Here is a 55,506-nt window from a genome sequence, read left to right as displayed (position 1 = left end):
GGTCACGCTGATCCTGACCAACCTGGACAAGATCGAAGACCTGACGCACGGCTTCGCGATCCCGAACCACGACGTCAACTTCATCGTCAACCCGGGCGAAACCGCCTCGGTCACCTTCACGGCGGGCGAGCCCGGCGTGTACTGGTGCTACTGCACGCACTTCTGCCACGCCCTGCACCTGGAGATGCGCACCCGCATGATCGTGGAGGCATGAGCGTCGCGCCGGGCCGCCCCAAGCAAGCTCGCACCGGCGTGCGCTGCACGAAGGTAGGCCCGTAAGCCTTCAAAACCTCCCCCCGGGGAGGTCCTGCTTTGCCAGGTCCGATGCCCGCGCCGTGTGGCGCTGGCGTCGGACCCCGCCCCCTGGACCCCAACGATGTCGATTGCACGCCTATTCTCGGCCGCGCTGACCGCCGCCGCCCTGTTGCTGAGCCCGCTCGGCAACGAAGCCCAGGCGCAGGCCTACGAGGCCCATCTGCCCGCCGACCTGGCCACCAACCCCGACCTGTGCGCCCTCGTGCCCTGCACGGAGGTGTTCCCGGGCGCAAAGAGTTTTTCCCTGCGCAAGGGCCAGCCACCGTATGTGGAAGCCTACGGCGACGCCGACCCGCAACAGCCGGGCAAGAAGACCCTGCTGGGCTACGTGATGCTCTCGACCGACATCACCGACACCCCGGCCTATTCCGGCAAGCCGGTGATCACGCTGATCGGCATGGACGCGCGCGGCCGCTACGTCGGCGTGAAGGTGCTCAAGCACTCCGAGCCCATCCTGCTGCTGGGCATTCCCGAGTCCACGCTGGTCAACTTCAACAACCAGTACCTCGGCAAGTCGGTCACCGACCAGATCGAGGTCGGTCCTTCGCGCCCGGACGAGAACATCCTGGGCCTGGACGCCATCTCCGGCGCCACCGTTACGGTGATCGCGCAGAACCAGGTGATGCAGCTCTCGGGCTCGGCGGTGGCCCGCCAGGTCGGCATCATCGAACCCACCCGCCGCGACCCCGCACGTTTCGTGACCAGCGGCCGGCCCTACCGCTGGGACGAGCTGGTGAAGATGGGCGCGGTGCAGCGCCTGCGCGTGATGCCCGAGCAGCTGGGTCTTGAGCGCAGCGCCGAGCCCTTCATCGAGCTGTGGTTCGGTGACCTCAACCACCCCGATGTGGGCCAGAGTCTGCTCGGCAAATCGGGCTTCGCCACGCTGCGCTCGCGCCTGAAAGACAGCGAACAGGCGCTGTTCGTGGTGCGCAGTGCCGGCATCGAATCCTTCAAGGGCTCGGGGTTCGTGCGCGGTGGCATCTACGACCGCATCCAGGTCAAGCAGGGCGCCGATGCCTTCACCTTCCGGGACCTGGACTCGTTCAACCTCTACGGGCTGGAAGCCGAGGGGGCTCCGCGCTACTCCGAGTCGGCGATCTTCGTGATCCGCTCCGAGAGCTTCTCGGCGGCCTACCCCTGGAAGCTGGCCTTCCTGGGCAACCGCGTGGACCGCGCCACCGGGCACCGCAGCTTCGCGGTCTTCGAGACCAAATACTGGCTGCCCGCCGAAATGCTGCAAGGCGGCCGCCCGGTGGTCACCGAACCCGATGCCCCCTGGGTGCGCATCTGGAAGTCACGCGCCATCGAGATCGCCCTCTTCAGCGCCCTGCTGCTGGCGGTGGCCGTGGTCTATGCCCTGCGCGACCAGCTCACGCGGCGCTCGACCCACAAGAACAAATGGCCGGTCAACGCCTTCAAATACTCGGCCTGGGCCATCAGCATCGGCTTCGTCGGCTTCGGCCTGCTCGCGCAGCCCTCCATCACCCAGGTGCTGACCTGGTTCCACGCCCTGCTGTTCCAGTGGACCTGGTCGCTGTTCCTGTCGGACCCGTTCATCTTCATCTTCTGGGTCTTCATCATCGTCACCGTGTTCGTGTTCGGGCGCGGGCTGTTCTGCGGCTGGATGTGCCCTTTCGGCTCGCTTTCCGAAGCGCTTTACAAGGTGGGTCGCGTGATCGGCCTCAAGCGCTTCCAGACCAAGGTGCCGCAGGTCTGGCACGACCGGCTCAAGTGGCTGAAGTACGCCATCTTCTTCGGTCTGCTGGTGGTGTCCATGTTCTCCATGGGCCTGGCCGAGGTGCTGGCCGAGGTGGAGCCGTTCAAGACCACCTTCCTGGTCGGCATCACGAACCGCAGCTGGCCCTACGGACTGTTCGTGGTGGTGATCCTGGGTCTGTCGCTGTTCATCGAACGCCCCTACTGCAAGTACATCTGCCCGCTGGGCGCCTCGCTGGCCATGCCCAGCACCTTCCGCTGGTTCGGCCTGCAGCGCAAGCAGGACTGCAACAGCTGCAAGGCCTGTGCCGTGGGTTGCGGTGCGCAGGCGATCGACGCCGATGGCCGCATCGACCACCGCGAGTGCCTGCACTGCCTGGACTGCATGGTGCTCTACACCGACCAGAAGGGCTGCCCGCCGCTGGCCAAGGAGCGCAAGCGCCGCGAGCGCGACGGCCTGCTCATCACGCCGATCGGGCGCAACGGCTATTTCATCCCCATCGAACCGGTCTCGCCCGTGAGCGCCCGGGCGGCGCAGGGCCCCGATCCGCGCATGCCCACCGCGCCCGCCCAGCCCTGGCCCGGCGGCCGAGCCCCTGGCCTCAAAGGTCTGTGGCAGGAAGTGCAGCACCACCTGTGGCCCTGGAGCCGCGACGGCTGGAAGAGCCAGCGCGCCCTGCAGTTCGCCGGGCTCTCACTGGCCCTGGCCGCGAGCGTGGCCTGGCTGCTGGCGGCCGACGGGTGGCTGTCGGCCAGCGCCATCATCGGCTGGTGGTTCGGCTGGAGCGTCTACGAGGTGCTGATCCGCATGGCGGGCAAGCGCTACGTGAAGGACGGCCCGTGGTGGCAGGCGCGCTACCGCGTGGCGAACTGGATGGACATGCTCAGCTACGTCGGCTTCAAGAACCTGCTGATCGGCGCGACGCTGTTCCTCGTGCTCAAGACCCTCGGGCAGCTGGCGTGAAGACCCAAAGCTTCTGGCGCCAACGGCTGGCCTGCGCGTGGCTGCTGGGCCTGGCCTTGCCCGCGTGCTCCGCGTGGTCCGCCGTGTGGCGGGTGGAGCCGGGCGGCGACATCCAGGCCGTCGTGGCGCAGGCCGCCGCCGGTGACGTGGTGGAAGTGGCGCGCGGGTTCTACAGCGTGAACCTGCGCATCGACAAGCCCCTGACCCTGCGCGGCATCAACCGCCCCACCCTCAGCGGCGGCCAGCGCGGCGACACCATCCGCGTCGCCTCGCCCGACGTGCTGATCGAAAACCTGATCGTGCGCGACTCGGGCACCAGCCTGAAAAGCCAGCACGCGGGGATCTACGTGCAGCCCGGTTCGCACCGCGCCGTGGTGCGGCGTTGCGACCTGACCTACAACCTCTTCGGCCTGTGGATCGAAAAAGCCAACGAAGTGCGCATCGAAGACAACCGCATCACCGGCCTGCGCGACTTCAACTCCTCGCAGCGCGGCAACGGCATCCAGCTCTACAACACGCAGGGCGCGCGCATCACCGGCAACGACATCAGCTTCGTGCGCGACGCGCTCTATGTCGACGTGTCGCACCACGCCGAATTCCGCGGCAACCGGCTGCACCACAGCCGCTACGGCGCGCACTACATGAACTCGTACCACAACCTGTGGGAAGACAACGACAGCTACTACAACCGCGGCGGCCTGGCCCTGATGGAGGTGCGCGACCAGGTGGTGCGCGGCAACCGCACCTGGGGCAACTCCGACCACGGCATCATGCTGCGCACCCTGCAGGACTCGGTGATCGAAAACAACGTGGTGGCCGGCAACGCCCGCGGCTTCTTCATCTACGACGTCGAGTACGTGACCCTGCGCAACAACCTGGTGGTGGACAACCACGTCGGTGTGCACCTCTCGGCAGGTTCCACGCGCAACCAGGTCGTGGGCAACGACTTCATCGCCAACCGGGAGCAGGTGCGCTACGTCGGCGCGCGCGACGAACCCTGGGGCCACCCCGAGCCCGGCCAGGGCAACTACTGGAGCAACTACCTGGGCTGGGACCGCGACGGCAACGGCATCGGCGACCTGTCCTACGAAGCCAACGACCTGGTGGACCGCCTGCAGTGGCGCCACCCTTCCATTCAACTGCTGCTGGGCAGTCCGGCCGTGCAGGCCTTGCGCGTGCTGGGACACCAGTTCCCGGTGCTGCGCGTGCCCAGCGTGATCGATCCCCATCCGGCCATGGCGCCGAAACATCCCCACTGGAGCACATGGCGTGACAAGTATTTCCGCTGAGGCCCTGCACCTGGAGGGCGTCACCAAACCCTACGGCAGCCGGCGTGCGCCGCTGCTGGCGCTGGACAACGTGAGCCTGCGGGTGCCGCGCGGCCAGCTTTTCGGCCTGATCGGCCACAACGGCGCCGGCAAGAGCACCCTGTTCAAGCTCGTGCTCGGTCTCATCACCCCCAGCCAGGGCCGCATCCAGGTCAACGGCTGTACGGTGAACGGCCCCGACTTCCGCACCACCCGGCGCGCCCTGGGCTACCTGCCCGAGAACCTGGTGCTGTACGACAACCTCACCGGGCTGGAGACGCTGCGCTTCTTCGCGCGCCTCAAGGGCGCACCGCAGACACAGTGCGCCGCCCTGCTCGACCGCGTCGGCCTGACCCGGGCCGGCGGGCGTGCGGTGCGCGAGTACTCCAAGGGCATGCGCCAGCGGCTGGGTTTTGCCCAGGCCCTGCTGGGCGACCCGCAGCTGCTGCTGCTCGACGAACCCACCACCGGCCTGGACCCGTCGGCGATCCGCGATTTCTACGACCAGCTCGACCTGCTTCGCTCGCAGGGCGTGACCCTGGTCATCAGCTCGCACATCCTGGCCGAACTGCAACAGCGCGTCGATGCGCTGGCCATGCTCAGCAACGGCCGCGTGTGCGCGCAGGGCACGGTGCAGGCGCTGCGCGAGCGCTCGCGCATGCCCCTGGTGTTCCAGCTGCGCGCCGCGCCGACCTGGCTGCAGACCCTGGCCACCGAACTGCCCGGGCAACTGGCCGGCGTCGAGATCGCGCTGCAGCAGCGCGAACCGGGCCTGCTGGAACTGCGTTGCCCCCGCGAGCACAAGATGCGCGTGCTGGCCTGGCTGGCCAGCGCGGAGCTGAGCGATCTGCAGATCCACGAGCCCTCGCTGGAGGACGTGTACTTCGGCCTGAGGGAGGCACCATGAACATTTCATTGCAATGGCGCCAGGTGCAGGCCGTGGCCGCCAAGGAATTCCGGGACCGGCTGCGCAACCGCTGGGTGCTGGCCGTGGCCGTGGTCTTCACCGTGTTCTCGCTGCTCATCACCTACTTCGGCTCGGCCGCGCAGGGGCAGATCGGCCCGCGCTCGATCGAGCTCACCATCGCCAGCCTGGTCAGTCTGGTGATCTACCTGATCCCGCTGATCGCCCTGCTGCTCGGCTTTGACGCCATCGTCGGCGAGCGCGAGCGCGGCTCGCTCGACCTGCTGCTGGCCCTGCCCATCACGCGGCTGGAACTGCTGCTGGGCAAGTACCTCGGGCTCGCGGGCGCGCTGACGCTGTCCACCGTGTCGGGCTTTGCGCTGGTGGCCCTGCTGCTGTACCAGCGCTTCAGCTGGGCCGGCCTGTACCACTACGCCGGCTTCGTGCTCAGTTCGGTGCTGCTGGGGCTGGCGTTCCTGAGCCTGGCGGTGCTGCTGTCGGTGCTGGCCCGCGACCGCACCCGCGCCTCGGGCCTGGCCATCGCGCTGTGGTTCGCGCTGGTGCTGGTGTTCGACCTGCTGCTGCTGGGCCTGCTGGTGGCCACCGGTGGCCAGTTCGGCGGCCAGGTCTTCGCCTACCTGCTGCTGCTGAACCCGGCCGACATCTTCCGCATCCTCAACGTGTTTTCGCTCGACGACGTGCAGCGCCTCTATGGCCTGGCCAGCATCCTGCCCCCGGCGCTGAGCCAGGTGGGCTGGCTCACCAGCGCCATGCTGGCCTGGATCGTCGCACCCCTTGCCCTGGCTTCCTGGAGATTCCGACCATGAACACCCCTTCCCACTACCCCATGAACCGCCGCCGCCTGCTGTGCGGCTGCGCCGGCCTGGCCACCCTCAGCCTGCTGGGCTGCGGCCAGAGCGGCGATGCCACCACCAGCGCCCCGGCCGAGATCGACGCCCAGTCCAGTTGCTCGCTGGACGGCATGCAGTTGTCCGACTACCCCGGCCCCAAAGGCCAGATCCGCTACGCCGGCGTGGCCGAGGTGCAGTGGTTCTGCGATTCGGTGGAATTGCTGTCGGTGCTGCTGGCGCCCGAGCAGGTGCGCGCGGTGGTGTCGGTGCACGTGCAGGACATGGGCCAGGCCGACTGGGACCAGCCCCGGGGGCACTGGATCGACGCGCGCCAGGCGCTCTACGTGCTGGGCAGCAAACGCCACGGTTCCATGGGCCCCACGGCCGCCAGCTTCGCCGCCGAAGCCGAGGCCCAGGCCTTCGTGCAGCAATACGGCGGCCGCCTGCTGCGCTACGCCGACATCAAGCCCGAGATGGTGGATCTCAGCGGTGGCGCCCTGCACGACACCCGCATGTGATGCCGCAACGCCGCCGGTTCATCGGTCTCTCGGTACTGGGCAGCGTGGCGGTGTTCGCCGGTCTGGGCTTGCGCTCGCCGGGTGACCCGGTGGCAGCTGCCCGTACTGGCTCGGAACTGCCGTCCGACGTCTGCCTGGTGGCGCCCACTTTTTCTTACGACGCCGCCTCCGGCCTGCCGTTGAGCGCAGCACGCGAGGTGCCACCCGAGGCGCGCTGCCCGGTCTGCGGCATGTTCCCGGCCCGCCAGCGGCGCTGGGCGGCACAGGTCATTTTTTCCAACGGCGACGTGCAGTACCTGGACTCGCCCCTGAGCCTGTTTCTTTACCTGCAGCAGGTCCCGCGCTACACCGCCGGCCAGAGCGCCGACCGCATCGTGGCCTCGTACGTCACCGACCTGGACAGCGGCGTCTGGGTGCCCGCCGAACAGGCCCTGTATGTGCATGGGTCCAGGCTGATGGGCCCGATGCGATCGGGCAACCTGCCTGCGTTCGCCACCAAACACCAGGCAGGGGTGTTCATCGACCAGCACGGAGGCGAATGGCTCACGGCCGCGCGCTTGCGCGAAGGCCTGCCCGCACCGCTGCAGCGGCTCGCCCCGCACACCCATGGCTGAAGCCCGGTTCACATTGATGCGTGTCAAAAACAGTTTTAATTATTCATATAAAATGAATGTTAAAAATCCACCCCACTCCCTTCACCACTCCATTCAAGGACACCCCATGAACGCCAAGAACCTCCTCCTGATCCTGGGCTGCAGCGCTGCCCTGCTGGCCTGCGGCGAAAAGCCCGCCGAGACCACGGCGGCGGCGCCGGCGGCTGCTGCCCCGGTGACTGCAGCCGCCCCGGCGCCCGCCCCTGTGGCCGAAAACACCGTGGGCAAAAAAGTCTATGGTGCGACTTGTGCCATGTGTCATGCGGCTGGCGTGGCCGGCGCGCCCAAGCCCGGTGACAAGGCCGACTGGGGTCCGCGTATCGCACAGGGCAACGACACGCTCTACAAACACGCCATCGAAGGCTACACCGGCGCCAAAGGCATGATGCCCGCACGCGGGGGTAGCACGACCCTCTCCGACGACGATGTCAAGGGTGCCGTGGACCACATGGTCGCTTTGTCTCAGTAAACGACACGCCGGCACCATGACTCACCTGCTCCAACGCCGTCGCTGTCTGGCCGGGCTGGGCGGCCTGCTCGTCACGGGCCTGGGCTTGCGCCCGGCACTGGCCAACCCCGATGTTCAACGCGTGTCCCGCGCCCTGATGGGCACGAAGGTGGACATCGTGGCGCAGGGCGACGACCCCGCCAGCACGGCAGTCGCCATCCAGGCCGCCTTTGCGGAGATGCAGCGCCTGGAACGCATGATGAGCCGCTACAGGGCCGACAGCCTGGTGTCCGCACTGCACCGCAGCGCGGGTCGGTCATGGGTGGATGCGCCGCCGGAGCTGATGGCGGTGCTGCAGCGCGCCGCCGAACTGTCCCGGCTCAGCGATGGCGCCTTTGACATCACCGTGGGGGCGTATGACGGCTGGTCGTTCGACGCCAACCATGCGCGCATCCCGTCGCCCGCGGAACTGCGTCGCGAACGCCGGCTGGTGGATTTTCGCGAGGTGTCGATCAACCCCCAGGCTGGCCAGGTCGGCCTGAACCGGTCGGGCATGCGCATCGACCTGGGCGGGGTGGCCAAGCTGCCCATCCTGCAGGCCGGCCTGCGGGTGCTGGAACGACACGGGCTGCGCAACGCCATGCTGAACGGCGGCGGCGATGTGCTGACGCGTGGGCAGCTCCTGGGTCGCGACTGGCGCGTCGGCATCCGCGACCCGCGGGCGCCCGAGCGGCTGATCGGCACGGTGTTTCTCGGCGACGGTTGCGTGGCATCGTCCGGCGACTACGAGCGGTGCTTCGTTCGCAACGGGCGGCGCTATCACCACGTGCTCGATCCGGTCTCCGGCATGCCCAGCAGCGGTGTGCGGGGAGTGGTCCTGGTGTCGCGCCAGCCGGACCCCGTCAACGGCCTGGGTGCCGCGATCATGGCGGCGGGCGCCGCTGCTGGACAGCATCTGCTCTCGCCCCTGCACGAGGTGGACAGCCTGATCGTGGATAGAAATGCCAGCGTCCGGACCACGGGACGCATGGACGTGCGCCTGCAAGCGGCCTGAGGACGGCCCCGGCTCGTCAACCGGCCCTGGCCGGCTTGGGTTTTCGCGCCGCCGCCGGCTTGTGCCGGGCAGCGGCCTTACTGGTGGAGGCCGGCGCCTTTTTCGGCTGGGCCAGCGAAGCAAACTGGATGGGAATCAGGTGGGGCAACTGACCCGCAGGCGCCTTGCCTGCCGCCATGGGCGCGAGCAGGTCGGCCAGCGTGATGCCATCCAGCACATCGAAGAAGCCCTGCATGGCCTTGTGCAAGGAATCCTTGAGCCGGCAATAGCCATCCAGGCGGCAGGTGTTGGTCTTGCGGTCAAAACACTCCACCAGCGTCATATCGGTTTCGGTCTGGCGGATGACTTCGCCCAGGGTCAGTTCTCCGGCCGGCTTGAGCAAGCGCAGGCCACCGCCCCGACCCCGCGTGGTCGCGATCCAGCCACACGCGGCCAGGATCATCGCGATCTTGGTGAGATGGCTGCGCGAAATGCCATGCGCCTCGGCGATCTCGTTCACCGTGGGCGGATGCTCGCGCCCTTCACAAGCTGCGCAATACATCAGCATGCGCAAGCTGTAGTCGGTCCATTGGGTGAGTCGCATGGGGTCATCAGCCTGTCAGAAGAAAGGGCGGGGACGAGAATGGTTCACTGTACCGTCAAAACGGCGGGCACCTTGAGCCCTGCATCAAGGCCACAGGCCTCGCCGTCACCTGCTCAGCCTTTGAGGAGGGCTCCGGTGCCGTCCTGCACCTGCACGTTGATCGCAATGCCCTGGCGCACGCTCATCGAAACGGTGCAGAACTCCTCGAATTGGGCGAGCACGCGGTCCAGGTGCTCGATGTCGGCGGCGGCCTGCCCCAGCTCCAGTTTCACGTTGATGCCCATGATGCGCAGGCGCTTGTTCTCATTGCGCCCGACCTCGGCCGTGGCGGTCGCCTTGAGGGCGCCCGGATCCTGCTTGAATTTCTGCAAGGAAAACAGCAGGCTCGCGCTCAGGCAGTTGGCCACCGCGGCCAGCAGCATGTGGTCGGGCGCCGGGCCTGCGCCCAGCCCCAGAGGCGCAGGTTCGTCGGCCAGCATCTGCGGGATGGCTGCGCCGAAGTCAACCAGAAACTGGTAACCCGACTGGCGGGTGATGGTCACGCTGGCGTTTTCGCTCATGGGAGCTCCTGAAGAATGCGACCGCTGGACACGGGGCCGACGGTCGAGGGTTTCCGATTGTGCGCACAGGCCACCAGATTGACCAATGTCAAATCTTGATCTGCGGTCGATCTCTATAGTAACAAACTCCCCGGGGTATCAAACAACCGGATTCGTTCACTGAAAGGAGACAACCATGTCCAAGACCCTGCAACCCGACCAGCGGGTTGAACCCGCGCGCCGCCGCTTCCTGGCCGGTCTGGGCGCCCTGCCGCTGGCCGCGGCGCTGTCGCAGACCAGCACCCCGGCGCATGCCGACAGCGTCAAGAGCAGCGCCCGCATCGTGATCGCGGGTGCGGGTGCAGCGGGCCTGTCGGCAGCCTCGCAACTGGCGGCCCGCCTGCAGGGCGCCAGCATCACCGTGATCGACGCACGCAAGGAGCATTATTACCAGCCCGGCTTCACCCTGGTCGCCGCGGGCATCAAGTCGCAGAACTACACGGTTTCAAACACCGGTGACTACCTGCCCCAGGGCGTCGAGTGGATCACGGAGCGGGTGGCCGAAATCGATCCGGAAGGCAACAAGGTGGTCACCGAAAGTGGCAAGGCCGTTCCCTACGATTTCCTGATCCTGGCGACCGGCCTGGAGCTGAACTACGCCGGCATCGAAGGCATGGACACGGCGCGCATCGGCCAGAACGGCATGGGCAGCATCTACCACAGTCCGCAGGCCGCCACCGCCACCTGGCAAGCCATGTCGGCCTTCGCGGACAAGGGCGGTATCGGCGTCTTCGGACGACCGGCGGGCGAGATGAAATGTGCAGGCGCCCCGCTCAAATACACCTTCATCACCGACGACCACCTGCGCCGTCGCGGCAACCGCGGCAAGGCCGAGATCATCTACATGGCCCAGAGCAAGTCGCTGTTCGGCGTGCCCATCGTGGCCGAAAAAGTGCGCATGCTGTTCCAGGACCGCGGCGTCAAGGTCAACCATGAACATGTTCTCCAGGCCATCGATCTGGACAAGCGCATCGCGACCTACAAGACCCTCACCGGAACGGCGGAGCAGCCGTACGACTTCATCAATGTGGTGCCGCCCATGCGCGCGCCCGAGGTGGTGCGCAACAGTCCCCTGCCGTGGACCGAAGGGCCGTTCGCGTCCGATGGCTGGGTTGAAGTGGACCGCGACACGCTGCGCCACAAGCGCTACCCCAACGTCTTCGGCGTGGGTGACATCGCCGGTGTACCCAAGGGCAAGACGGCGGCCAGCGTGAAGTGGCAGGTGCCGGTGGCCGTGTCACACCTGATCGGTGACATCTCGGGAAAGGCCTCCAGCGAGGTCTACAACGGCTACACCAGTTGCCCGCTGATCACCCGCCTGGGCCAGGCCATGCTGATCGAGTTCGACTACAAGGACAACCTGATCATGTCCTTCCCCGGCGTCATCGCGCCGCTCGAAGAGCTCTGGATCAGCTGGGTCATGAAAACCATGGCCCTCAAACCCACCTACATCAGCATGCTGCGCGGCCGCGCCTGACCCCCAAGGAGACTCCCCATGAAAGAACTCGATCCGATGGTTTTTCTCTCCGTGTTCCAGGAGATGCTCGGCCCCCTGCTCTGGATCATGCTGCTGGTCGCGGTGCTGGGCATCCTGGCCTTCCTGGCGCTGCTGGTGCGCGAGCGCGGCCTGGTTTCGCGCCGCCTCGTGCGCGCCGAAGTGCTGGGCATTTTTGGCGGTGCTCTCGCGCTGGTGATCATGGCCAAGGTATCGTCCTCGGGCTTCACCGATGCTGGCGGCCCGGCCGACTGGTTCCTGATTGCCCTCGTCTATGGCGTGGGTCTGGTCGCCACCGTGGTCCTGACCTACACCCTCATGGGCTGGATCTCACCGCGGCGAGCGAGCCACTGACCACGGCACGCCAGCCCGTTTGCGAAGGCCGCCACACGCGGCCTTCGCTTTTTTTCAACGACATCGCGTAAGGGCTATGTCGCATATTCCGGGTACCGTTGCGGGTTTGACCGAAAATCACACCTGCACTGAAACAATGAACCTGCGCGCCCAACAACGGGCGCCGGCCAACGCCGGTTCATATTTGACAAATTCGTGAAAAAAACAGTGTCATGGACCGGGTAAGCTTGGGCCGTACATTCGAAAGCTGACTATGAGACGACTGGAAGATTTCCGCCTGAAGATGGGCCGCCAGGAAATGGTGCCCATCATGATCGGCGGCATGGGTGTGGACATTTCCTCGGCCGACCTGGCACTGGAAGCATCCCGCCTGGGCGGCGTGGGGCACATCTCCGACGCCATGATCAAGACGGTAACCGACCGCCGCTACAAGACCAAGTTCGTCAAGGCCAAACAGGCCTTGTACAAATACAACATGGACTCCGAGGACAAGTCGGCCATCAAGTTCGATCTCGGTGATCTGGCCGAGGCCACCCGCCTGCACGTCGAGCACACCATGGGCCGCAAGCGCGGCAGCGGCATGGTGTTCATCAACTGCATGGAAAAGCTGACGATGAACGCGCCCAAGGAAACGCTCAAGATCCGCATGTCCTCGGCGCTGGACGCCGGCATCGACGGCATCACGCTCGCGGCCGGTCTGCACCTGGGTTCGTTCGCGCTGATCGAAGACCACCCGCGTTTCCGCGACGCCAAGCTGGGCATCATCGTCAGCTCGCTGCGCGCGCTGCAGCTCTTCCTGAAGAAAAACAGCCGCCTGAACCGCCTGCCCGACTACGTGGTGGTGGAAGGCCCGCTGGCCGGTGGCCACCTCGGCTTCGGCATGGACTGGGCGCAATACGACCTGGCCACCATCGTGGCCGAAATCCTGGCCTGGATGAAGGCCGAGCAGCTCGACATCCCTGTCCTTCCCGCGGGCGGCATCTTCACCGGCACCGACGCCGTGCGCTTCATGGAAATGGGCGCCTCGGGCGTGCAGGTGGCCACGCGCTTCACCGTCACCAAGGAATGTGGCCTGCCCGACGACATCAAGCAGGAGTACTTCAAGGCCAACGAAGACGACATCGAAGTCAACGAGATTTCGCCCACGGGTTACCCGATGCGCATGATCAAGAGCAGCCCGGGCATCGGCGACGGCATCCGCCCGAACTGCGAGGCCTATGGTTACCTGCTCGACGCCAACGGCAAGTGCGCCTACGTCACGTCGTACAACCGTGAAGTGTTGGCGCACCCGGGTGAAAAACGCATCAAGGTCATGGACAAGACCTGCCTGTGCACCCACATGCGCAACTTCGACATCTGGACCTGCGGCCAGCTCACCTGGCGCCTGAAAGACACCACCGTGCGCAACGCCGATGGCAGCTTCCAGTTGCTGAGCGCAGAACACGTGTTCAAGGACTACCAGTTCAGCACCGGGAACAAGGTGGCGATGCCTGAACCGGAAGCCGTGGCGGTCTGAAATGAAGCACCCCCGCAGCGCTTCGCGCTACCCCCTCTAAAGGGGGCGGCACCAGTCGTCCGGCAAAGCCGGCCCGGCGGTGCCCTCGGCTGCATCGCAGCATGCACCTGGGTGGCACTCCGGCGCTATGGAAGACTGATACGGATCAACCGCCCCCGCGCTGCATGTACAGGTCGAAGCGCTTCATGAACGCAAAGCGCTGAGTCGCGTCCAGCCCGCTGAAGGCGAAGTTCACGCGCAGCACCGGCATGCGCATGAGTGCAATCACGCGCGGCGGCATCACCTGCCAACGGAGCTGCAGAGCACCGGGTGCGATGTCCACCCGGGCTGAGCCGCTCCCTGCCTGCCAGGGGCAGCTGCCAATGGCCGCGGGCAACCAGCCCAGCCATTCGGCCTCGGTGCAGCCCATGTCGCGATCGAAAGTCTCGGCGTAGCTCGACTGCAAGTCAGCCTCCCTGCCCCGAGAACCACAACCCGAACCGGAGAGAACGATCCAACCCAGAGGCACCGCCGGGCTGGCTCCGCCAGACGGCCATTGCGCCTTGCAGGCCGCAGCCTCGCCAGAGGCGAGGCTTCTTCGGGCCGTCCAAGCCTGCGCAGGCAGGCTTGGAGCCGCGGCCCTCAGCCCCCTTGAGGGGGTCGCGCGCAGCGCGGCGGGGGTGCCTCACAGTCAACCGCCCGCGATGGGCGGCCAGATGGCCAGCACGTCGCCTTCGGCCAGCGTCGCGGTCATGCGCTTTTCAGGCTCCACGTATTTACCGTTGACCAGCACCAGATGCACCAGCTTTGGCGGCAGGCCAAAGGGTTCGATGATCTGGCTGATGGGCGCGGCCGGACTCACGTCCAGCTCGACGAGGTTGCTGCGCCGCGCCTCGGCGGGCAGGTAGTCCGTCAGGGTGGCGAAGAGCTTGAACGTGATTTTCATGGATGTGATTTTCCCATTCCGGGCTGCGCCGCGTCAGCGGCGCCGGGTATCGCCCCTGACGGAGCGGCGGAATGGATTCATCGGCGGCGGTCGTCGGCAGCGCCGCTCCACTGCCCCTGCCCCTGCGCGCTGGCGAGGTAGGCGTCCATCAGCCTGGTCGGGTCGGCCATCAGCGTGTCCTTCCATTCGCCCAGGCGCACCTGCCCTTCCACCAGACCCCGCATGACGCCCACGTGATCGGTCCAGCCCACGCTGTTGCAACCGACCATGAGGTCGTCCTTGAACTGCAGGCTCAGGTGGCGGCCCGACTTCTCATCGGTCAGCTCCACGTGTTCGCCACCCGGCAGGCCTTCCCAGTTGCCGAAGCTGGTGGAGATCATGCCCAGCGTGTCGAGCACGTTGATCTGCGTCACGCCCTTGAGCTCCACCTTCTGGCCCACCATGTTGAGCGCGGCCACACGCGCTTGCTCGGCGGCGTTGGGCTGGATGGCGCTCACGATGGTCTTGCCACTGACCTTGTCGAAGGCCTCGGCGCAGTCGCCCGCGGCGTAGATGCCGGGCACATTGGTCTGCAGGTGTTCGTCGGTCAGCACGCCGACCAGGCAGCGCACACCGCTGTTTTCCAGGAAGCCGATGTTGGGCTTGACGCCGGTGGCGCTGATGACCAGATCGGCCTCCAGGCGGTCACCGGTGGACAGGCGCACCTGCATCTTGCCGTTGGATGCGGTCGACGACCCGATGCCCACCACCTGCGCGATCTTGCCCAGCAGGCCGGGCTCGGCACCGTCGCCGCGCTCGATCGCTTCGACCCGCGCGCCGGTGAAGACCTTCACGCCCCTTTTCTGGCACCAGTCCTTGATCATGCCGCCCGCGGTGGGGCCCATCATGCGCGGCACCATGCGGTCGCCCATCTCCACCACGGAGAGCTCCACACCACGCTGTTGCAGCGATTCCATGATGATGCAGCCGATGAAACCGGCGCCCATCTGCAGCACCTTGGCGCCGGGCTTGGCCAGGTTGGCGATGGCACGCGCGTCGGCCAGCGTCCAGCAGCTGTGCACGCCGGGGCCGTCAATGCCCGGAATCGGCGGCGTGGCGGGCGATGAGCCGGTGGCGATGAGCAGCGTGTCAAAGCCGATGGTGTGACCGTTGCTCAGATCGATGGTTCGTTTGGCCGGGTCCAGCAGCTTGGCCCGCACACCGCGCAACACCTGGATGTTCAGCGCCTCGAAGTGGCCGGCCGTGTGGCGCAGGTGCGTGCCGTCCTCGCCGACCTTGCCAATCAGCAGGTAGGGAATCGCCATGCGCGAATACGGCGCTTCGTTTTCATCGCCGATGACGGTGATCGTGTCGTTGGGCGCGTGCTTGCGGATGGTTTCGGCTGCAATGACACCGGCCGGGCCGGCGCCGAGGATGACGTGGTGGGTCATGAAAGTGTTCTCCAAAAGAAAGAAGCGGCCGCAGGGGACCGCTTCTTTGACGTCCCCGATGCGAAAGATCAGAGGCTCAGGCGGGCCCTGGTCTCGGCGGTCGGGCGGCCTTCCGGGTCCCAGCCGCGCGCGGCGTAGTACTTGGGCAGCATCTCGGGCAGCTTGCTGACCATGCCCTTGGAGGCACCGGTCTTGGCCGCTTCGGTCAGCAGGCGCTTGGGCAGGCTGTCGTCCTTGGCGGTGAAGCCGGCGGCGTTGTTGAATTCGCGCTCCATGTTCCAGATGCGCTCACCGATCTTCTCCAGCTCTTCGGTGGTGAATTCTTCGTTGCACGCGGCCTGCAGCTGCGGTGCCAGATCGGCCACGCCCCAAGCGAAGGTGGTGAACACACACAGGCCCGACGAGTCGAACGCGGCGGTGGCGTCCTGGAACGCCTTCACCAGTTCCGGCTTGCCTTCGCTCTCGACCGGATCGGTCTTGACCGGAATGCCCAGCACTTCGGACGCGATGGTGTAGCCACGCAGGTGGCAGGCGCCGCGGTTGGAGGTGGCGTAAGCCAGGCCAATGCCTTGAATGGCACGACCGTCGTAGGCCGGGAATTCCTGGCCCTTGACGCTCATGGACAGGTCGGGGTGGCCGTATTTTTCGGTCAGGCGCTTGGAGCCCTGGCCGATCTCCTTGCCGAAGCCCTCGCCCCTGGCGGTGATCTCGGCGAAGTGGGCCAGCGCCTGCGCCGAGCCGAACTTGGCGTCGATGCCGAGCTGCTCCGCGGTGAGCACACCCATTTCGTAGAGCTCCATCACCGCGCCCACGGTGGCGCCGAAGCTGATCGGGTCGAAACCTTCTTCGTTGCACAGCATGTTGGCGTATTGCAGCGCTTCCAGGTCGTTCACGCCGTTGGCCGCGCCCAGCGCCCAGGCCGCTTCGTATTCCAGGCCGCCGTTGGCGCCCCAGTACTGCGGCTTGTTGGCCACGGTGAAGTGGCCTTCGTCCATCTTGCTGATGCGCCCGCAGGCGATGGTGCAGCCGAAGCAGGCCTGGTTGGTCACCAGGTGCTTCTTGCCGTCGCTTTCGCGCGGCGTGGCCATGGCTTCGGCCGAGATGTCTTTCGCGCCTTCGAACTGCACGTCGCGGTGGTTGCGCGTGGGCAGCGCGCCCATCTCGTTGATCACGTTCATCAGCACCTGCGTGCCGTAGGCCGGCAGGCCCTGGCCTGTCACGGCGTTCTCGGCCAGGATCTTCTTCTTCTCGAAGGTGACCTTCATGAAGGCCTTGGGATCGCGGATGTTGCCCACGCCCTTGGTGCCGCGCACGGCGATCGCCTTCAGGTTCTTGCTGCCCATGACGGCGCCCACGCCGGAGCGGCCGGCCGCACGGTGCAGGTCGTTCACCACGGCCGCGTACAGCACGCCGTTTTCGCCCGACTTGCCGATGCTGGAGACGCGCAGCAGCGGGTCCTGCAGGCTCGTCTTGAGCATCTCTTCGGTCTTCCACACGCTCTGACCCCAGAGGTGTCCGGCGTCGCGCAGTTCAGCGTCGTCGTCGTTGATGTAGAGGTAGACCGGCTTGTCCGACTTGCCTTCAAAGATGATCATGTCCCAGCCGGCCATCTTGAGCTCGGCACCCCAGTAGCCACCCGAGTTCGAGCAGGCGATGGCGCCGGTCAGCGGGCCCTTGGTGATGACGGTGTAGCGCCCGCCCGTGGAGGCCATGGTGCCGGTCAGCGGGCCGGTGGCCCAGATGATCTTGTTGTCCGGTGACAGCGGGTCGACCTTGGGGTCGATCTCGCTGATCAGGTACTTGCTGCCGAGGCCGCGCGAACCGAGGTAGGCACGCGCCCACTCCATGTTCAGCGGTTCGGATTTGACGGTGCCCGCGGTCAGGTTGACGCGGAGGATTTTTCCAGCCCAAGACATGTTGTGCTCCTTGAATGGGTTGGGGGATCAGGCGGCGGCAGACGGCTGGTTGCCCAGCTTGTCGGCCCACTGTTTCATCTTGTCGATACCGGTCCAGTTGGCGTCGACAAACGTGATCGCCGCGGTCGGGCAGGCTTCGGCGCAGGCCGGCTCGCCGCCACAGAGGTCGCACTTCTGGACCTTGCCGGTTTCCTGCACGTAGTTGATGGTGCCGAAGGGGCAGGCGATGGTGCAGACCTTGCAACCCACGCAGGTGGTCTCGTTCACCACCTTGGCGCCGGTCATCTTGTCCACCGTGATCGCCTCCACCGGGCAGGCGTGCAGGCACCAGGCTTCGTCGCACTGCGTGCAGGTGTAGGGGACTTTCTTGCCGGTGTGGTGGAAGTCGAACACCTTGATGCGCGACTTCGAGGTGGCGTAGGTGCCGTAGTTCTCGAACGAGCAGGCCATTTCGCACTGCAGGCAGCCGGTGCATTTGTCCGGGTTGATGTGCAGGACTTTCTGCATGAGGTTCTCCTGTGGGGGTGCGGCGCCACTTGTGCTGCGCCATGCTTATGAAAAGATTTGCCTAGCCATTGTTGGTGGGCTGTTCCACTTTGTGGTGAGGGTTATCCCTCATTCGCTCCGCCGCACCCGCGGAAATTCTCAAAATGAAACACCGCGGCCGTTGGCATACTTGATGCTGTCTGTGGCATGGCAGACAGAACACTGAACAAAAACGAGACACTCCCATGAGCATCCGCCAGCCCCCCCAGGCAGCCAGCAGCACGTCCGACCGGCTGACCCTCATCGAGCACGCGCGCCAGGCGGTGTTCCAGAGCGACGGCATGGCCGCCGCGGCCCGGCTGGAGCCCTGGATCGAACGTTCCTGGCGGCGCTGTCTGGCGCAAGGCCTGCAGCCCGACCAGCGCCTGGCTTTCGACCCGGTGTCGAGCGTGGCCATGCGCCGCGTGATCGACGCCAACCAGCCGCTGCTGCGTGCCGCAGCGCCCGTCATCCAGCAGTTGGCGCGCGCCATGGCCGACACCCGCTACTTTGCCATCCTCACCGATGCCCAGGGCGTGGTGATCGATGTCAACGGCCCGATCGATCACCACAACCGCCTCGCGCACCTGATCGCCCGCGTGGGCGTGGACCTGTCGGAGCAGGCGGTGGGCACCACCGCCATCGGCGCCACCCTGGCCGAGCTGCAACCGGTGTGGCTGCACCGCGGCGAACACTTTTTCGACGACACCAGCGCCTACAGCTGCGCGGGTGCCCCGCTGTTCGGCCCCGACGGCCGCTGCGTCGGCATGCTCGACCTGACCGGCATCAACGTGCCCGAACGCCCGGCCCTCAAGCACCTGGTCACCCAGTCGGCCCTCAGCATTGAAAACGCGCTCACGCTGGCGCAGCCGCACCACCTGCTGCTGCGCCTGAACTGGCCGGGCCGCACGCCGGGCGAAGACAGCGACGGTCTGGTGTGCCTGGATGGCGACGGCCACATCACCGGCGCCAACCGCGCGGCGGTCGACATGCTGACCCTGCCGGCCGGTGCGCCCTGGCCACATTGCAGCGACGTGATCGCCGTGCCACCCGACAGCCTGTTCGATGCCGCCCGCGCGTTGCGCGGTGCCATCGAACTGCCCCTGTGGTCGGGCCTTCGCCTGCAGGTTCTGGCACGCCTGAACGACGGCCGGGGCAGCAGCAGTGCCCCACAGCGGCCGACGGGTGCCAGCGTGCCGCTGAAAGACGTGGAAACCGCGCTCATCCGCCGCGCAGTGGAAGAAGCGCGTGGCAACGTGATGGAGGCGGCCCGCGTGCTCGGCATCAGCCGGGCCACGGTGTACCGCAAAATCGGACGGCGGTAGCCCCCCTGCGCCGCTTCGCGGCTTCCCCCCAGGGGGACCACGCCCTTGGACCGGCAGAGCCGGATCTTCGGCGTGTGCTGGGCTGATGCACGCGCTCCGGAGAGGCTGTGGGCTCACGGGAGCAAACTGCCGCATCGCAAAGGGCCCAACCGGCGCGATGTGCCTCAACCCAGAACGCGGTGGAACCGGCTTTGCCGGGCCACTCGCGTTGCCCCTTGAGGGGCGGAGCGGTTACGCGAAGCGAACAAGCGACGGGGGTGGGCCAGTACCTCGGCTTTGCCGGTCCAAGGGCGTGGTCCCGTCCCCCTGGGGGGAAGCCGCGCAGCGGCGCAGGGGGGAACCTGTCAAGGCGCCGTCAGTGTCATGCCGTGCTGCTGGAAAATCTTCAGCAGCTCACCGGTCTCGCGCAGCGACTTGAGCGCCGCTTCCAGCGCCAGACCGAGCTCCTTGTTGCCCGACTTGATCGCCATGCCCACGGGCCAGCCGGTGTCGGCGATGCCGTTGTTGAAGTTGAGCCTGGTGATGCGGAAATGCGTGGCGATGTCCGGGTTGCGTGACAGCACGGACTCGGCCTGCGCCCGCGTCACGAGGGCCGCCGCCGCTTTGCCGTCCACCGCGGCCTGGACCGCTTCCGTGCCGGTGTTGTAGATCGACACCTGGTTGCGCAACAGGCCACCGCCGTAGCCCATGAGCACGCTGGCCGCACCCGCGCCGCGCTCGGCCGCCAGCTGCACGCCCTTGAGGTCTTCGGGCGCTGCCGCAACGGCCAGCCTGCGCGTGTCGTGCACCAGCACCACCGATTGCCGCATGTACGGCGCAAAAATCATCACCTGCGGATTCTTCTGCGCCAGGAACTTGTCGGCCGGCACCTGCAGCATCACGTCGGCCGGGCCGTAGCCCAGGTAGTGACCTTTCCAGACCATGTTGCGCAGGTCGTCGCCCATGTTCTCGCCGGCGTCAAACGGCAGCAGCGAAAGTTTCAGGCCCATCTGCCGCGCCAGCGCCTCGGCCAGCGCAACGTCCAGCCCCCTCATGTCGGCTGTGGCACCGTCGGAGAACGGGGCGTTGTCCTTGTAGACCGCGATCTTAAGCATGCCGCTGGCGCGGATGCGGGCAAGGTCGGTCAGCTCGGTCTGTGCGTACACCGAGTAGTGCCCCGCGACCAGCGGCATCAGCACGGTCAGGGTCTGCCTGCGGGTGAGCCCGCGAGTCACAGGCGCGAGTTCCTGGAAGCTTTTCGAAACGGACGGCATGGTTTGTCTCTCTTGTGTTTGTGGAAGGCGCGGCGGGGGCGGTTTCAGGGCTCGCGACGGGTTTCGATGTAGGTCCGGATGGCCCACACCGCTTCCTGCGTCAACGTGCCTTCGAAGGGCGGCATGTAGACGCGGCCATCGCGCACGCGGCCACGCCGCACAGTGGAGATGAAGTAGTCGTCCATTTCCTTGAAGCAGGCGGCTTTCTTGGCCACGTCCGCCAGGCCCGTGCAATCACCGTCAATCTTGCGCAGGTCTGGCGAGATGCCACCGGAAATGGCTTCCAGGCCGTGGCAGCGCGCGCAGTTCTGGTTGTAGGCCGAGGTGCCGATGCGCAGCGCTTCGCTGCGGGCCGGGCTCTGTTCGTTGTAGGGGTTGGCATCGAGCCACTTGGCACCGAGCTGCGGCAGCGTGGTGGTGTCCACACTCTGCGGCACAACGTCGCCGTGTGCCATGACGGCGGCAGCCACGAAACCACTGGCGGCCAGGGCCAGCACGCGCAGCGTGGTGCGGGAGGGTTTGTTGAAGAGAGGGAATTTCATCGGGGTGTCTCCTGTTGAAAAAATGCTTTCACACCCCCAGTCAGCAATATGCGGGCCACCGGCGACCCGCCACCGGAAATCCCTGACCCTCGGCTTTCCCGGCAGACGGGGCCCGGTCCGGGTGTTCCAAATTGAATCAATTGCACCCCGCGTGACCGGCCAGCTGTCACAGACTGACATCCACAGCGACACAGGCACCCGCTGCAGGCGGCATTGTGTGGTGGCGGGCTAATTGCTATGTGCCAGAAGGAGGCAATTGCTACATCGTGTTTCTCACAGGGAATACCCAGTGTTGATTCATGGAACAGATATGAAGAAAATCACATGAGCCAAGACCAACAAGACACAGACGAGACAACCCCCCTCCAGCCTCCACGCAATGCGCCATGGGCCATGGACTACTGGGGGGGATTTCCGCCCGACCCTGGAGACGACATGAGTGCCGCCACATACACGCAGCCCGAAGAGGGGCGCGTCGGGGCTGCGTCAGCTGGCGCCTCTCCGAACTCCGACCTGATCGGTCAGTCCCACCAGCGCTCGAAGTCCTACGGTCTGACGACTCAGGAAGAGCCCGACTTTTCCAGCCCCTCGCGCGGGGTACTGAACGACGCGCTGGACGAAAACCGCTTTCTATTCCAGCACGCGGCGCCCGTGATGGAGACGCTGTACGACCAGATCGTCAACACCCACAGCATGGTGCTGCTGACCTCGTCGCGCGGCATGGTGCTGCACTCGCTGGGCGACACCGACTTTCTCGAAAAGGCCTCGCGCGTGGCACTCACGCCAGGCATGGACTGGTCGGAGCAGAACAAGGGCACCAACGCCATCGGCACTGCGCTCACCGAAGAAGAAGCGCTCACGGTGCACGGCAGCCAGCACTACCTGAACGCCAACAAGTTCCTTACCTGCTCCGCCGCACCCATCTTCGACCCGTATGGCCAGGTGATCGGGGCGCTCGATGTCACGGGCGACCACCGCAGCTTTCACCAGCACACGCTGGCGCTGGTGCGCATGTCGGCGCAGATGATCGAGAACCACATGTTCGCCGATATCTTCCCCAAGGCGATCCGCATCCACTTCCACACCCGCTCCGAGTTCCTGGGCACGCTGGTTGAAGGCATCGCGGTGTTTTCGCCCGAAGGGCGCTTCATCTCGGCCAACCGCAGCGGGCAGTTCCAGATCGGCCTGCCCTTCACCGCGCTCAAGGCCCACACCTTTTCTTCGCTGTTCGGCATCCCGATCTCGTCGCTGTTCGATCTCTTCAGCGGCACGCTGCCCAACCCCAAGCAGCTGGTGCTGCACAACGGCGTCTCGGTGTGGTGCCGCGTCAAGGTCAAGACGGCCCACCCCTGGTCGGCAACCCGGTCGGCGCAAGGCCAGGAGCCGCAGGACTTCACCGCAGCGGCGAGTCAGGGTGCGGCCGCGCAGGCCCCGGTCAAGACCCCCGGCAGGAAGATGCAGCTCTCGTCACTGCAGTACCTGGACACAGGCGACCCGCAGGTGTCCTCGGTCATCCACAAGCTGCGCATGGTGTCGGGCAAGGACATCCCGGTCATGATCCTGGGCGAAACCGGCACCGGAAAAGACTTGCTGGCGCAGGCCATCCACGGCGACTCCAACCGTGCCGGCCAGCCCTTCGTGTCGGTGAACTGCGCCTCGATTCCCGAGACGCTGATCGAGTCCGAGCTGTTCGGCTACGAAGAAGGCGCCTTCACCGGCGCGCGCAAGAAGGGCGCCATCGGCAAGATCCTGCAAGCCAACGGCGGCACGCTGTTCCTCGACGAAATCGGCGACATGCCCAAACACCTGCAGGCGCGGCTGCTGCGCGTGCTGCAGGAGCGCCGTGTCAGCCCGCTGGGTGCGGGCAAGGAAGTGGACGTGGACGTGGCCGTGGTCTGCGCCACGCACAAGAACATCAAGGACATGATCGCGCGCGGCGATTTCCGCGAAGACCTCTACTACCGGCTCAACGGCCTGGTGGTGCGCCTGCCGGCGCTGCGCGAGCGTTCCGACTTCGAGCTGGTCGTGCGAAAGATCCTCAAGGCCCTGTGCGAGAACGGCGAACAGGTCGGCATCTCGCCCGAGGTCATGAACATCTTCAGGCGCTACCACTGGCCGGGCAACTTCCGCCAGCTGCACAACCTGTTGCGCACCGCCGTGGTCATGGTGGGCTGCCAGGGCATGATCGAACTCAGCCACCTGCCCGACGACTTCATGGAAGAGCTGGAGCACGGCCTGCCCAACCCGATCACGCCGCGCCTGATGGGAGCGATCGGCACGGCCCAGCCGCTGCCCGACGAGCCCAACACCGCCCCGTTGCCCGAGCCCGCGGTGCCCGAAGGCACGCGCCTGGAAGACGTGGCCCTGAGCGCCATGGCGCAGATGCTGCGGCTGCACAAGGGCAACGTGTCGGCCGCGGCCAAGGCGCTGGGCGTTTCGCGCAACACGATCTACCGCAAGAAGGACCTGCTCCCACCGGATGTCTTGTGACTTCCAGCGCTGATGACAGTCAGCGCGTTTCCGGCGCGGAGGGTCTTGTGTCAGGGTGCGGTGGAACCGGCTTTGCCGGGCCACTCGCACCGCCCCTCGGGGGTGACGCCGCAGGCGGCGCGGGGGGGTCACTCCTTTCCATCCACACCGGCTCCAGCTCGCGCCAGGCGCGCTGCAGGTTGAAGCCGTGGCGCTCGCTGTAACCGGCCCAGTCGCGGTAGGCGGGTAGATCGCCCCAGGCGGTTTCCTGCGGCTGGTGGCCTTCGTCCATGGCTTGCAGCACGCGCGCGCGCAGTTCCGTCAGGTAGCTTTGTGTGGCGGCGAGCGCTTGGGGTGGCTCGCCGGCCACCGGCGCGCGCGACCACACCGTGCCCAGCACCTGCTGTGGCCGCAACGCCTGCAGCCGCGGTAGCGCCGCGAGCCAGCCGTCCAGGCTGCCCTGCGCGAGTTCAGGTACACGCCCGTCGTACACCAGGCCGCCCGCCCACAGCACGCGGTGGCGGGCGTTCCAGAGCACCAGGTCGCCTTCGGTGTGGCCGGGCTCGATGGCCATCACCCGCAGGCTCAGCGCGCCCACTTGCAGCCGCTCGCCCACCGCCAGCACGCGGCTGGGCAGCACGATCTGCGTGCCTGCCAGCGCCGTTGCGCCCGCGCGGTTGGTGAGGCTCACCAGGCAATCCGCGCAGCGCTGCTGCATGGCGCTGCGGGTGGCGGCGGTGGCCAGGATCTCCAGCTGGCCAGCTTCAAGCAGATCGGCAAAGGCCGAGTTGGCCATCACGTTTTCGGCGTGGGCGTGGGTGTTCACCAGCCAGCGCACCTGCGCCTTGAAACGGCAGGCGAGCGACGCGCGCACGCGATGACCGTGGCGGTGGCTCGGGCCGGGGTCGATCACCAGCGCCTCACCGCGGCTGACCACCACGCTGGTGGGCAGCACATGGCCAGCGTTGGCGGGTGCCACCTCGCCGTTCTCGGCCGCGGGCCAGACCCAGATGCCCGGCGCCACAGCTTGCCAGGGCACGGCATCGACCGCCTTGCAATCCACCGGTGGGCCGACCGCGAGTGCGGGCACAACAACGCTGCCGAAGCACAGCAGCGCGATCAGCCAGCGGCGCAGCACGGTGCTCATCGCAGGGCCTGCGTGCGTTGCCCGGTACCTGAGCGTTTTCATCCGAGTCGCCTCACCACCGCGCGCAAGGCCGCGAGCATGCCCGGTTCGGCGCCCAGGTGGCCGCTCAGGGGCTCGGTCAGCGTGACCTGCAGTGGCGCCAGGCGCCGGCCCAGCGCGGCCCAGGCGCCGCTGTTGGCGGGCGGGCAGACGGCGTCGCAGGCGCCGTGCACCCAGTCCACCGGCACACCCAGCCGAGCCAGGCCCAGCACGGCGTCATCGAGCGCGCCGGGCCGCACAAAGCCGCGGTGCTGCAGGTAGTGCGCCTGGATGCGGAATTTGTGCAGCGCCGCCCGATCCGGCGGCTGCGCGGTGTGGCGGTGTCGGCTGGCCTGTGCCTTCCGTTGCCGGCGCCGCAACGCAGCCCAGTCGCGCCGGATCGCGGCGGCCTGGGCAGCCGTTGCCTGCGTCACCGCCCGCCGCAGCGCGCGGCGCATGCCGTTCGAAACGCAGGCCGTCTCCAGCAAGGCCCAGCGCCGCGACACGCGCAGGCCTGCAACACCGGGTGTTCCACTTTGAAGCAGTTGTCTCAGCCGGGCCAGCACCGCGGACAGTGACACACCCGGCGCGGCGGGCCAGGCGGCCTCGCGGCCGAGGGCTTGTAGCACCCGGCGTGACGGCTGCAACAGCCCGCCCACCTCGCGCCGGCTGAGCGCAAACGCACCGCGCAACACCAGGCGCTGCACCCGCTGCGGGTGTGCTCGTGCATAGGCCAGCGCCACCACGGTGCCCCACGAACCCGCCAGCAGCGACCAGCGTTGAATGCCCAGATGTTGCCGCAACAACTCCATGTCGGCCACCAGCGCGTGGGTGGTGCTGGCCGCGGTTTTCCCTCTGGGGCGGCTCGCTCCGCAGCCGCGCTGGTCGGGCGCGATCGCCCACTGGCGCGACAGGTCCAGCGGCGCGAGCATGCCCGGCTGGCAACTGCTGCCGGGGCCGCCGTGCACCAGCAGCCAGGGCTCGCCATCTGGGTTGCCCACGGTGCGAAATGCCATGCGGTGTCCGCGTCCAACAGACAGGTAGGCCGGCGACGGCCAGGCGCTGCGCCGACGCGCGGAAAGCGCCGCCTCAGGGGTATCCCTAGGTTGGTCTTTCGTGGCATCGATATTGCTGTTCATGGGGTGCAACTTGAGGTGCAGTGGTGCTGACAAGTTAGCAGACATGTTTCATGCCAACCCACCTACCGGAGACAGACTATGCAATGGACCACCCCCGCTTTCACCGACCTGCGTTTCGGTTTTGAAATCACGATGTACATCGCCAACCGCTGAAACGCGGCGGGCTTTGACCCCAAAGCGCACGGCCCCACCTCCGTGCGCTTTTTTCTTCACCCCACCCCCAAAGTACAACAGGCTCGACCATGCGCATCCGGGTTCTCGGCTCATCGGCCGGCGGAGGCTTCCCGCAATGGAACTGCAACTGCCCCAACTGCGACGGCTTTCGCCGTGGCACGCTCAAGGCGCATGCGCGCACACAGTCGTCCATCGCCATCAGCGCCGACGGCAGCGACTGGCTGCTGGTCAACGCCTCGCCCGACATCCTGACCCAGATCCGGGAAGCGCCCGAGCTGCAGCCGGCCCGCGCCATCCGCGACAGCGGCATCGCCGCTGTGCTGCTGATGGACGCACAGATCGACCACGTCACCGGCCTGCTGATGCTGCGCGAACGCCAGACACCGCTGCCCCTGCTCGCCACGCCCGAGGTGTTCTCCGACATCTCCAGCGGCTTCCCGATCACCGGCATCCTGTCGCACTACTGCGGCGTGCAACGCCAGGAGCTGCCCATCGACGGCAGCACGGTGAACGTGCCCGGCCTGCCCGGTCTGCAGGTGCAGACCGTGTCGCTCTCGTCCAAGCCACCGCCGTATTCACCGTTCCGCGGCAACCCGCGCCCCGGTGACAACATCGGCTTGCTCATCACCAACCCCGCAACCCAGCAGCGCGCGTTCTACGCGCCGGGCCTGGCGGAGGTCACGCCCGCGCTGATCGAGCTCATGAGCGGCTGCACCGTGGTGCTGATCGACGGCACCTTCTGGACCCACGACGAAATGCAGCGCCTGGGCCTCTCGGCCAAAGCCGCGCTCGACATGGGCCACCTGCCGCAGAGCGGCCCGGGCGGCATGATCGAACAGCTCGACCGCCTGCCCGCCGGCACCCGCAAGATCCTCATCCACATCAACAACACCAACCCCATGCTGGTGGAAGACTCCGACGAACGCGCCGAACTCACCGCGCACGGCATCGAGGTGGCTTTTGACGGCATGGACATCACGTTCTGAAGAGCCAGTCCATGGAAATCGCCCAAGCCATCCGCAATCACAGCCACCTGCCCGCCTGGAGCCCTGATGCGTTCGAGGCCCAGCTGCGCGACAAGGGCCGCAGCTACCACATCCACCACCCCTTCAACGTGCGCATGAACTCGGGCGGCTGCACGCCCGACGAGATCCGCTGCTGGGTGGCCAACCGCTTTTATTACCAGATCTGCATCCCGCGCAAAGACGCCGCCATCCTCGCCAACATGCCCGACCGCGCGCACCGCAGGCTGTGGATCGAGCGCATCCTGGACCACGACGGCCACGGCGACTACGAGGGCTCGGCCGCGGGCGGCATCGAAGCCTGGACACGGCTGGGCGAAGCGGTCGGCATCTCGCGCGAAGACCTGTGGTCTTTGCAGGGCGTTGCGCCCGCGGTGCGCTTCGCCTGCGATGCGTACGTGAACTTCGCGGCCAAGGCGCCGTGGCAGGAAGCCGTGTGCTCCTCGCTCACCGAAATGTTTGCGCCGCAGATCCACAAGGACCGCCTCGCCACCTGGCCCACGCACTACCCCTGGATCGAGGCCAGCGGCCTGGCCTATTTCCGCAGCCGCATCCCGCTCGCCACCCGCGACGTGGAACACGGCCTGCAGGTCACGCTGTCGCACTTCAATACCCGTGAAGCGCAGCACCGCGCACTCGACATCCTGCAGTTCAAGCTGGACATTCTGTGGACCATGCTGGATGCGATTGAAAAGGCATGTCAATGACAGCCACCCTGCCCGAGCGCCCCAAGCTCTCGCGCCGCTTCCGCCTGCAATACGAAGAAGCGCAGAGCCGCTGGGTGCTGCTGTATCCCGAGGGCATGGTGCAGCTCAACCCTTCTGCGGCTGAGATCCTGCAACGATGCGACGGCGAGCGCACCTTGCAAGGGATCGTTTCCGAACTGGAGACCGCCTTCAACGCTCAGGGCCTGGAACCCGAAGTCCGCAACTTGCTCGAAGAAGGACAACGCCGTGGCTGGATCGACTGAACCCACCGGCACCGCACCCGTGATCGGCCAGCCCCTGTGGCTGTTGGCCGAGCTCACCTACCAGTGCCCGCTGCACTGCGTGTTTTGCTACAACCCCACGCAGCACGCGCGCATCAACGACGAGATGAGCACCGCGCAGTGGGTGGACGTGATGCAGCAGGCGCGCAAGCTCGGCGCGGCGCAGCTGGGCTTTTCGGGTGGTGAGCCGCTGCTGCGCGACGACCTGGAAGAACTGGTGCAGGAAGCCCACCGCCTGGGCTACTACACCAACCTCATCACCTCCGGCGTGGGCCTCACGCCGACTCGCGCGCAGAAGCTGAAAGACGCCGGGCTCGACCACGTGCAGCTCTCGTTCCAGGACTCCACCAAAGAGATGAACGATTTTCTGAGCCACACCAAGACCTTCGAGCTCAAGCAGCGCGTGGCCAGGCTCATCAAGCAACACGACTGGCCGATGGTGATGAACTGCGTGCTGCACCGGCACAACCTGCCGCACGTGGGCAAGATCATCGAAATGGCCGTGGCGCTCGAAGCCGAGTACCTGGAGCTCGCCAACACGCAGTACTACGGCTGGGCCTGGGTCAACCGCGACCACCTGATGCCCACGCGCGAAGAGCTCGTGGAGGCCGAGGCCGTCGTCACCCGCTTCCGCGCCGAGCAGGAAGGCAAGACCGGCCCCAGGACCCGCGTGCTGTTCGTGGTGCCCGACTACTTTGAAGAGCGTCCCAAGGCCTGCATGAACGGCTGGGGTTCGGTGTTCCTCTCCATCGCGCCCGACGGCCTGGCCATGCCCTGCCACAACGCGCGCGACCTGCCGGGTCTGCAACTGCCCAACGTAAAAGACACGCCCGTCGCCGAGATCTGGCAACGCAGCAACGCCTTCAACGCCTTCCGTGGCGACAGCTGGATGAAGGCCCCCTGCCGCACCTGCGACGAGCGCCACAAGGACTTTGGCGGCTGCCGCTGCCAGGCTTTCCTGATCACCGGCGACGCCACCGAGGCCGACCCGGTGTGCAGCAAATCGCCGCACCATCAGAAGGTGGTGCAGCTGGTGAAGCAGGCGCCCACGCGGCGCAGCATCCCGATCGTGTTCCGCAGCGACGCCGAATCCCGGTTGTTGCACGCCGAACCCAACGCATGAACCCACCCACCCCCGCGGGCGCCCCGCACCACCGCATGCTCGGTGCGGCGCTGGTGAGCCGCATTCCTGGCGCGCGCCACAGCCCGCTCGCGCTGGAGCGCATGGAGCACGGCCTGTTCCTGCTCTGGCTGGCCTACATGGGCCTGCTGGTGTTCGGCGCCCTGCTGCTGTGGCAGGCCGGCGCCTGGCACCGGCTGATCGACGCCGACCCGACGGGGCTCACCGTCACCATCGTGCTGCTGTTCACCGGTTGCTCGATCTGGGCAGGCAAGCGCGCCTGGGTGCTGGGCCAGCAGCGCCAGCGGCTCGACGCGCGGCTCGCTGCCTCCAGCCTCAGAGAGCCCACCGGCTGGAGCGCCGAATACCACCAGGGCTGCGCACTGCCCGGCGCCGACCATTCCATCTGGCTGCAGGTGCTGGGCGAGCGCGCCCACGGCCCGCACGAAATGGCCTGGTGGCTCAACGGCATCCAGCTCAAGCTGGGCCTGCTGGGCAAGGTGATCGGCTTTTCCATCCTCGCGCTGCAGCTCGGGCAGATGGACAGCTTCGACGCCAGCCAGTCGTCGCAGTTGCTCAAGAACCTCACCGGTGGCCTGGGCATCGCGCTGCTCACCACCGTCACCGGCCTCACCGGCAACATCCTGCTCGGCCTGCAGCTCATGCGGCTCGACCGCTTTGCCGATGCCCTCGTGGCCGACACCCTGGCCGCCGGCCTCGCGCCGCCCGCCACCCCACTGCAGGAGCCGCCCCATGGCGATCGGCCGAGCGGTCCGTGACACCGAGACCGATCCGTTCTACGACATGTTGTTCAACATGTTGATCGCCTTCGTCTTCCTGTTCGTCATCGCCATCCTCTCGTTCAACCCCAAGGCCCGCAAGGCCGGCGACATCCCGGCCAAGGCCGAATTCATCGTCACCGTGTCCTGGCCCGACAACAACCCCAACGACGTCGACGCCTGGGTGCTGGAGCCCGGCGGCAAGACGCTGTGGTTCCGCCAGCGCGACGCCGGCATGCTGCACCTGGACCGCGACGACCGCGGCGCCAAGAACAACAGCGTCATCGTCAACGGCCGTGAGATCACCAGCCCGATCCGCCAGGAGATCGTCACCCTGCGCGGCCTGGTGCCGGGCGAATACGTGGTGAACGCGCACTACTACGAGAGCAAGGACAAGCTGCCGGTGGACGTGTCGGTCGCGGTGGTGAAGGTCAACCCGCAGGCCGAGATCGTCTACACCGGCACGCAGCAGATCCCCGCCAAGGGCGACGAGCGCACCCTGGTGCGCTTCAGCATCGACGAAAGCGGCACCGTCATCGACCTCAACACCCGCCCGCTCACCATCGTGCAACGCTCCGGCCTCTGACCCCCCACAAGAACAACCATGATCCCTGCCGTCTCCTCCCAGTTGCTGCTGCTCGTGCTGGTGTACGCGCTGCTGGCGTTCCTGCTGCTCTGCCTGTGCCTGGCCACGCGCTGGCCCTGGGCCGTGAAGGGCGCGATGGTGCTGCTGGTGAGCGGCTTCTACGTGTTTGGCCACCACACGCTGCAAGGCATTGCGGGCTGGCCGAGCGACGACGCCCTGCCCAAGCGCTTCATGCTGCTCTCGGCCGTGTTCGACGAGCCCAGCCCCGGCCGCGGCCACAAGGGCGCCATCTACATCTGGGTCAACCCCATGAAAGACAACGCGCCGCTGGAGATGCCGCGCGTGTTTCGCCTGCCGTACGAAAAAGACCTGCACCGCATCCTGGGCGACGGCATCAAGAAAGCACGCGAAGGCAACACCCAGATGGGCAGCACCGAACCCAAGCGCGGCCAGGGCGGCCTGGCCTGGCTGCTGCCCGCGAGCAACGACAAGGTGGAAATCAAGTTGACGGACCTGCCGCGCGCGCAGCTTCCCGAAAAATGAGCGCCATGTACCGCCAGACGCGATGCGCCTTGCCCCCTCTCCCGCTCGCGGGAGAGGGCCGGGGTGAGGGGCCGCGCGCCCACACCTCATCCATCGCCACCGCCATGGCGGCAACTGCAGCAGCCCTCCTCACCGCCTGCAGCCCCAGCAACCAGGGCAATGAGTGGTTCCCCCTGCGCGAAGGCGAAACACAGGACTACGCCGTGCGCTACACCGGCGAAGAACCGCGCGAGCCCGAACAATGGACCCTGCGCGTGGTCCAGCCCACAACATTTCAGGACCAGACCGTCGCCGTGCGCCACCACTCCACTGGCGTGAGCTACTACCTCCAGGTGGACGAGCAAGGCATCCGCCGCATCGCCACCCGCACCGACATCGACAGCGAGCCCACGGCAGACGCCGAGCCGCTGTGGGTGCTGAAGGCGCCCTACCAGGTCGGCACCGAATGGACCACGCCCACCGTGCCCTACCTGATCCAGCGCAGGAACGAACACCCGCGCGACCTGAAGTACACCCACAAGGCGCAGATGACCTGGCGCATCGAAGCGGTGGATGACAGCGTGAAGCTCGGCGACGGCAGCGAACACAATCCCTGCCTGCGCGTGGTCGGCCAGGCGCGCCTGAACCTCTACACCGACCCGGTCAACGGCTTCACCGACGTGCCCCTGATCAGCCGCGAGTGGTATTGCCAGGGCGAGGGGCTGGTGAAGTTCGAGCGCGAGGAAAAAGTGCCCAGCGGGTTTCTCACCGGGGGCGTTCTCACGGCGGAGTGGGAGCCCTGATCACGGCTGAGTCACCGGGGGCAACGGCTCCTGAAGCGCGGTTCGCCAGCGGGCAGATCAGCGCTTGCCACCGCCATTGCCGCCGCCCTTCCCACCCCCGTTGCCGCCACCGCCATTGCCGGAGTTGCCACCCTTGCCGCCGGCGTTGCCACCACCGCCCGCATTGGAACCGCCGCCTGCACTGGCGCCACCGCCCCGGTTGCCGCTGCTGCCAGCGCCTTGACCACCGGCATTGCTGTTGCCGCTGTTACCAGCATTTGCTTTGCTGCCTGCTGCCGCAGGGCGGGTGGTGCGGGTCCCAATGGCCAAGCCTGCCCGGCGGTCGGCCTGGTCGGCCTGGTTGGCCGCGCTGACCACGGAGCCCAGACGCAGGCCCAGGCTGTTGGCGATCTGGCCCCAGCCCATGCCACTGTCGCGTTGCGCCTGCACATCGCTGGTGGCCAGGGCGAGCTGCCCGATGCTGGGCTCGGTGATGCCCTGTTGGCTGAGGTTGGCCCGGGCCAGCTGCAGCGCCATCTCTTGCTGCCGCGCAGCCACGACGGGATCGACAACGGTCGGCGCCGGTCCGACCACCACGGTGACTTGGGCCCAGCTGGCGCCAGCGGCCAGGCAGGTGACGGCCAGCACGAGCGGGCGCAGGGTGTTCAGGGCATTGATTCGGTGTGTGGTGTTCATGAAATTCTCCATTTGAAAAGTCGGACTGGATGCTACCCAGGGTACAGGACCAGTCCGGCCTTCAGATGTGACAACACGTATCGCTGAAACACCGCGCGACGGCGGCGGTGACGACAGCGCAACGGCCCGTGATTCGACCCAGCAGGGTCAGACTTCAACCGCCTGGTCCGCCGCAGGACGCAGCGTGTCACCCAGCAGCTTCACCAGCTCATCGAGCACGCGGGTTTTCTCCAGCACATGGCGCGCGCCTTGCGCGACAGCGCGGGCGCGCAACTCGTCGTTGACGTAACCCGAGACCAGGATGGTGGGCAGACCCGGGCGCATGCGTCGGATGGCGGTGATCACGTCGAGCCCCGAGTGCTGGGGCATGTTGTAGTCGGTCACCACGATGTCGAACGCCTGCGGGTTGGCACGCACCGCGGCCATGGCCTGCTCGGGGTCGCTGTGGTGTGACACGCGGTAGCCTTGGCGGGCAAGCAGCTTTTTCAGCATGGAGGACATGAGCAGGTCGTCTTCAATCAGCAGCACCCGTTCGCCGTGTCCGCTCTCGGCAGCAGGCTGTACCGCTGCGCCTGGGGCCGGGACGGACGCCACCGCGCCGGGCGGTGCCGGAATGAAGATGTCGAACCGGGTACCCTGACCGGGCTGTGAATGCACACCGATGGCACCGTCGTGCGAGCGCACGATGCCGTGCACCACGGACAGCCCCAGCCCCGTGCCCTTGCCCACCGGCTTGGTGGTGAAGAAGGGTTCAAAGATGCGCTGGCGCACCGGCTCGTCCATGCCGCAGCCATTGTCCTGCACCGACAGGCGCACATGGCGCCCGGGCAGCAGGCCCAGGGGAAAGGACGCCGCTGCGCCGAGCACCACGGTGCCCAGCCGAACTTCAATGAGCCCACCTTTGTCGCCCAGGGCATGCCAGGCGTTGGTGCAGAGGTTGAGCAGCACCTGCTCAAACTGGGTGCGGTCGATCTCGGCGCTGGCCTCGGGGTCGTCGATGTGTTCGAGCAGCTGCACGCCGGCCGGCAGGGTGGAGCGCAGCAGCGACAGGCTTTCGCGCACCACCGGTAGCAGAGGCTGCACCTGGCGCCGGGCGGTGTCGCGCCGGCTGAAGCTGAGGATGCGGTCGACCAGGGCCCGGGCGCGGTCGCTGGCCTTGATGATCTGGTCCAGGCTGAGCGCCACATCGGCCGGGTTGCCGCCCTTGAGGTCTTCCCGGGCCATGTGGGCGTTGCCCAGGATGGCAGCGAGCACGTTGTTGAAATCGTGGGCGATGCCGCTGGCCAGCGTGCCGATGGACTCCATCTTTTGCACTTCGCCGAGCTGCTGCTCCAGCCGGCGACGGGCCTCCTGCGCTTCAGTGCGGTCGGTGACGTCGGTGAGCAGGCCGTCCCACACAATGCCGCCGCCGTCCAGCGCGCGCGGTGCAGACACCAGGTGCATGCGCCGCACGCTGCCGTCGGGCCGGCAGAAGCGGGCTTCGCAGTCGAACACCTGCAGCGTTTCGGCGCAGCGCTGTTCGGCGGCGGCGAGGATGGCCACGTCGTCCGGGTGGATGCCGCCATACATCGCGATCGGGTCGGCCAGCACCTCGGCCACGGTCACACCGCAGACGCGCTCCACCGAGTCCGACACTTCGGTGAACCGGCGGTGGCCATCGGGTTCCAGCACCACCTGGTACAGCACGGCGTTCGGCAGGTTGGCGCCCAGCGTGTGCATGCGGGCCTGGCTTTCACGCACCCGGGCTTCTGAGACGCGCAAGGCTTCGAAGGGCGCCCGGATGCTGGTGATGAAGGTGGCGCGGTACAGCAGGGCATAGGCCACCACCTTGTAGAGGTGGCCCACCACGTTCTGGAAGTCCGATGGCGCCACGTAGGCGGCGAAGGCAAATCCCCCCAGGCCCATGAAGAGGCAGGAGAGTGCGAGCAGCGCGTGTTGCCGCGATTGTTCGGATTTCGCCCGCTGCCACAACACGAGCGCCAGCAGTCCGTTGAGCCCCACCAGCACGTATTCGTAGCCCGCCTTGAAAGGGGTCACGCCCACCCCCGGCACGAAGGTGACGGGGAACCGGTCGAGCGCGAAGGAGCCAAAGGCAATGGTGGCCACCGCCACCAACAGGCCGATCCCCAGCAAGACCGTCCGGGGCCAGCGCGGCGCCAGGCCCGCCGTGACGGCCCCCAAGGTCAACACCTCGAAGCTGCGGCCCATGAGCCAGAAGAAGATGGCCTGGGGCGTGCTGCTCTCGGTGAGCAAGGGCGGCATGCCTTCGTAGGTCAGGGCATGCATCAGATCGCAGCCGATGACCACCACAAAACCCGCGAGCAGGGCGTTGGCACTGCGGTCTTGCCGGCGTTCGAAGGTGTGCCAGGACACCACGACCACCAGCGTGGCGATCACGATGGCAAACAGCTCCAGCACCAGGTGCAGTTCGAGCATGCGGCTGGCGAGCAGGCCGCTGGCGGTGTCGGGCGGGGCATTGACGATGGCGACCATGCCCAGCACCGCCAGCAGGCTGAGAAAACCGTATTTGATGGGGTGGGCGAGTGGCATGCCGGCACATTACCGGAAAAATGCGCAACCCCCTGAAAAGCGCTGCCGCGCCGTCACGCGCCCTGCGCCGAAGGATCTCGGCCGCTCAGGGCTTGATGGTCATGACCCACTCGGCCAGGGTCTTGATGTCGGCGGCGCTCATGCCGGGGTGCGGCGGCATGGGAATGCGACCCCATTTGCCTTTGGAGCCGTACTGGATGGACTGCGCCAGCGAGGCCACGGCGTCTTTGTCGTCCTTGTATTTTTCATGCACGGCGCTGTAGGACGGACCGACCACTTTTTCGTTGGCCGAGTGGCAGGAGAAGCAGCCGTTGGCCTTGGCCATTTCGATGGCGGCGGTCACGTCGAGCGCGTGGGCCGGGGCACTGAGGCCGGCAAGGGCAGAGGCGAGGATCAGAACGGTACGCATGGCAGGGCTACCTGAAAGAAGAAAAGAGAGATGGAAAACAAACACGGGACAAAAAAAGGGCGGGGTCGACCGTTCGCACGCGTGCGGCGGCCGACACCGCCCAATGTGGCAGGGCCGCCCCTTCAGGCTGCGCCCCGCTGCCGCTGCATCACTTCATGAGCTTGAAGGTCCAGACCGAGCCGCCCTGTTCGAGGAAGTTGACCTTCTTGGCCACTTCACCGCCCCACAGGGGCACCGCGCCGCCCCAGCCGGAGACCACGCTCACGTACTGTTCTCCGCCTTCGGTCCAGGTGATGGGAGGAGCCACCACGCCGGAGCCGGTCTGGAACTGCCAGACCACCTTGCCGGTCCTGGCGTCGGCGGCCTTGAGGTAACCCTCGGGCGTGCCCCAGAACACCAGGTCGCCAGCCGTCAGCACACCACCCCAGAGCGGGGCTTCGTTCTTGACTTCCCACTCGACCTTGCCGGTCTTGGGGTTGATGGCGCGCAGCGAACCGATGTGGTCGTCAAACAGCGGCTTGATGGTGAAACCCGCGCCCAGGTAGGCCGCGCCCTTCTTGTAGGTGATGGGTTCGTTCCAGATCTCCATGCCCCATTCGTTGGTGGGCACGTAGAACAGGCCGGTCTTCGGGCTGTAGGCCATGGGCATCTGGTTCTTGCCACCCAGGAAGCCGGGGGCAGAGAACACCGACTTGCCCTTGGCACCGTCGCCACCCGCAGCGGTCGGGTCACCCGGGCGGTTCGCCGGGTCGAAGTTGGGGCGGCCGGTCTTGAGGTCGATGCCGGTGGCCCACGTTACCTTCTTCACGAACGGGAAGGCGTTGATCAGCTTGCCGGTGGTGGCGTCGTTCACGTAGAAGAAGCCGTTGCGGTCGGCCTTGGCACCGACGCGCTTGCCGTCCATGTCGAAGGTGACGAACTCGTTCACACCGTCGTAGTCCCAGCCGTCGTTCGGGGTGGACTGGTAGTGCCACTTGATCTGGCCGGTCTTCACGTCGATGGCGACGGTGGAGGCGGAATACAGGTTGTCGCCCTTGCGCACATGGCTGTTCCAGGGGCCGGGGTTGCCGGTGCCGAAATAGGCCAGACCGGTGGTGGGGTCGTAGCTGCCGCCGAGCCAGGGCGCGGCGCCGCCGGTCTTCCAGGTCTCGCCCGGCCACGAGGCATTGGTCGTACCGGTGACACCGTTTTCCTTGCCGTCCTTGTAGCCCATGTGGCCTTCCACCACGGGGCGCACCCAGACCATCTTGCCGGTCCTGGGATCGCGCGCTTCGACGCGGCCGACCACACCGAACTCACCACCCGACAGGCCCGTGATGAGCAGGCCCTCGGCGATCAGTGGCGCTGCGGTGTAGCTGTAGCCGGCGGAGTAGTCGTCGATCTTCTCGCGCCACACCACCTTGCCGGTTTCCTGGTCGAGCGCCACGAGCTGGGCGTCCAGCGTGCCGAAGATCACCAGGTTGTCGTACAGCGCGGCGCCGCGGTTGATCACGTCGCAGCAGGGCATGATGCCTTCGGGCAGGCGGTGCTCGTACTTCCAGAGCTTCTTGCCCGTCTTGGTGTCTACCGCGTAGATGCGCGAGTAAGACGCGGTGACAAACATCTTGCCCTTGTTCACCAGCGGCTGCGACTGCTGGCCCCGCTGCTTTTCACCACCGAAGGACATGGACCACACGGGCACCAGTTTGCTGATGGATTTTTCGTTGATGCCGGTCAGCGGCGAGTGGCGCTGGCCCTGGGTGCCGAGGCCCCAGCTGAGCACGTTGTCGGGGGTCTTGGCGTCGTCCGCGATCATCGCGTCGGTCACGCCCTGGGCGCTGACGTGGGCCGTGGCGGCCATGACCAAAAGGCTCAATAGAGTGCGTTTCACTGGGTGGTCTCCTGCTCGTTTGTGAGGTTGATGGCTTGTGGGAACTGGCCGTGCCGCCCCAGCGGCTCGCTGGTGTTGTCCCTCTCCAGCCGGGGCATGCACGCAAGCAGAAATGGCAACTTCTGTGCCAGCAACCGATACCCGCCAAAGCCTAGGGTTTTCACTGATCGAAATACCCCCACGAGGCCACGCCAGCGGCCCCGGACGCCTGCAAATGCGCCAAACGCGAACCGGATGAAGAGACACCCTTGTGACAGTGTTCAGAAATGTCGCAGTGCCCACGTTGCAACCCGGTCGGGCTGCAACACCGGTGGCTGCTCAGGGCTTGATCAACGCCCGCAGCTCGTAGCGCGGGTACCACTGCGTGAGCGAGCGGTGCAGCTCGGCGGGTTGCGCGGCCCAGTGCGCGAAGCGCTGTGGCACAGGCGTGCCCAGCACCTCGCCGAGGTCGAGCCCGCGCTCGGCGCTGGTCTGCATGAGCGTGGTCAGCCACTGCAGCCAGTCGCGCGTCTGCTGCACACCGGCCAGGCCCGTGTGCACCGGGCCGTGGCTGGGCACCACGGATTTCACCTGGCCGCTGGTGATCAGTTGCTCCAGTGTGTCCAGGCTGCTCAGCCAGGCGGCGAAGTCGGCGTGCGGCGTGGTCGGCACACGCTCGGCAAACACCAGCCCCCCGGCGAACAGCACGCCGGTGCGGTGGTCGAGCAGCACCAGGTCGTCCGCGGTGTGGCCGTGCAGGCGCCTGAGCTCCAGCTTGTGCTGGCCGAGCTGCAGGGTCTGCGGCAACACGGCTTCGCGCGCGGGCGTGGACTCGGTGCCGCGCATCCAGTCGCCGCAGAGGCGGTAGAGGTTGTCGGCGTAGGCTGTGCCTTCGGCCTGCATGCCGCTGATGCTGCCGGCCAGCGCCTGCGTGGGCCGGTCGGCCCAGGCCTGGTTGCCGAAGAAATAGTCGGGGTGCAGGTTGAGTTCCAGCACGCGTTGCACCGGTTCGCGGGTGACACGTTCGATGGCGCGGCGCTGCTGCTCGCCATACAGGCGCGAAGGCCCGGTGTTGATGACCACCACGCCCGCGCCGGTGGCGATGAAGGCGGTGTTGATGATGTTGCAGCCGTTGGCACGGCTGAAGTCCTGCACGGCGCCTTCGATGACCCAGGTGCCCTCGGCGATCTGGCGCGGCTGCAGGTCGTAGTTGAACGTGGCCGCGTCGGGCTTCGATGCCGGAGCCGGCACGGCGATGGTCTGCGCCTGCGCGCTGCCCGCCAGCACGAGCGCCGTCAACCACCACGGATTCCATCGGGTACCGACGCCCTCCGCGAAGTTCATGCACCCACCTCGGCGTCGATGCGGTTGCCATTGTTGTCGCGCCCCACCAGCCGCAGGCCGCTCACCACCTGCGGCGGCAGCTCGAATGTGATGAGCGGGTTTTCCGAAACCGGTTCGTGCAGCGCCAGCTTCCACCAGGCCTGGCCCGAGCTGTCCACCAGTTGCAGCTCTTCGATGTAGAAAGCCGGAATGCCCGCGACCAGCCCCGTGTCCATGGGGTGCATCACGCGCACGCGCAGGCGCCGGCTGCCTTCGAGCACGTTGTTGAAAAAACGTGCCTGCACCTGGCCCAGGGTCTTGCTCCAGGAACCGTCGGCGCGCGTGAGGCCGGGCACCGTGCAGCCACCGCCCGCCGCCTGCACCCAGGTGCTGCCCACATGCCACTGGCCGTCCTTGGTCTGCACAAAGGCGCGCACGGGCGAGGCCTGCTCCATGCGGATGCGGAAGGCCAGCATGGGCAGCGCGCGCAGGGGTTCGAAGTCCAGCACCTGGCGCACCGGGTTGCGGTCCACCGCAACGCGGATGCGCGCCACGCCGCCGCCCACCTGGCCGAGTCCGCGCGCGTCCACCAGCAGCGGCACGTTCATCGCGTCGTCGGCAAAGGCCGGGCCCTTGATCGTCACCGCGTCGGAGAACTTCGCACTCGCCTTGCCGATGGTCTGCTCGCGCAGGCTGGGGTACTGCATGGAGCCCAGTGGGTCGCCACCGGTCTGATCGACTTGTGCTCGTAGAGCAGCGGGCACCAACGCGCCAAGCAAGCCGCTGCCCAGCAGATGGCGGCGTTGAATGATCGGGTTCATCCACCGCCTCCCTTGCTCTTGACCCAGCCGCGTTGCGGGTCGTAACCCCACAATGCAGCCACGAAAAACACCACGCCGCAGCCCACCACCACCGACCACGACAGCGCCGTGAACTGCCCCACCATGGCGTAGCGCATGGCCTCGACCGCGTGGGTGAACGGGTTCCACTCCGCGAGCCTCAGCAGCCACCACGCGCCCGATTCTTCGAGCTTCCACAGCGGGTAAAGCGCGGGGCTGATGAAGAACATGGGGAAGATCACGAAGTTCATGGTCCCCGCAAAGTTCTCCAGCTGCTTCACGTACACCGAGAGCATCAGCCCGAGCGCAGCCAGCATCGTGGCACCGCAGGCCATGGCGATCAGCAGCCCCGGCAGGTTGGCCAGCGGCACCTCCACCCCAAAGGCCCAGGCGATGGCGAGGAACACACCCATCTGCAGCACCGAGAGGCAGGTGCCCGCGAGCAGCTTGAAGGCCAGCAGCCAGCCACGCGCCAGCGGCGCGGTGAGCAACAGGCGCATGACACCCATCTCGCGGTCGTAGACCATGGAAAGCGAGCTCTGCATGCCGTTGAACAGGGCCACCATGCCGAGCAGGCCGGGCACCATGTAGGCCTTGTATTCGATGTAGGTCTCGTAGGGCGGCACGATGGCGACGCCGAACACGTTGTTGAAGCCGGCCGAAAACACCACGAACCACAACAGCGGCCGCACCAGCGCCGAGCCCAGGCGCGTGGGCTGGCGCAGGAAGCGATTGAGCTCGCGGCCCACCACCGCGCGCAGCGCGCGCAGCAGATGCAGGGGCAGCGAGGGCGCTGCGAGCGGTATCACGGACACGTTCATGGGCGCGCTTTGCATGCACTCTCCTGTTCATCGACGCCCAGGGTATCGAGCACTTCCTTCGGGTGCAACACGCCGTCGAGCGGCGCGGTGCCGACCACGCCGTCCACATGGCTCAGGAACAAAGGCTGGCGCAACTGGCCGTCCCAGGCGCGGAACGACAGGCTGCGGCCCTTGAAGCCGTCGAGCGTGGTGCTGCCACCGCGCAGCGCCTTGAGCTGCTGCACCACCGGCGCCTTCGGGTTCTCGGCCAGCACGGCGGCCAGCGCGCGGCCCGCCGCCCAGGCCGCCCAGTCGTGGCCCTGCATGGGGCGCTGCGCGAGCTTGAAGAAACGGCGGCTGAGCTGCGGGCCGCCGTGGCGTTCCCACTGCGGGTGCCAGGCTGCGGCCACCAGGCCATTGGCGCCCACCACTGGGCGCGGCCACTGCGTGGCGTACGGCAACAAGCGCGCGAACTCACCGTCGCTGTCCATCACCGCCACCACCTCGTGTTCGCGGTCGCCGGTGAGCAGGCGCGTGTTGCCCAGGTCGCGCTCGCGCGGATCGCCGGTGAGCTTGAACGGTTTTTGCGCCACCACCTTCACACCATAGCGCTTGGCCGAGCGATTGAAGGCCTCGGTCATCAGCGCATCGCCGGGCAAGGGGCCTTGCAGCAGCAGCGCCTTGCGCCAGTTGCGCGCAGCGAGGTACTGCGCCAGCGCGTCGCCGAGCATGGCGCGGCTGGGCGCCGTGTGCAGCAGGTGGGCGGCACACTGGGCGCCGCGCAAGCTGTCGTCGTCCAGCGCGGCGTTGAACACAATGGCACCGCCCAGTGCAGCGGGCGCGGCCTGCACCAGCGCGCGCAACTCGGCCAGCGGCAGATCGGCCACCACGTGCTGCACCCTCAGAGCCTTCAACTCGGCCAGCGCCTTGGGCAGCGCAGCGGCGTTGGGCAAGACCACGTCCTTCACCACCAGCTCCAGTCCGGCGGCGTCCAGCTCGAACGCCGAATCGGCCGCCGCGAGCGACACACCGTCGATGGACCGCCCCGCCGGGTGCCCCGGGTAAGCCTTCTCCATGCGCCGCGGCGCGTGCCGCGGATCACCATCGAGCGACACCACGGCGATGGTGATCTTGGTGGCTGCGAAGGCAGAGAACGCAAAGGCACCCATCAAAGCCAGAGCGGTCGAGCGCCACAGCCCCGTCCAGGGCTCCCGCGGAACCGGCTTCGCCGGGCCGCTGGGAGCGCCCCCCCGGGGGGGGATGCGGCTACGCGCAGCGAGCAAGCAACGGGGGGGGGTCATTTCGCGACGAGGATCGAGTGCGGCACCCGTCCGGCCGGCACCGTCTTGATCGCCTTGCCACTCGCAGCGTCTACCAGCGTCATGTCATCGGACAAGCCATTGGCCACGTACAGCGTCTTGCCATCCGGCTGGAATCCCATGCCCCAGGCGCGCTTGCCGACCAGCACCTGGCTCTTCACCGCCTTGGTGGACACGTCGATCTGCGCCACATGGTTGGCCTTGCCCAGCCCGACCCAGATGCTCTTGCCGTCCGGGCTGATGGTCATGCCCACGGGCGTGATGTCGGCCTCGCGCATGCCCTTCACCTCGAACTTGATCTTCTGCTTTTCGGTGTGGGTCTTGGTATCGACCACGCTCACCGTGGCATCCAGTTCGTTGGTGACCCACAGTTCGGCGCCGTCGGGTGACAGCACAAAGCGGCGCGGGCGCTTGCCGACCTTGATGTTCTTCGTGACCTTCTTCGTGGCCAGGTCGATCACGTGGACCACGTTGGCCACTTCGGAGGTGACGTACGCGGTCTTGCCATCGGGCGTGACCAGCACACCTTCGGGCTCGCCGCCGGTCTTGACTTCGAACAGGGGTTTCTTCGTGCCGATGTCGTAGGCGGCCACCACGTTCTCGTCTTCGATCGACACGTAGGCGGTCTTGCCGTCGGGGCTGAGGTCGAACATCTCGGGGCTGTCGCCCAGGGGCACCGTGCCGGCCAGTTTGCCGGTGGCCACATCCACCAGGCCCATGGCGTTGCTGTCGCCACAGATCACGAGGATCTGCTGGCCGTCGCCGCTGAAGCTCATGTCGCGCGGACGCTTGCAGACGTCGATGGCGCCGGTGCGCTCACCCTGGGTGTCGAACACATAGATCTTGTTGTCCTTCTCGCTGGACACATAGACCTTGCCGGCACCCTGGGCCTGGGCAGACAAGGCGAGCGAGGCGGCTGCTGTGGCGAGTGACACGGCGCGCAGGGCAGAGGCCATCCGGGCACGAAGGGGCATGAAAAGTCTCCAGTCTTGTTGGGTATCGGCGAACGGTGTTCGTCCGGCGCACGTCGAGGTGCGCACGAGCGATCTGCAAAAACGGTGCCAGGCGCACGGGAACAGAAATTGCCTGAAAACCGCCGGTGCCCGGGGCTTTCCCGGGCGCTGGAGACACAAACACCGCCCCATGAGACACATACCGTCACGCCCAGCGTTCAAAAATGGCACAGGGAAAACCCTCGATGCGTTCCAGCACTGCACGATCGGGGTTTCACGGCGCGGCTTCATGGGCCTGGGCGCATCGCTCGCTTTCGCATCCGCCCTGCCCCGCGCCTTGGCGCAGCCGGGCAGCTCTGTGGCAGCCACGTGGCCCAACAAACCGCTGCAGCTCATCGTGCCCTGGCCCGCGGGCGGCCAGACCGACCTGACGCTGCGGGTGCTGTGCGAGGAGGCCGAGCCGCTGCTGGGCCAGCCCATCGTGGTCATCAACAAACCGGGTGCGGCGGGCACGCAGGTGGCGCCACTGCTCAAGGCCGCCGAGCCCGACGGCCACACCATCGGTCAGGTGCCGATCACGGTGTACCGCCATGCCTTGATGAACCATGTGCCCTGGGACCCGGTGGCCGACCTCAGCCCGATCCTGCAGGTGTCGGGCGTCACCTTCGGCGTGCTGGTGCCCGCCAGCAGCCCCTGGAAAACGCTCGCCGATCTGGTGGACTGGGCCCGGAAGCACCCGGGCGAACTGGTGCTGGGCTCGACCGGCATCGGCACCACGGCGCACCTGGCGATGGAAGAAATTTTGCTGCAGCACAACGTGAGCTATGTGCACGTGCCCTACAAGGGCACGGCCGACCAGATGCTGGCGATCGCGGGTGCACAGATCATGGCCGGCGTCAATTCCACCGGCTTCGCGCCCTGGGTGGACCGCGGCCAGATGCGCCTGCTGGCCACGTTCAGCGCGCATCGCAGCCCACGCTGGCCCGAGGTGCCGACGATGCGCGAGCTGGGCTACGAGCAGGCGGTCTACACCTCGCCCTGGGGCCTGGCCGCACCGCGCGGCACGCCCGAGGCGGTGGTGCAGAAGCTGCACGATGTGTTCCGCCGCGCCATGTTCAGCGAGCGGCACCAGGCCGCGCTGGCCAAGTACGATCAGGGCCTGGACTACCTCAACACGCACGACTACCGGCAGGCCGTGCTGGCCACGGTGGAGCATGAAAAGCGCCTGCTCAAACGCATGAACCTGCTGGCCCGCCCCGCCGGCTGACCGCTCCACCACGAACACCCGAACGATGACAGACACCTGCCTGCTGACCGCGCAGAACCTGCACAAAGCCTACAACGGCAAACCCGCGCTCAAGGGCGTCAACGTGGCGCTGCAGGCCGGTGAGATGCTGGCCCTGCTGGGGCCCAACGGCGCGGGAAAATCCACCCTGCTGCAGCTGCTGACCGGCCTGTTCAGCCCGGACCAGGGGACGATCGTGGTGATGGGCCACGACATGCAGCGCCACCCCAGCCGCGCGCTCGCCTCGCTGGGCGTGGTGTTCCAGCAGAGCGCGCTCGACATGGACCTCTCGGTGATGGCCAACCTGCTGTTCCACACCGACCTGCACGGCCTGCCGCGCGCGGTGGCCAAGCAGCGCATCGCCGACGGGCTGGCGGCCATGGGCCTGGGCGATCAGGCCAAGGCCGTGGTGCGCAGCCTCTCGGGCGGCACGCGGCGCAAGGTGGAACTGGTGCGCGCCCTGTTGCACGAACCGGCCGTGTTGCTGATGGACGAGGCCACGGTGGGGCTGGACCCGGCCTCGCGCCAGCACCTGCTCGACACCGTGCGCGGCCTGTGCCACACCCGCGGCATGGCGGTGCTCTGGGCCACGCACCTGATCGAAGAAGCCAGGGTGGCCGACCGCCTGATGCTGCTGCACCAGGGCACGGTGCGCTTCGACGGTTCGATCGACGCCTTCATGTCCGCGGCCGAGGGGCCGGACTTCCAGACCGAGGTGCTGCGGGCGCTGGAAAAGCCTGGCGTCTGAAGAACACCCCCGCAGCGCTTCGCGCTACCCCCTGAAGGGGGCGGCACTGGCCGTCCGGCAAAGCCGGCCCGGCGGTGCCCTGGGCTGGGCGCCCCCTCAGGCGCTGGGCCTAAGCAGGCGCTGAGCGGCCAGCGCCATCAGAAAGCGTAGGTGGCCGAGAGGCCCAGGCCCCACTGCCGACCTGGCGCAGGTTCGAAAAAGCGCTTGTTGCCGTCGTTGGCGATCACCGAGCCGATATAGGCCTTGTCGCCCAGGTTGTTCACCCGCAGGTGTTCGCGCAGCGTCCAGGCCCCCAGCTTCTGCTCGAAGCCCACGCGCAGGTTGAACACGGTGGCCGCATCGGTGCGGTCGCTGCCCTGGTCGTCCACCACCATGCTGCCCTGGTGCACCAGCTCCAGCGCGGCGGTCATGCCGGGCACGGCGCGCGGCTGCCAGGCCAGCTCGGCAAACAGGCTGCGGTCCACGGTGCCGGGAATGCGGTTGCCGGCGGCCACCACACCGCCGCTGCTGCTGGCAAAGGCGTCGGCGAACTTCGCGTTCAGCGTGGACAGCGCCACGTGCGTGCGCCACTCGGGCGACAGCTGGCCGCTGTAGGCCACTTCCAGGCCCGATCGGCGCGTCTTGCCCGCGTTGGTGTAGATGGTTCGACCGCCGCTGCTGGAGGCCACCACGATCTCGTCGGTGGTGCCGATGTGGAACAGCGCCGCGTCGAGCCGGTGCCCTTCGGCCAGCCGGGTCTTCACGCCGATCTCGGCGTGGGTGCTGCGCGCCGATTGCAGGCCCAGGTTGGGGCCGCTGCCGCTGGCGGTGTAGGCGATTTCGGTGAAGGTCGGCGTCTCGAAACCGCGGCCCACGTTGGCGTAGACGTTGGTGTCGGCGCTCAGGTGGCGCGTGATGCCGATCACCGGGTTGGTGGCGCTGAACTCCGCGCGGCCGCTGTCGTCCGGGTTGCCGGGGCGGATGTAGAAGTCCTGCACGCGGAAGTTCACCCGGTTGGCGCGAAGCCCTGCCACCGCGCTCCAGGCTTCGTTGATGGCCCAGTCGGCCTGGGTGTAGAGGCCGGTGCTGTGCACGCTGTCGTCTTCGTCGCGCTTGAGCGCGCCTTGTTCGCCCAGGTTGTTGATGAAACCACGGCGGCGCTCGCTCATGCGCTCATGGTCCAGCCCCGCCGTCAGCTGCACCTGGCCCTCACCGGCCGGGATGCGGCGCGTGTAGCGCAGGCCGGCCCCGCTGTAGCGGCGGTCCAGCTGCACCACGCCGCCAGCGGCCGTGGGCGCGGTCTGCACAAACAGGGGGATGGAGAGGCGGTTGTCCAGGTCGCGCTGGCCGCTGTAGACGCGGGCGCTGATGTCGCTCTGCGCATCCAGCTTGTGGTCCACCACCAGGCCCACCTGGTTTTGCGACACGTCCTTGCCCGCGTGGTACAGCGTGGAGTTCGCCACCGCCTGGCGCGGGTCGGCCTCGAACTGCTCGCGCGTGAGACCCAGCGGGTCGCCCGACACCGGCTGGTCGAAGGCGTTGGCCACCAGCGTGACTTTGGTGTTTTCGCTGGCTGTCCAGCGCAGCTTGGCATTGGTGTGGCGGCGCTTGGCGGCGCTGTTGGTGCGCCAGCCGTCGGTGGAAAAGTCGCTGTGGTCGATGAGGTAGTTGAGCGATCCGCTCTGGCCCGCGGCCTGCAGGCCGTAGCGGCGCAAGCCGTCGCTGCCCGCATCCACGCTGGTGCGCACTTCCGGCCGCGCCGGGCCATCGGCGGTGAACACCTGCAGCACACCACCCGCCGCGTTGCCATACAGCTGGGCCAGCGGGCCGCGCAGCACCTCGATGCGCTGGGCCGAAGGCAGGCTGATGGTGGAGGCCTGGCCCTGCCCGTCGGGCATGGTGGCGGGAATGCCGTCCACGATCAGCCGCGCGCCGCGGATGCCGAACGGTGAGCGAGAGCCCGATCCGCGGATGGACAGCTGCAGGTCCTGCGCGTAGTTCTGGCGGTTGAGCACCGTGATGCCCGGAATGCGGTTGATGGCTTCGGACAGGTTGACCTGCGGCCCGGCGGCTTCGATGGTCTCGCGGCCCACGCCCTGGATGGCGGCGGGCGCGTCGAAGCTCTGCTGCGCCTCGCGGTTGGCGGTGACCACCACTTCGGAGAGGGTCTGGGCACCGGCCAGGCCGGTGCTGGTAAGGGCCAGGGTCTGCAACGCGGCAGCGGCCAGGCGGTTCAGGGGCCAGCGGGTCTTGTTCGTGGGATATCGGGTCATGTCGGTCTCCGGTGGAGAGCCCGGCGCATGCGGATGTGCGCCAGTGCGGTGTTGCCTCTGTTTGCCCGATTCTGACTACAAGTTCCGTGCCATGCGGATCCATCGCCCCCCTGTTCAGGAATGGAACACCTGCCCCGCGGATCAGCCGCCGCTGGCCGCTTCTTGCGCCTCCTGCGCAGCCAGATCGGCCATCTCGGCCTCGCTGAACACGCGCGAGCGGGTGTGGAACGCCTTGCCCTCCGGCCCTTCCAGCGAGAAGGTGCCACCATGGCCTTCGATCACGTCGATGATGAGCTGGGTGTGGCGCCAGTACGCGTATTGGGCCCTGCCGATGTAGAACGGGCAACCACCGATGTGGCCCAGGTACACGTCGCCCGCGCCCATGGTGATCTCGCCGGGCAGGTAGCAGTTGGCCGCGCTGTTGTCGCAGCAGCCGCCGCTCTGGTGGAACATGAGCTCGGGGCCGTGCTTCGTCTTGAGGAACTGAATCAACTCGACCGCGGCCGGCGTGGCAATGACTTTTTCAACCATGACTTGTCTCCTTGTTCTGAAAAGGCAAAAAGGGGAGCCGTTGCCAGCTCCCCTTGGATCTCACTTCAATCCGGGTGGATCAGAAGAAACCGAGTTTCTGTTCGCTGTAGCTCACCAGCAGGTTCTTGGTCTGCTGGTAGTGGTCCAGCATCATCTTGTGGGTCTCACGGCCGATGCCCGATTCCTTGTAGCCACCAAACGCGGCGTGTGCCGGGTAGGCGTGGTAGCAGTTGGTCCACACGCGACCCGCCTTGATGGCGCGGCCCATGCGGTAGGCCACGTTGCCGTTGCGGCTCCACACGCCAGCGCCCAGACCGTACAGCGTGTCGTTGGCGATTTCCAGGGCTTCGGCTTCGTCCTTGAAGGTGGTCACGGCCAGCACGGGGCCGAAGATTTCTTCCTGGAAGATGCGCATCTTGTTGTGGCCCTTGAACAGCGTGGGCTGCACGTAGTAGCCACCTTCCAGATCACCACCCAGGTGGGCCTGGCCGCCACCGGCCAGCACTTCGGCGCCTTCGGCCTTGCCCAGTTCCAGGTACGACAGGATCTTGGTCAGCTGTTCTTTGGAAGCCTGTGCGCCCATCATGCTGTCGGTGTCGAGCGGGTTGGCGTGTTTGATGGCGGCCACGCGCTTCAGGACACGTTCCATGAACTTGTCGTAGATGCTTTCCTGGATCAGCGCACGGCTCGGGCAGGTGCAGACCTCGCCCTGGTTGAAGGCGAACAGCACCAGACCTTCGACAGCCTTGTCGAGGAAGGCGTCGTCCTTGTCCATGATGTCGGCGAAGAACACGTTGGGCGACTTGCCGCCCAGTTCCAGCGTGGCCGGGATCAGGTTGTTGGCAGCGGCCTGGGCGATCACACGGCCAGTGGTGGTGGAGCCGGTGAAGGCGATCTTGGCGATGCGCTTGCTCGTGGCCAGCGGCATGCCGGCTTCGCGGCCGTAACCGTTGACGATGTTCAGCACGCCCGGTGGCAGCAGGTCGGCGATCAGCTCGGCCAGGATCAGGATCGAGATCGGGGTGGACTCCGCCGGCTTCAGCACCACGCAGTTGCCGGCGCCGATGGCAGGCGCCAGTTTCCAGGCCGCCATCAGGATGGGGAAGTTCCAGGGAATGATCTGGCCGACCACGCCCAGCGGTTCCTGGATGTGGTACGCCATGGTGTTCTCGTCGATCTCGCTCACGCCACCTTCCTGCGCGCGCACGCAGCCAGCGAAATAGCGGAAGTGGTCGACGGTCAGCGGGATGTCGGCGTTGAGCGTTTCGCGGATCGCCTTGCCGTTGTCCACGGTCTCGGCGTAGGCCAGCAGCTCCAGGTTCTGCTCGATGCGGTCGGCGATCTTCAGCAGGAGGTTGGAGCGCGTGGCGGCGTCGGTCTTGCCCCACTTGTCGGCGGCGGCGTGGGCGGCGTCGAGCGCGAGTTCGATGTCTTCGGCGGTGGAACGCGCGGCTTGCGTGTAGACCTGGCCACTCACGGGCGTGATCACGTCAAAGTACTGGCCCTTGCACGGCACGACCCACTCGCCACCGATGAAGTTGTCGTAGCGCGGTTTGTAGGCGATCTTGGCGCCGGTGACGCCTGGGGCTGCGTAAATCATGTGTGTCGTCCTCTGGGATGGTGGAGAAAAGGTGAATCGCCCGATGGGCTGCCTTCATCACCACAACTTCCGTGCCACGCCAGAAGACCGACTCAAATTGAGACGATTGCTCACTTTTTTGACGACACAAAGTGAAGGGTTGCGCCATTCAGGCCCAAGCCGCAGCGCACTGTGCCAGCCTGGTACGGCACACCCGTTCATATGAACAAGGTTGCCAACGCTGGATGCCGGTTACCCCGCCAGACCGACCACGAGCGCCGAAACGCCCATCGAAGCCCAGGCCCGCTGCCCTTTGCGCGCCGCGAACGGGTGCTCCGCAAAGCCCACCCACTGACCGCCACCGTCCAGCGCGAGCACCACCTCGTCACGCCCCTGCCCGCGCGCCAGCCGCTGAATGCGACCGGGCAGTACACACTGGCCCGGCGCGTCTTCCACCTCATCCCGGCCGACCCGCACCGCCGTGGCCTTGCACAACACCAGCGCCTCCAGCTCCGCGCGCAGGCCCAGCAGATCGGCGCTCTCACGCGTCACGCTCGACGTGAGCAGTGCCTGCCCCGGCGTGCGCAGCCGCACCAGCACCGTGGGATCGCCCTGCCCCAGCGGCTCCACCGCTTCGACACGGCAAGGCAACTGGTTGCGCATGCTGGTGCGCAAACCCAGACCAAAACGCAGACCAGATGACCCACCAGCAAAGCGCGTCAACACGGCCTCACGCGCCTGGGCCAGCTCGTCCGCCAGAGCCAGCAGCTGCAGCCCCTGCGGCGTGATGCTCGCACCGCCACCGCCGGAGCCGCCCACCGTGCGGTCCACCAGCGTCTGCCCGCTCAGGTTGCTCAGTGTGTCGATGGCCTGCCAGGCCGCCTTGTAGCTGATGCCCGCATCGCGCGCGGCCTGCGAGATGGAGCCGGTCTCGCCCACCCGGCGCAGCACCTCCAAGCGCTTGTCGCTGGGGGCGTGGCCTAGGGCCTCGGAGAGGGCGGTGTGGAGCGGTGGCCGGGTCATGGGCGGATTGTTCCATGGGATTTCAGGGGCCATGACTGGACGCTGATACCTGGACGTCGAGTTGTTGAGTTGTGTGGAGCCCGCCATCAACAGCCCGTCGCGATGGCAGGCCGTGTGCCTGCAGTAGGCTGATTGCTGCCACTTAGGTTCGACGGCAGAGTCCATGGGCGCCAACGCAAGCGGTCGCTTACCGGTCAGGATCTCAAGCGACCGATCGATTACCTGTACCGGTCGTTCGGCACTGTAGCGAAGTGCAAAGTTCTGGAATGGCCCTTTGCGTCACGGACGAAACGGTGTTCTGGACCATGGGCAGGCCTTCTTCAAGCGCCAGCAGGGAGGGCGAATCACTTCTTTTGGTCCTTCAGTGTCCGTAGCGCAATACCCGCCACCCGGGTTCCCAGTGCTCCTCAAAGTGCGTGATAGACGGGCAATAGTTCACTTTGACCTGATGCTGTTGCAACATTCTGATCATTGCTCTCGCCGCAAATAAAGAAGGAGACAAGGGGTGGCCGTTGGATCGCAATGCCCAAGACATCGCGCGCGGTATGTGGATATGCGGCAGTCTTGACCTCGCCATCCGCATCCGGCATTTGTGCAGGTGAGCCTGCCGTGAATCTCGTTGAAGGTGCGTGGATAAGCTTTGAGCGCCGACTGGCGAGCTGCTCAGGCCTGACCTCGATGGAGTCACATTTCATGGCGCCGTGTTCTCGGCGCCAGATACCTGGTCGACAAATGCCAGCAGCGAAGCGGTGGGCTGTTTGTCGCGATGCACGACCAGGTGAGATTGTCGGAGCTGCCGCGGCAAGGTCGTGGCGATGCGGCACAGGCGGCCGGCCTCCAAAGCGTCGCTCACGACCCACGACGAAAGGCAGGCCACGCCCATACCCGCCTCGGCCGCATGTTTGATCGCCTCCGAACTTCCCAGCTCGATGCTTCGACGGTAGGAGCGCAAGTGGGGCAGCAGACTTTGGTCGGTGGCCTCGCGCGTTCCCGAGCCCAACTCACGCACCAGCCAGACCCCTTCACGCAGTGTCCGCATTGGCACCCGCTCGCCGGCCAGGCTCATTCGTGCCCACGCGCTGTCGGGCGATGTAACGACCACCATCTCGTCCTGGTGCCATGGCGTGACGGCCAGCGCCGCTTGGTGGCAAGGCCCTTCGATCAGGCCCACGTCCAGTTCAAACGCAGCGACCGCGTCACAGATGGCCGCCGTGTTTCCGATCACGACCTTTGAGCGCCAGGCACTGGCATGGCCCGGTTGCGCTGCGACAAAACGGGCCAGCAGCCTGGGCAGCACATAGTTGCCGATGGTGGTGCTGGCGCCGATGCGCAGCGACTGGGCCTGGGCGCTGCCATCGCGGGACATCAGCTCGATGCCGGCGGCACCGTCCAGCAGCGCCAGGGCCCGCGGCAGTAACGCACGGCCGTTGTCGTTGAGCAGCAGGCGCTTGCCCGCGCGGTCAAACAGGTGCAGCGACAGCAGCCGCTCAAGTTCATTCACGGCCGAGCTGGTGGCCGACTGCGACAGCGCGATCTCGGCGCTGGCTGCCGTGGTAGTGCCGCTGCGCGCAACCGCCACGAAGATCTGCAGCTGTCGCAGCGTGAGGCGAAGGGTATTCATGGCGGATTCGTCTGCAAAGCGATTGGATGGGTACATCTTAGCGATACAACCCGTTTGACGGGTCATCTATGAAGCCGGAAGCTTCGTCCTCATGAACTTCAACCGGAGGCAAGCAGCATGACCATCAACGTACTTCGTGAGCCACGCACATCGGCCTCTGCATCGGCTTTCGCACGCATGCTCCCCGGCCTGGCCCTGAGCGGCGCCTTGGCTGCCACCGGTATCGCGCTGGGCCGCATCGCCTGGCTGCAGGACCATGGCTTCAGTGCGCTGACGCTGGCCATCGTGCTGGGCATGATCGTGGGCAACACGGTTTACCCGTGGGCCCCGCGCTGGGCGGTAGCCAGCGGCGCCGGCGTCAACTTCTCCAAGCAGAACCTGCTTCGCCTGGGCGTGGTGCTGTACGGCCTGCGGCTCACCGTGCAGGACATTGACCATGTCGGCATAGCTGGTGTCGCCATCGACGCGATGATATTGGGCTCGACCTTCGCACTGGCCTGCCTCATCGGCACGCGCTGGCTGGGCCTGGAGCGCAAGACGGCGATGCTGATCGGCGCTGGCAGTGCCATCTGCGGCGCTGCTGCGGTGATGGCCGCCGAGCCGGTGGTCAAGGCGCGCGCCGAGCAGGTCACGGTGGCGGTGGCCACGGTGGTGGTGTTCGGCACGCTGGCGATCTTCCTGTACCCGGCGCTGTTCGAGCTGAACCGGCACTGGGCGCTGATCCCCGGCGGCGCCAACGGGTTCGGCATCTACGTCGGATCGACCATCCACGAGGTGGCCCAGGTGGTGGCCGCAGCACGTTCGGTGGGCCCGGACGCAGCCAACTCGGCCGTCATCGCGAAGATGGTTCGAGTAATGATGCTGGCGCCGTTCCTGGTGATGCTGTCGGCTTGGCTGGCGCGCGACAGCACCCTGCAAGCCCTGGTGGAGGCAGAGCATGCTCACGCCAAGGGTCAACTCGCTGTGCCCTGGTTCGCCTTCGGCTTCGTCGCGGTTGTGTTGCTCAATTCGCTGCAATGGCTGCCGGCGTCGGTGGTGGCAGTGACGACCGAGATTGACACCGCGCTGCTGGCGATGGCGATGGCTGCGCTCGGCCTAACCACGCACATCGGCGCCATTCGCAAGGCCGGGGCCAAGCCGCTGCTGCTGGCGTTGATCTTGTTCGGCTGGCTCATCGTCGGAGGCGCGCTCATCAACCGCTGGGTGCCGGCCCTGCTGGGCTGAAGCCTCGAATTCACGGCCCAGGGCCCTGACCCTAAATTTCTTTGCACGCTCTGGAATAAACCGCATGCCGGCGCCGTCTGCCCTTGTGTCGGGACCTCTCGGACCCTTCATCCAGCACTCACCGCACTTCACTTCACTTCACTTCAAACCCACCCTTCATCGGAGCCCACAATGTTCAAGACTTTCGCTTTCGCCGCCACCGCCCTGACGCTCGCCGCCGGCAGCGTCTTCGCCGCCCCCAGCGACGACGCCCGCACACACTTCCAGGCCATCGCCTCGGGCGACACCCAGATTGTCATGCGTGCCTATGCCGACCAGGCCCAGCTGAACTGGGTAGGCGGCCCACTCGACGGCACCTATGCCACCACCGATGCCATTCGCGGCACCTGGGAGAAGTTCGGCAAGGCCGTCGGCCCACTGAAGCTCACAGTCGGCCAGATTGAAGAGTCGGCCAACCCCAAGGGCGCCACCGTCTCGGCCAACGTCGTCTTTGAAGGCAAGATGCCCATCAAGGTGCGCTACGTGCTGACGTTCCGCGAAGGGAAGATCGTCAGCGAGACCTGGCAGATCGACCCCAAGCTGGCAGTCGCTGCGGCCTACTGATTGGCCATCATCGCGGCCACTCTCCACCGTACCCCACACGACATCCCCATGAAGCACCTTCCGACTCTGGCCGCTCTGCTGATCACAGCGGCTTCCTTCACGGCACCACTCACCAGCGCCATGGCTGCAGACGCGCCGGCCAAGCTCGCCAACGGCGCGCTGGTCGACGCCAAGGGCATGACGCTCTACACCTTCGACAAGGACGTGGCAGGCAGCGGCAAGAGCACCTGCAACGGCGGCTGCGCCGCGCTGTGGCCGCCCGCGATGGCCGCCGCCAGCGACCAACCGGCCGGTGCATACACGATCGTCATGCGCGACGACGGTGCGCGCCAGTGGGCCTACAAGGGCAAGCCGGTCTACACCTACCAGGCCGACCAGAAGCCCGGCGACCGCGCCGGCGACAACTTCAAAGACGTCTGGCACATCATCAAGGAATGACATTTGCTGTCGACTTCCGTCCAGTCCCTCAGGCCACGACCCCCCGATGCAAGACGACGCAAGCCTGCTGAGCTGGGTGCCGCGCCTGCGCCGCTATTCGCGCGCGCTGGTGAACAACCGTGACGACGCCGACGATCTGGTGCAGGACACGCTGGAGCGGGCCTGGGCCAAGTCGAACCTGTGGGGCGGCGTGGCCGACATGCGCGCCTGGCTCTTCAGCATCATGCACAACCTGCACGTCGATGGCGTGCGCCGTCCCAGGCTGCACACCGTGACCATGGACGACGACACGCCCGAAGTGCCGGTGGCGCCGACACAAACCGACAGGCTGGCTGTACTGGATCTGCAGGCTGCACTGGACTTGCTGCCCGTCGAGCAGAAGGAAGTGCTTCTTCTGGTGACGCTGGAAGACATGGCCTATGCCGATGTGGCGCAGGCCCTGGGTATCCCCATCGGCACCGTGATGTCGCGCCTGTCGCGAGGCCGTGAGCGCCTGCGCGGCCTGATGGAAGGCCGCGCAGAACCGGTGCGGCTGAAAGTCGTCAAATGAATGTATTGCGAAGCAACCCATGAATACCGACCGTCCGCCACCGTCCATTCCCCCGGTCACCGAGGCCGACCTGCATGCGTTCGTTGATGGCCGCCTGCCCGCTGAGCGCCAGGTCGAGATCGCCGCTTATCTGGCCGCACGCCCTGAAGACGCGCAGCGCCTGGAGGCCTACCGGGCGCAGAAGCGCAAACTGCACGCCTTGTTCGATCCCGTGCTGGATGAACAGCCGCCGCAGCGCCTGCTGAAATCGGCGCGCCCGCGCGCCGTGCCGCAGACGCCTTGGTACCTCCAGCGCCTGGCCGCTGGGATCGCCATCGCCGTCATCAGCGGCGCGACTGGCTGGGGCTTGCGGGGCGGCCTGCCCGCGGGGGGCGACGATGCCGGCCGCATGGCCGCCGCGGCACCCGCCGAGCGCGGCCTGACGCTGGCGTCAGCGGGCGGCTTCGCGCAGCGCGCGGCGGTGGCTCACGCGGTATACAGTCCCGACGCGCGCCGCCCGGTCGAGGTGGACGCGGCGCACGAGGACCAGTTGGTGGCATGGCTGTCCAAGCGCATGGGCGCGCCGATGAAGCCGCCGCACCTGCAGGCCCAGGGCTACACGCTGGAAGGCGGGCGCCTGTTGCCGGGTGGCCAGGGGCCGGTTGCGCAGTTCATGTACCGCAACGAGCTCGGCAGCAAGCTGACGCTGTACGTGTCCAACGATGTCGCCGACGTGGGCAGTGCCGCGGGGCCGGACAAGGCACTGCAGGCCGGCGTGAAGAACACAGACACGGCCTTCCGCTTCGCACGCGAAGGTGCGGTCAATGTCTTCTACTGGGTCGACGGTCCCTTCGGCTACGCCCTGTCGTCCGACGCCGACCGCAGCGTGCTGGCGCAGGTGTCGGCCGAGGTCTATCGGCAACTTGGCACCCCGCGCTGAAGGCCAGGGCGGCGTCGGCGCGACGCGCTGTCGGCTCGCGCCAGGGAATGAAACGG

General features: G+C 66.8%; 55 protein-coding genes (1 of these 55 only partly in view). 30 read left to right on the top strand and 25 right to left on the bottom strand.

The features are described 5' to 3' along the window. From nosZ to AC23D4_RS22125, 9 genes are all read left to right on the top strand, one after another. Positions 1-214, top strand: the 3' end of a protein-coding gene (nosZ, locus tag AC23D4_RS22165; protein WP_472887821.1) for a TAT-dependent nitrous-oxide reductase. It extends 1,718 nt beyond the left edge of the window; 214 of the gene's 1,932 nt are visible here — the last part of the coding sequence; the start codon falls outside the window, past its left edge; its stop codon occupies positions 212-214. Positions 215-376: 162 nt separating this feature from the next. Continuing rightward, complete coding sequence (locus AC23D4_RS22160) at positions 377-2,995, top strand: 4Fe-4S binding protein (RefSeq protein ID WP_472887820.1); 2,619 nt, start codon at positions 377-379, stop codon at positions 2,993-2,995. Between the two features lie 26 nt (positions 2,996-3,021). Further along, the gene (locus AC23D4_RS22155) at positions 3,022-4,284 is read left to right on the top strand and encodes a nitrous oxide reductase family maturation protein NosD (RefSeq protein WP_472887875.1); all 1,263 of its coding nucleotides are present in this window, start codon (positions 3,022-3,024) and stop codon (positions 4,282-4,284) included. After that, positions 4,265-5,209 (top strand): ABC transporter ATP-binding protein, encoded by a 945-nt coding sequence (locus tag AC23D4_RS22150; RefSeq protein ID WP_472887819.1) that lies wholly within the window; start codon positions 4,265-4,267, stop codon positions 5,207-5,209. The genes AC23D4_RS22155 and AC23D4_RS22150 overlap by 20 nt, the downstream gene beginning before the upstream one ends. Beyond that, positions 5,206-6,033: an ABC transporter permease gene (locus AC23D4_RS22145; RefSeq protein WP_472887818.1), complete on the top strand. Its 828-nt coding sequence runs from the start codon at positions 5,206-5,208 to the stop codon at positions 6,031-6,033. The genes AC23D4_RS22150 and AC23D4_RS22145 overlap by 4 nt, the downstream gene beginning before the upstream one ends. Continuing rightward, positions 6,030-6,575 carry a nitrous oxide reductase accessory protein NosL gene (locus AC23D4_RS22140; RefSeq protein ID WP_472887817.1) on the top strand — a complete coding sequence of 182 codons (546 nt, stop codon included), beginning with the start codon at positions 6,030-6,032 and terminating at the stop codon, positions 6,573-6,575. Before AC23D4_RS22145 ends, AC23D4_RS22140 begins: the two co-directional genes overlap by 4 nt. After that, complete coding sequence (locus AC23D4_RS22135) at positions 6,575-7,189, top strand: nitrous oxide reductase accessory protein NosL (protein ID WP_472887816.1); 615 nt, start codon at positions 6,575-6,577, stop codon at positions 7,187-7,189. The genes AC23D4_RS22140 and AC23D4_RS22135 overlap by 1 nt, the downstream gene beginning before the upstream one ends. 106 nt (positions 7,190-7,295) lie before the next feature. Continuing rightward, positions 7,296-7,697 carry a c-type cytochrome gene (locus tag AC23D4_RS22130; RefSeq protein WP_472887815.1) on the top strand — a complete coding sequence of 134 codons (402 nt, stop codon included), beginning with the start codon at positions 7,296-7,298 and terminating at the stop codon, positions 7,695-7,697. A gap of 16 nt (positions 7,698-7,713) precedes the next feature. Beyond that, complete coding sequence (locus tag AC23D4_RS22125) at positions 7,714-8,730, top strand: FAD:protein FMN transferase (RefSeq protein ID WP_472887814.1); 1,017 nt, start codon at positions 7,714-7,716, stop codon at positions 8,728-8,730. Between the two features lie 16 nt (positions 8,731-8,746). On the opposite strand, the gene AC23D4_RS22120 is transcribed toward AC23D4_RS22125, so the two are convergent. Beyond that, positions 8,747-9,313: an Rrf2 family transcriptional regulator gene (locus tag AC23D4_RS22120; protein WP_472887813.1), complete on the bottom strand. Its 567-nt coding sequence runs from the start codon at positions 9,311-9,313 to the stop codon at positions 8,747-8,749. A gap of 113 nt (positions 9,314-9,426) precedes the next feature. After that, the gene (locus tag AC23D4_RS22115; RefSeq protein WP_177137952.1) at positions 9,427-9,873 is read right to left on the bottom strand and encodes an OsmC family protein; all 447 of its coding nucleotides are present in this window, start codon (positions 9,871-9,873) and stop codon (positions 9,427-9,429) included. A gap of 175 nt (positions 9,874-10,048) precedes the next feature. Here AC23D4_RS22115 and AC23D4_RS22110 point away from each other — a divergent pair, with 175 nt between their 5' ends. From AC23D4_RS22110 to AC23D4_RS22100, 3 genes are all read left to right on the top strand, one after another. Continuing rightward, on the top strand, positions 10,049-11,389 hold the full coding sequence (locus tag AC23D4_RS22110; protein ID WP_472887812.1) for an NAD(P)/FAD-dependent oxidoreductase: 1,341 nt from the start codon (positions 10,049-10,051) through the stop codon (positions 11,387-11,389). 18 nt (positions 11,390-11,407) lie between these two features. Beyond that, positions 11,408-11,761, top strand: coding sequence for a DUF5368 domain-containing protein (locus AC23D4_RS22105; RefSeq protein WP_472887811.1), 354 nt, complete (start codon positions 11,408-11,410; stop codon positions 11,759-11,761). Positions 11,762-12,014: 253 nt separating this feature from the next. Next, complete coding sequence (locus AC23D4_RS22100; RefSeq protein WP_472887810.1) at positions 12,015-13,277, top strand: nitronate monooxygenase; 1,263 nt, start codon at positions 12,015-12,017, stop codon at positions 13,275-13,277. Positions 13,278-13,422: 145 nt separating this feature from the next. Here AC23D4_RS22100 and AC23D4_RS22095 read toward each other — a convergent pair whose 3' ends face one another. From AC23D4_RS22095 to AC23D4_RS22075, 5 genes are all read right to left on the bottom strand, one after another. Then, a complete protein-coding gene (locus AC23D4_RS22095; protein ID WP_472887809.1) occupies positions 13,423-13,722 on the bottom strand; it encodes a hypothetical protein in 300 nt (99 codons plus the stop codon). Positions 13,723-13,947: 225 nt separating this feature from the next. Further along, positions 13,948-14,202 carry a MoaD/ThiS family protein gene (locus AC23D4_RS22090; RefSeq protein ID WP_177137973.1) on the bottom strand — a complete coding sequence of 85 codons (255 nt, stop codon included), beginning with the start codon at positions 14,200-14,202 and terminating at the stop codon, positions 13,948-13,950. 77 nt (positions 14,203-14,279) lie between these two features. Further along, entirely contained in the window at positions 14,280-15,632 is a 1,353-nt protein-coding gene (locus AC23D4_RS22085; protein WP_472887808.1) for an NAD(P)/FAD-dependent oxidoreductase, read from the bottom strand. A gap of 68 nt (positions 15,633-15,700) precedes the next feature. Then, entirely contained in the window at positions 15,701-17,548 is a 1,848-nt protein-coding gene (locus tag AC23D4_RS22080) for an aldehyde ferredoxin oxidoreductase family protein (protein WP_472887807.1), read from the bottom strand. Between the two features lie 27 nt (positions 17,549-17,575). Further along, positions 17,576-18,055 carry a 4Fe-4S dicluster domain-containing protein gene (locus AC23D4_RS22075; RefSeq protein WP_177137979.1) on the bottom strand — a complete coding sequence of 160 codons (480 nt, stop codon included), beginning with the start codon at positions 18,053-18,055 and terminating at the stop codon, positions 17,576-17,578. A 224-nt stretch (positions 18,056-18,279) separates the two neighbouring features. Here AC23D4_RS22075 and AC23D4_RS22070 point away from each other — a divergent pair, with 224 nt between their 5' ends. Further along, complete coding sequence (locus AC23D4_RS22070) at positions 18,280-19,398, top strand: helix-turn-helix domain-containing protein (protein WP_472887806.1); 1,119 nt, start codon at positions 18,280-18,282, stop codon at positions 19,396-19,398. Positions 19,399-19,742: 344 nt separating this feature from the next. On the opposite strand, the gene AC23D4_RS22065 is transcribed toward AC23D4_RS22070, so the two are convergent. Both AC23D4_RS22065 and pedF read right to left on the bottom strand, forming a co-directional pair. After that, a complete protein-coding gene (locus AC23D4_RS22065; RefSeq protein WP_472887805.1) occupies positions 19,743-20,651 on the bottom strand; it encodes a substrate-binding periplasmic protein in 909 nt (302 codons plus the stop codon). 44 nt (positions 20,652-20,695) lie between these two features. Continuing rightward, a complete protein-coding gene (gene pedF, locus AC23D4_RS22060; RefSeq protein ID WP_472887804.1) occupies positions 20,696-21,193 on the bottom strand; it encodes a cytochrome c-550 PedF in 498 nt (165 codons plus the stop codon). 435 nt (positions 21,194-21,628) lie between these two features. On the opposite strand from pedF, the gene AC23D4_RS22055 reads away from it, so the two are divergent. Next, positions 21,629-23,683: a sigma-54-dependent Fis family transcriptional regulator gene (locus tag AC23D4_RS22055; protein WP_472887803.1), complete on the top strand. Its 2,055-nt coding sequence runs from the start codon at positions 21,629-21,631 to the stop codon at positions 23,681-23,683. A gap of 19 nt (positions 23,684-23,702) precedes the next feature. On the opposite strand, the gene AC23D4_RS22050 is transcribed toward AC23D4_RS22055, so the two are convergent. After that, entirely contained in the window at positions 23,703-24,809 is a 1,107-nt protein-coding gene (locus tag AC23D4_RS22050; protein WP_472887802.1) for an MBL fold metallo-hydrolase, read from the bottom strand. A 38-nt stretch (positions 24,810-24,847) separates the two neighbouring features. Next, positions 24,848-25,843 carry an alpha/beta fold hydrolase gene (locus AC23D4_RS22045; protein ID WP_472887801.1) on the bottom strand — a complete coding sequence of 332 codons (996 nt, stop codon included), beginning with the start codon at positions 25,841-25,843 and terminating at the stop codon, positions 24,848-24,850. A gap of 201 nt (positions 25,844-26,044) precedes the next feature. On the opposite strand from AC23D4_RS22045, the gene pqqA reads away from it, so the two are divergent. From pqqA to AC23D4_RS22000, 9 genes are all read left to right on the top strand, one after another. After that, a complete protein-coding gene (gene pqqA, locus AC23D4_RS22040; protein WP_068167214.1) occupies positions 26,045-26,119 on the top strand; it encodes a pyrroloquinoline quinone precursor peptide PqqA in 75 nt (24 codons plus the stop codon). Positions 26,120-26,208: 89 nt separating this feature from the next. Then, the gene (gene pqqB / locus AC23D4_RS22035) at positions 26,209-27,126 is read left to right on the top strand and encodes a pyrroloquinoline quinone biosynthesis protein PqqB (RefSeq protein WP_472887800.1); all 918 of its coding nucleotides are present in this window, start codon (positions 26,209-26,211) and stop codon (positions 27,124-27,126) included. Between the two features lie 11 nt (positions 27,127-27,137). Next, positions 27,138-27,869 carry a pyrroloquinoline-quinone synthase PqqC gene (gene pqqC, locus AC23D4_RS22030; protein WP_472887799.1) on the top strand — a complete coding sequence of 244 codons (732 nt, stop codon included), beginning with the start codon at positions 27,138-27,140 and terminating at the stop codon, positions 27,867-27,869. Continuing rightward, on the top strand, positions 27,860-28,132 hold the full coding sequence (gene pqqD, locus AC23D4_RS22025) for a pyrroloquinoline quinone biosynthesis peptide chaperone PqqD (RefSeq protein WP_472887798.1): 273 nt from the start codon (positions 27,860-27,862) through the stop codon (positions 28,130-28,132). Before pqqC ends, pqqD begins: the two co-directional genes overlap by 10 nt. Beyond that, positions 28,116-29,273, top strand: coding sequence for a pyrroloquinoline quinone biosynthesis protein PqqE (gene pqqE, locus AC23D4_RS22020; protein WP_472887797.1), 1,158 nt, complete (start codon positions 28,116-28,118; stop codon positions 29,271-29,273). The genes pqqD and pqqE overlap by 17 nt, the downstream gene beginning before the upstream one ends. After that, positions 29,270-30,049, top strand: coding sequence for a hypothetical protein (locus AC23D4_RS22015; RefSeq protein WP_472887796.1), 780 nt, complete (start codon positions 29,270-29,272; stop codon positions 30,047-30,049). Before pqqE ends, AC23D4_RS22015 begins: the two co-directional genes overlap by 4 nt. Beyond that, complete coding sequence (locus tag AC23D4_RS22010; protein WP_304922289.1) at positions 30,024-30,635, top strand: hypothetical protein; 612 nt, start codon at positions 30,024-30,026, stop codon at positions 30,633-30,635. The genes AC23D4_RS22015 and AC23D4_RS22010 overlap by 26 nt, the downstream gene beginning before the upstream one ends. An 18-nt stretch (positions 30,636-30,653) precedes the next feature. Continuing rightward, positions 30,654-31,178 carry a hypothetical protein gene (locus tag AC23D4_RS22005; RefSeq protein ID WP_226465780.1) on the top strand — a complete coding sequence of 175 codons (525 nt, stop codon included), beginning with the start codon at positions 30,654-30,656 and terminating at the stop codon, positions 31,176-31,178. Between the two features lie 29 nt (positions 31,179-31,207). Beyond that, positions 31,208-31,960 carry a hypothetical protein gene (locus tag AC23D4_RS22000; RefSeq protein ID WP_487623670.1) on the top strand — a complete coding sequence of 251 codons (753 nt, stop codon included), beginning with the start codon at positions 31,208-31,210 and terminating at the stop codon, positions 31,958-31,960. 57 nt (positions 31,961-32,017) lie between these two features. Here AC23D4_RS22000 and AC23D4_RS21995 read toward each other — a convergent pair whose 3' ends face one another. The 9 genes from AC23D4_RS21995 to AC23D4_RS21955 form a co-directional block, all read right to left on the bottom strand. After that, positions 32,018-32,635, bottom strand: coding sequence for a hypothetical protein (locus AC23D4_RS21995; protein ID WP_472887794.1), 618 nt, complete (start codon positions 32,633-32,635; stop codon positions 32,018-32,020). 147 nt (positions 32,636-32,782) lie between these two features. Continuing rightward, positions 32,783-35,185 carry an MASE3 domain-containing protein gene (locus AC23D4_RS21990; protein WP_472887793.1) on the bottom strand — a complete coding sequence of 801 codons (2,403 nt, stop codon included), beginning with the start codon at positions 35,183-35,185 and terminating at the stop codon, positions 32,783-32,785. A gap of 85 nt (positions 35,186-35,270) precedes the next feature. After that, positions 35,271-35,594: a c-type cytochrome gene (locus tag AC23D4_RS21985; RefSeq protein WP_472887792.1), complete on the bottom strand. Its 324-nt coding sequence runs from the start codon at positions 35,592-35,594 to the stop codon at positions 35,271-35,273. Positions 35,595-35,742: 148 nt separating this feature from the next. After that, positions 35,743-37,434, bottom strand: coding sequence for a PQQ-dependent methanol/ethanol family dehydrogenase (locus tag AC23D4_RS21980; RefSeq protein ID WP_472887791.1), 1,692 nt, complete (start codon positions 37,432-37,434; stop codon positions 35,743-35,745). 348 nt (positions 37,435-37,782) lie between these two features. After that, entirely contained in the window at positions 37,783-38,787 is a 1,005-nt protein-coding gene (locus AC23D4_RS21975) for a quinoprotein relay system zinc metallohydrolase 1 (protein ID WP_472887790.1), read from the bottom strand. Next, positions 38,784-39,587, bottom strand: coding sequence for a quinoprotein dehydrogenase-associated SoxYZ-like carrier (locus AC23D4_RS21970; protein WP_472887789.1), 804 nt, complete (start codon positions 39,585-39,587; stop codon positions 38,784-38,786). Before AC23D4_RS21970 ends, AC23D4_RS21975 begins: the two co-directional genes overlap by 4 nt. Next, entirely contained in the window at positions 39,584-40,441 is an 858-nt protein-coding gene (locus AC23D4_RS21965; protein ID WP_472887788.1) for an ABC transporter permease, read from the bottom strand. Before AC23D4_RS21965 ends, AC23D4_RS21970 begins: the two co-directional genes overlap by 4 nt. Continuing rightward, positions 40,423-41,574: a type 1 periplasmic-binding domain-containing protein gene (locus tag AC23D4_RS21960; RefSeq protein ID WP_472887787.1), complete on the bottom strand. Its 1,152-nt coding sequence runs from the start codon at positions 41,572-41,574 to the stop codon at positions 40,423-40,425. The genes AC23D4_RS21965 and AC23D4_RS21960 overlap by 19 nt, the downstream gene beginning before the upstream one ends. 128 nt (positions 41,575-41,702) lie before the next feature. Further along, on the bottom strand, positions 41,703-42,698 hold the full coding sequence (locus tag AC23D4_RS21955; protein WP_472887786.1) for a PQQ-dependent catabolism-associated beta-propeller protein: 996 nt from the start codon (positions 42,696-42,698) through the stop codon (positions 41,703-41,705). 268 nt (positions 42,699-42,966) lie between these two features. Between AC23D4_RS21955 and AC23D4_RS21950 the strand changes: the two genes are divergently transcribed. Both AC23D4_RS21950 and AC23D4_RS21945 read left to right on the top strand, forming a co-directional pair. Further along, positions 42,967-43,944 carry a tripartite tricarboxylate transporter substrate binding protein gene (locus AC23D4_RS21950; protein ID WP_487623669.1) on the top strand — a complete coding sequence of 326 codons (978 nt, stop codon included), beginning with the start codon at positions 42,967-42,969 and terminating at the stop codon, positions 43,942-43,944. 25 nt (positions 43,945-43,969) lie between these two features. Beyond that, on the top strand, positions 43,970-44,710 hold the full coding sequence (locus AC23D4_RS21945) for an ATP-binding cassette domain-containing protein (protein ID WP_472887784.1): 741 nt from the start codon (positions 43,970-43,972) through the stop codon (positions 44,708-44,710). A gap of 137 nt (positions 44,711-44,847) precedes the next feature. Here the strand turns inward: AC23D4_RS21945 and AC23D4_RS21940 are convergent, their stop codons facing one another. The 5 genes from AC23D4_RS21940 to AC23D4_RS21920 form a co-directional block, all read right to left on the bottom strand. Continuing rightward, on the bottom strand, positions 44,848-46,962 hold the full coding sequence (locus AC23D4_RS21940; protein WP_472887783.1) for a TonB-dependent receptor family protein: 2,115 nt from the start codon (positions 46,960-46,962) through the stop codon (positions 44,848-44,850). Between the two features lie 141 nt (positions 46,963-47,103). Beyond that, on the bottom strand, positions 47,104-47,493 hold the full coding sequence (locus AC23D4_RS21935) for a DUF779 domain-containing protein (RefSeq protein ID WP_472887782.1): 390 nt from the start codon (positions 47,491-47,493) through the stop codon (positions 47,104-47,106). 79 nt (positions 47,494-47,572) lie between these two features. Further along, on the bottom strand, positions 47,573-49,093 hold the full coding sequence (gene exaC / locus AC23D4_RS21930; RefSeq protein WP_472887781.1) for an acetaldehyde dehydrogenase ExaC: 1,521 nt from the start codon (positions 49,091-49,093) through the stop codon (positions 47,573-47,575). A gap of 231 nt (positions 49,094-49,324) precedes the next feature. Next, positions 49,325-50,095: a TOBE domain-containing protein gene (locus AC23D4_RS21925; protein WP_472887780.1), complete on the bottom strand. Its 771-nt coding sequence runs from the start codon at positions 50,093-50,095 to the stop codon at positions 49,325-49,327. A gap of 691 nt (positions 50,096-50,786) precedes the next feature. Then, complete coding sequence (locus AC23D4_RS21920; protein ID WP_287878803.1) at positions 50,787-51,716, bottom strand: LysR family transcriptional regulator; 930 nt, start codon at positions 51,714-51,716, stop codon at positions 50,787-50,789. Positions 51,717-51,833: 117 nt separating this feature from the next. Here AC23D4_RS21920 and AC23D4_RS21915 point away from each other — a divergent pair, with 117 nt between their 5' ends. The 5 genes from AC23D4_RS21915 to AC23D4_RS21895 all read left to right on the top strand — a co-directional run bounded on the left by AC23D4_RS21915 (position 51,834) and on the right by AC23D4_RS21895 (position 55,450). Continuing rightward, positions 51,834-52,940 carry a YeiH family protein gene (locus AC23D4_RS21915; protein WP_472887779.1) on the top strand — a complete coding sequence of 369 codons (1,107 nt, stop codon included), beginning with the start codon at positions 51,834-51,836 and terminating at the stop codon, positions 52,938-52,940. Between the two features lie 171 nt (positions 52,941-53,111). Then, a complete protein-coding gene (locus AC23D4_RS21910) occupies positions 53,112-53,543 on the top strand; it encodes a nuclear transport factor 2 family protein (protein ID WP_287878805.1) in 432 nt (143 codons plus the stop codon). 120 nt (positions 53,544-53,663) lie between these two features. Beyond that, the gene (locus AC23D4_RS21905) at positions 53,664-53,981 is read left to right on the top strand and encodes a COG4315 family predicted lipoprotein (RefSeq protein WP_231624607.1); all 318 of its coding nucleotides are present in this window, start codon (positions 53,664-53,666) and stop codon (positions 53,979-53,981) included. A gap of 46 nt (positions 53,982-54,027) precedes the next feature. Next, the gene (locus AC23D4_RS21900) at positions 54,028-54,531 is read left to right on the top strand and encodes an RNA polymerase sigma factor (protein ID WP_008904230.1); all 504 of its coding nucleotides are present in this window, start codon (positions 54,028-54,030) and stop codon (positions 54,529-54,531) included. Between the two features lie 19 nt (positions 54,532-54,550). After that, positions 54,551-55,450 (top strand): anti-sigma factor family protein, encoded by a 900-nt coding sequence (locus tag AC23D4_RS21895; protein ID WP_287878810.1) that lies wholly within the window; start codon positions 54,551-54,553, stop codon positions 55,448-55,450. Positions 55,451-55,506 lie beyond the last annotated feature (56 nt).

Source organism: Hydrogenophaga sp. L76 (assembly GCF_057654755.1).
Note: the sequence above shows the minus strand (reverse complement) of the source record. Positions and strands in the feature narration are given on the sequence as shown.

What these genes read in the sequence shown, in the direction of transcription:
- AC23D4_RS21910 (WP_287878805.1), top strand. Translation starts at nt 53,112, where the DNA reads ATGTTCAAGACTTTCGCTTTCGCCGCCACCGCCCTGACGCTCGCCGCC.
- exaC (WP_472887781.1), bottom strand. Translation starts at nt 49,093, where the DNA reads ATGATTTACGCAGCCCCAGGCGTCACCGGCGCCAAGATCGCCTACAAA.
- pqqC (WP_472887799.1), top strand. Translation starts at nt 27,138, where the DNA reads ATGGAAATCGCCCAAGCCATCCGCAATCACAGCCACCTGCCCGCCTGG.
- AC23D4_RS21925 (WP_472887780.1), bottom strand. Translation starts at nt 50,095, where the DNA reads ATGACCCGGCCACCGCTCCACACCGCCCTCTCCGAGGCCCTAGGCCAC.
- pqqB (WP_472887800.1), top strand. Translation starts at nt 26,209, where the DNA reads ATGCGCATCCGGGTTCTCGGCTCATCGGCCGGCGGAGGCTTCCCGCAA.
- AC23D4_RS22160 (WP_472887820.1), top strand. Translation starts at nt 377, where the DNA reads ATGTCGATTGCACGCCTATTCTCGGCCGCGCTGACCGCCGCCGCCCTG.
- AC23D4_RS22105 (WP_472887811.1), top strand. Translation starts at nt 11,408, where the DNA reads ATGAAAGAACTCGATCCGATGGTTTTTCTCTCCGTGTTCCAGGAGATG.
- AC23D4_RS21950 (WP_487623669.1), top strand. Translation starts at nt 42,967, where the DNA reads ATGGGCCTGGGCGCATCGCTCGCTTTCGCATCCGCCCTGCCCCGCGCC.
- AC23D4_RS22120 (WP_472887813.1), bottom strand. Translation starts at nt 9,313, where the DNA reads ATGCGACTCACCCAATGGACCGACTACAGCTTGCGCATGCTGATGTAT.
- AC23D4_RS21920 (WP_287878803.1), bottom strand. Translation starts at nt 51,716, where the DNA reads ATGAATACCCTTCGCCTCACGCTGCGACAGCTGCAGATCTTCGTGGCG.
- AC23D4_RS21975 (WP_472887790.1), bottom strand. Translation starts at nt 38,787, where the DNA reads ATGAACTTCGCGGAGGGCGTCGGTACCCGATGGAATCCGTGGTGGTTG.
- AC23D4_RS21955 (WP_472887786.1), bottom strand. Translation starts at nt 42,698, where the DNA reads ATGCCCCTTCGTGCCCGGATGGCCTCTGCCCTGCGCGCCGTGTCACTC.
- AC23D4_RS22080 (WP_472887807.1), bottom strand. Translation starts at nt 17,548, where the DNA reads ATGTCTTGGGCTGGAAAAATCCTCCGCGTCAACCTGACCGCGGGCACC.
- AC23D4_RS22090 (WP_177137973.1), bottom strand. Translation starts at nt 14,202, where the DNA reads ATGAAAATCACGTTCAAGCTCTTCGCCACCCTGACGGACTACCTGCCC.
- AC23D4_RS22005 (WP_226465780.1), top strand. Translation starts at nt 30,654, where the DNA reads ATGATCCCTGCCGTCTCCTCCCAGTTGCTGCTGCTCGTGCTGGTGTAC.
- AC23D4_RS21960 (WP_472887787.1), bottom strand. Translation starts at nt 41,574, where the DNA reads ATGGGTGCCTTTGCGTTCTCTGCCTTCGCAGCCACCAAGATCACCATC.
- AC23D4_RS21935 (WP_472887782.1), bottom strand. Translation starts at nt 47,493, where the DNA reads ATGGTTGAAAAAGTCATTGCCACGCCGGCCGCGGTCGAGTTGATTCAG.
- AC23D4_RS21980 (WP_472887791.1), bottom strand. Translation starts at nt 37,434, where the DNA reads ATGGCCGCCACGGCCCACGTCAGCGCCCAGGGCGTGACCGACGCGATG.
- AC23D4_RS22145 (WP_472887818.1), top strand. Translation starts at nt 5,206, where the DNA reads ATGAACATTTCATTGCAATGGCGCCAGGTGCAGGCCGTGGCCGCCAAG.
- AC23D4_RS22140 (WP_472887817.1), top strand. Translation starts at nt 6,030, where the DNA reads ATGAACACCCCTTCCCACTACCCCATGAACCGCCGCCGCCTGCTGTGC.
- AC23D4_RS22070 (WP_472887806.1), top strand. Translation starts at nt 18,280, where the DNA reads ATGAGCATCCGCCAGCCCCCCCAGGCAGCCAGCAGCACGTCCGACCGG.
- AC23D4_RS22065 (WP_472887805.1), bottom strand. Translation starts at nt 20,651, where the DNA reads ATGCCGTCCGTTTCGAAAAGCTTCCAGGAACTCGCGCCTGTGACTCGC.
- AC23D4_RS22125 (WP_472887814.1), top strand. Translation starts at nt 7,714, where the DNA reads ATGACTCACCTGCTCCAACGCCGTCGCTGTCTGGCCGGGCTGGGCGGC.
- AC23D4_RS22085 (WP_472887808.1), bottom strand. Translation starts at nt 15,632, where the DNA reads ATGACCCACCACGTCATCCTCGGCGCCGGCCCGGCCGGTGTCATTGCA.
- AC23D4_RS21905 (WP_231624607.1), top strand. Translation starts at nt 53,664, where the DNA reads ATGGCTGCAGACGCGCCGGCCAAGCTCGCCAACGGCGCGCTGGTCGAC.
- AC23D4_RS21985 (WP_472887792.1), bottom strand. Translation starts at nt 35,594, where the DNA reads ATGCGTACCGTTCTGATCCTCGCCTCTGCCCTTGCCGGCCTCAGTGCC.
- AC23D4_RS21900 (WP_008904230.1), top strand. Translation starts at nt 54,028, where the DNA reads ATGCAAGACGACGCAAGCCTGCTGAGCTGGGTGCCGCGCCTGCGCCGC.
- AC23D4_RS22130 (WP_472887815.1), top strand. Translation starts at nt 7,296, where the DNA reads ATGAACGCCAAGAACCTCCTCCTGATCCTGGGCTGCAGCGCTGCCCTG.
- AC23D4_RS21915 (WP_472887779.1), top strand. Translation starts at nt 51,834, where the DNA reads ATGACCATCAACGTACTTCGTGAGCCACGCACATCGGCCTCTGCATCG.
- AC23D4_RS21945 (WP_472887784.1), top strand. Translation starts at nt 43,970, where the DNA reads ATGACAGACACCTGCCTGCTGACCGCGCAGAACCTGCACAAAGCCTAC.
- AC23D4_RS21970 (WP_472887789.1), bottom strand. Translation starts at nt 39,587, where the DNA reads ATGAACCCGATCATTCAACGCCGCCATCTGCTGGGCAGCGGCTTGCTT.
- AC23D4_RS22135 (WP_472887816.1), top strand. Translation starts at nt 6,575, where the DNA reads ATGCCGCAACGCCGCCGGTTCATCGGTCTCTCGGTACTGGGCAGCGTG.
- AC23D4_RS21995 (WP_472887794.1), bottom strand. Translation starts at nt 32,635, where the DNA reads ATGAACACCACACACCGAATCAATGCCCTGAACACCCTGCGCCCGCTC.
- AC23D4_RS21990 (WP_472887793.1), bottom strand. Translation starts at nt 35,185, where the DNA reads ATGCCACTCGCCCACCCCATCAAATACGGTTTTCTCAGCCTGCTGGCG.
- AC23D4_RS22075 (WP_177137979.1), bottom strand. Translation starts at nt 18,055, where the DNA reads ATGCAGAAAGTCCTGCACATCAACCCGGACAAATGCACCGGCTGCCTG.
- AC23D4_RS21965 (WP_472887788.1), bottom strand. Translation starts at nt 40,441, where the DNA reads ATGCAAAGCGCGCCCATGAACGTGTCCGTGATACCGCTCGCAGCGCCC.
- AC23D4_RS22100 (WP_472887810.1), top strand. Translation starts at nt 12,015, where the DNA reads ATGAGACGACTGGAAGATTTCCGCCTGAAGATGGGCCGCCAGGAAATG.
- AC23D4_RS21940 (WP_472887783.1), bottom strand. Translation starts at nt 46,962, where the DNA reads ATGACCCGATATCCCACGAACAAGACCCGCTGGCCCCTGAACCGCCTG.
- pedF (WP_472887804.1), bottom strand. Translation starts at nt 21,193, where the DNA reads ATGAAATTCCCTCTCTTCAACAAACCCTCCCGCACCACGCTGCGCGTG.
- pqqD (WP_472887798.1), top strand. Translation starts at nt 27,860, where the DNA reads ATGTCAATGACAGCCACCCTGCCCGAGCGCCCCAAGCTCTCGCGCCGC.
- AC23D4_RS22055 (WP_472887803.1), top strand. Translation starts at nt 21,629, where the DNA reads ATGAGTGCCGCCACATACACGCAGCCCGAAGAGGGGCGCGTCGGGGCT.
- AC23D4_RS22115 (WP_177137952.1), bottom strand. Translation starts at nt 9,873, where the DNA reads ATGAGCGAAAACGCCAGCGTGACCATCACCCGCCAGTCGGGTTACCAG.
- AC23D4_RS22010 (WP_304922289.1), top strand. Translation starts at nt 30,024, where the DNA reads ATGGCGATCGGCCGAGCGGTCCGTGACACCGAGACCGATCCGTTCTAC.
- AC23D4_RS22050 (WP_472887802.1), bottom strand. Translation starts at nt 24,809, where the DNA reads ATGAGCACCGTGCTGCGCCGCTGGCTGATCGCGCTGCTGTGCTTCGGC.
- AC23D4_RS22110 (WP_472887812.1), top strand. Translation starts at nt 10,049, where the DNA reads ATGTCCAAGACCCTGCAACCCGACCAGCGGGTTGAACCCGCGCGCCGC.
- AC23D4_RS22015 (WP_472887796.1), top strand. Translation starts at nt 29,270, where the DNA reads ATGAACCCACCCACCCCCGCGGGCGCCCCGCACCACCGCATGCTCGGT.
- AC23D4_RS22045 (WP_472887801.1), bottom strand. Translation starts at nt 25,843, where the DNA reads ATGGCATTTCGCACCGTGGGCAACCCAGATGGCGAGCCCTGGCTGCTG.
- AC23D4_RS21895 (WP_287878810.1), top strand. Translation starts at nt 54,551, where the DNA reads ATGAATACCGACCGTCCGCCACCGTCCATTCCCCCGGTCACCGAGGCC.